This is a genomic window from Alkalibacillus aidingensis, assembly GCF_014595945.1.
Classification (GTDB): domain Bacteria; phylum Bacillota; class Bacilli; order Bacillales; family Alkalibacillaceae; genus Alkalibacillus; species Alkalibacillus aidingensis.
The window spans coordinates 1-57,671 of sequence record NZ_JABXWU010000005.1 but is presented as its reverse complement, the minus strand read 5'-3'; the positions used below and the strand labels follow the sequence as shown (position 1 = coordinate 57,671).

The following is a 57,671-nucleotide window of genomic DNA, read 5'->3' as shown; positions in this document are numbered from 1 at the left end:
AAAGTTAACATTTGAAGATTTGAGTAAGCAAAGTAATCAATTTGCTAACGTTTTAAAAGACCAGGGTATTGAAAAAGGTGATCGCGTCTTCATGTTTATGCCTCGGTCTCCAGAGTTTTATGCTAGTTTCTTAGGCATCTTGAAAGTAGGAGCGATTGCAGGTCCGTTGTTTGAAGCTTTTATGGAACAAGCGGTACAGGATCGCTTAGAAGATAGTGGTGCAGTTATGTTAGTCACGACACCAGAATTATTAAGTCGTGTCCCACAGGATGAGTTACCCGATTTGAAAAAAGTCGTATTAGTTGGTGATTCAGAAAAAATTGCACCAGGTTACATTGACTATCATCAAGAGATGAATAAAGCTAGTGAAGATGTTGAGATTGAATGGGTGGATTTAGAAGATGGGATGCTAATTCACTACACATCTGGTTCAACAGGAAAACCAAAAGGGGTTTACCATGTTCACAACGCTATGATCCAACATTATCAAACTGGTAAATGGGTTTTAGATCTTCAAGAAGGTGATGTGTACTGGTGTACAGCGGATCCGGGCTGGGTGACTGGAACTAGCTATGGAATTTTTGCGCCTTGGTTAAACGGAGTTACTAATGTCATTGTTGGTGGACGTTTCACGCCAGATGCTTGGTATGGTGCTTTGGAAAAGTGTAAAGTGACTGTTTGGTATTCTGCGCCAACTGCTTTTAGAAAATTAATGAGTGCAGGAAAAGAAGCTGTTCAAAGACATGATTTATCAAGTGTACGTCATATTCTAAGTGTTGGTGAGCCGTTGAATCCAGAAGTTATCCATTGGGGAATGGAAGCTTTTGGTTTAAGAATTCATGATACATGGTGGATGACAGAGACAGGAGCTCAACTCATTTGTAACTACCCTACTCTGGATATTCGCCCAGGTTCAATGGGAAAACCAATCCCTGGTGTAGTAGCATCCATTGTTGATGACCAAGGGAATGAGCTCCCACCCAATCAAATGGGTAATCTAGCTATTAAAGAAGGGTGGCCTTCTATGATGCGTGCCATTTGGAAGCGCCCTGAAAAGTATGAAAGCTACTTTATCAATGGTTGGTATGTTTCTGGAGATAGTGCTTATCGTGATGAAGATGGGTACTTCTGGTTCCAAGGACGTCTAGATGATGTGATTAACACATCTGGTGAACGTGTTGGTCCATTTGAAGTCGAAAGTAAGTTAATTGAACATGAGGCGGTAGCAGAAGCAGGTGTTATAGGTAAACCAGACCCAGAGCGTGGGGAAATCATTAAAGCTTTTATTTCATTGAATGATGGTTATGAAGAATCTGAAGAGCTATTAGAAGAGATTCGACAGTTTGTTAAGACTGGTTTTGCAGCACATGCAGCTCCACGTGAAATTGAAGTGACTGATAGCATTCCAAAAACAAGAAGCGGGAAAATCATGCGCCGATTATTAAAATCAAGAGAGCTTGGATTGCCAGAAGGTGATACATCAACATTAGAAGAGTAATAGAAAGGTCCCGAGCATCAGCTCGGGACCTTTTTTCACACGTTGTATTCACTCTCTGACGGTCGTTGTAAGGGGGAACTATTAGGGTTTTACAGAGGAGGTTGCAGGGAATAATTATACATGATTTTGAAGTTACCCATCTTTAAATTACTTCATTTTTTCTCTAAGTCTCTACAAATTTATCTAAAAAGATCAGGAGTGATCATATGATTGTCTCAGAGCATCATAACGATTTTGAAATGGTGAAACAACACGATCATGCCATTATAAGTGGGGAAGCAGCTAAGCATTGGAAAGCTGAGTTATTTATAGGTGATTTCTTACGTCGAGAAGTTGAGTATGCAATAAAGAATCATGATTGTGCCTGGATCCCTCTAGATCAAAGTCCGATATGGAATTCAAAGAAAAATGCCCCTCATTCTTTTATGGATTACCCATTGATACCTAAGATCGAACATTACAGCCAAGGAATTGATCAAGTAGAAGAACAATCTGAGTATGCAGTTATATTGTGTAGTCAACATTATTTGTCTTTTTTTGATAAAGACTCAACTGATTCGACTATTTCCATGTTCATTTCCCGGGAAATAGAAAGACAACGTCGAATTAAGGAACTAATGTCTACACAAGTGCCGGAAAGAATAACACGGTTTCATTTCCACCTGTTACAATTTTGCGATGATTTATCGTTATATCTTTGCTTAAATAAACCAGGAGTTCCAAAAGAACAAGAGCATCCAATGTTTAAAAATGGATTCAGACAGGAATTCCCTGGTATTGATAACCGAATAGAAGCCCGTTGGTTAGATGAGCAAACCATTAGTGTTAACCCTAATCCGTTTATTGAGGTGTTTACGGTTCAAATTCCATATAAGACGGTTCGTAAAGATTTAATTCAAGAACAAGGCTTATCACAAGCCTATCAAATAGCACCAGAAAAGCATCGTGAAGTAACGATTAAATGATCTTTTCAATATTGAAGTTATAGTCCAATAACACCCAATTTTGTGGAAAAGCTAATCCGAGTTTCCAGTAGCTAATTCCCTTGAGGTTGTATTCTTTGATTAGATCAAATTTGGCTTGAATAGACCGTGCGTCTTCAAACCAGACTTCATGCTGCTCACCTTCTTCATCCCAATAGAAGAAGAAAGGTGCTTGTGCTTCCTCATCATATTCGATTGATTGATTGTATTGTCTAGCTCTTTGGATAGCTTGATTTGGGCTAATGGCTTCGGCGAATTCTCCTCCTTCGACAAAAGGCAATGTCCAATCATAGCCGTATAAATTTTGCCCTAATAAGATCTTATCTGCTGGCATTTCTGTTAGGGCATACTCGACAACATCGGTAACGGGCCCAATAGGAGCGACAGCCATTGGGGGACCACCACTATATCCCCACTCATATGTCATAAGTACGACAAAGTCCACAATTTCACCGTGCGCCTGATAATCATGTGCTTCATACCAAGCACCAGGCTGGTCAGCTTGTGTCTTTGGCGCCAAAGCTGTAGAAATTAACAGTCCATGTGGGCTTAATGCTTCTCTTGCTCGGCGTAAAAATTGGTTATAGTCTTCTCTTGTTTCAGGTGGGAGAAATTCAAAGTCAAAGTGAATGTCTTCATAACCTATTTCATTAGAGATTCGAATAATTTCATTGAATAAAGTGTCCTGCACATTTTGATCGGTCACAATCGTCCGACCTAATTCCTGATCAAATTCACCTTCTCTTAAGTTTGTCACAACCATCATTAATGCTGTATTATTATTTTGAGCAATTGTCGGGATATCAGCAAGTGGTGGTGGAACTAATGAACCATCAGGATTAACTTCATAACTAAATGGGCCTAAATAAGTTAAATAAGGTGCTCTTGCTTGTGCAGACTGTCTAAGTGTTTCACTGACGGAGTCACCTATGGGTTCAATATATGCGTTTGACGTAATAGGTGGACGATCAGGCTCAGGTAGCTGTAATACTTGGCCGATTTCTAATGGGACATTAGGGTCAATCTGGTTATAGGATGCCAATTCCTCATAAGGTATATTTAACCTTTGGCCAATGGAGTAAAGACTATCTCCTTCTTGTACGGTATACTGAGTTGCTGGAATGACTAAAGCTTGCCCGATGACTAAACCATCTGCTTGGTCAAGTTGATTAATCTCAACAATTTCATTCGGTGCGACTTGATAACGATTGGCTAGTGAGTAAACCGAATCGCCTTGTTGAACGACATGAATGAGCAACAAGCACACTCCTTTCCAATTTATTCTAATAGAATGTATGTGTCAGTTTATATAGATATGCATAAAAGCACAGGACGTTCCTGCATAAAAGAGGTGATGATCGTGGATGAATACTTTATGAAGCTAGCAATTGAGGAAGCCAAAAAGGCAGAGAGAAAAGGAGAAGTCCCAATTGGAGCTGTAATCGTTCATCATCAACAGGTGATTGCAACAGGGTATAATCAAAGAGAGAGTTCCCAAAAAAGTACTTCACACGCCGAAATTATAGCGATTGAAGAAGCTAATCAACAAATTGGAAGTTGGAGGTTAGAAGACTGTACACTTTATGTAACTCTTGAACCGTGCCCTATGTGTGCAGGGGCAATTGTGCAATCAAGAATTCCACATGTAGTGTATGGTGCAAGTGACCCGAAAGCAGGTTGTGTTGGTACGATAATGAATTTACTAGATGAATCGAGGTTTAATCATCAATCAACTGTTGTACAGGGTGTTCTAGAAGAGGAATGTTCTTTACTATTAACGGATTTCTTTCAAAAGTTAAGAGAACAAAAGAAACAAAAATAATTCACTAAGAAAGAAAATATTGGTTCGCCTTTAGCATTGCATTTTTAGGTGAAAAATAATATACTTGTATATGCGCTCAAAAAAGCGCATCAATAAAAACACTTGCCGTGCTAGGTGGGGAGGTAGCGGTGCCCTGTTACCCACAATCCGCTATAGTGGGGCTGAATTCCCGTCTGAGGTAAAGTAATTTTAAGGTCTGCCGTAAGTGAATAGTGTTGACGTTTGGGTCCTGTGCAACGAGAACCCGTGAATCCTGTCAGGTCCGGAAGGAAGCAGCAGTAAGCGGTCATTCTCGTGTGTCGCAGGGTTACCTGGACCGAGCTAGGATCTTGCGTAACGCTTATGGGTTACTTTATCAAAGACGGGTGCACGGCGTACATACTCAGATAATCAACACTCACCTGTATCTTAGCAGGTGAGTTTTTTCGTCATTAAGGAAGGCAGCTATTTATGAGCGAATTCTCTTCATTCATTTTGAAATGTCTTATTCGTATCGGTTATAATGAAAAAGAGAACTAAAAGGAGATTATGTCCATGGCGTATCAAGCTTTGTATCGTGTTTGGCGACCACAGCAGTTTCAAGATGTTGTTGGCCAGGTACATATCACTAGAACTTTACAAAATGCAATTGAACAGTCGAAGGTAGCTCATGCTTATTTATTTACAGGACCTAGAGGAACTGGTAAGACAAGTGCAGCAAAGATATTTGCTAAAGCAATCAATTGTGAGAAGGCCCCTGTTAAAGAACCATGTGGTGAGTGTCATGCTTGTCGAGGAATTCAGGATGGATCCATTTCCGATATTATTGAAATTGATGCAGCTTCAAATAACGGTGTGGATGATATTCGTGAAATTCGTGATAAAGTTAAGTATGCGCCAAGCTCAGTCGATTATAAAGTTTACATTATTGACGAAGTTCATATGCTATCAACTGGTGCTTTTAACGCATTACTAAAAACATTAGAAGAACCACCAGCACATGTTATTTTTATTTTAGCAACAACAGAGCCACACAAAATTCCACTAACCATTATCTCTCGTTGCCAACGATTTGATTTTAAACGTATATCACAACAAGCTATAGTTGAAAGACTTAAACGAATATTAGATGAAGAAGGTATTGGTTATGAAGAGCATGCTATGACCCATGTAGGTCTGTCGGCAGAAGGTGGTATGCGAGATGCACTTAGTATATTAGATCAGGCGATCGCATATAGTGAAGATGGTCAAATTCATATGCAAGATGTCTTAGCAGTAACAGGATCAATTGCTCAAGAACAGTTGCTTTTAATGGTTGAATCCTTAGTCAATAAAGACGGGAAAAAAGCCCTTTCATTATTAGATGACATGATGCAAGAAGGGAAAGACCCAAGTCGTTTCGTATTTGATTTCATCCATTTTATGCGCGACCTTTACATGTTTAATAGTGCTGATAATATGGAAGAAGCATTAGTCAGGGCAATTCCAAATGAGCAATTTGAACAAGTTAGTCAGCAGTTATCAACTGAGTGGCTTGAAGAAGCAATCGCAATTTTAAACCAAACACAACAAGATATTAAATGGACAAATAGCCCCAAAATTTTAGTGGAAGTAGCGCTATTAAATATTCAAGAGATCGTAACAAATAAAGCCATACAAAGTGATCAAACAACCACTGCTTCTCCAGAACTATTGCAACAAATTGCCGATTTACAAAAAGAATTAAATGAGTTAAAACAATCTAATAGATCATCTGAGCAGGTTGAACAACCACCTAATCGAGAAAAAAAGAAGACACCATCTAAGCAAAATAATTATAAGATACCTTACGAGAAGGTCCGGCAAACCTTATCTGCTGCTACTAAGGAAGATATTCAAACAGTGAAGACTAATTGGGCGAAGTTTATGGAAGGACTAAAAAAGACAAGTCCACCTGCACATGCTAAACTAGTTAATAGCCAGCCTAAAGCAGCATCTTCTCAATCGTTAATCTTGGCTTTTAAATATGAAATTCATTGTTCATTAATCCAAGAAAATCAAGAAATGGTTGAGGCTGCGTTAGCAGAGTTCCTTGGTAAGAGATTAACGATGATTCCAATTCCTGAAGATGAGTGGCAATCGATTAGAGAAGACTTCCTCAGTCATCAGTCACAAGAAGAATCACCTGAAAGTCAAACGGATGAGGCACCAGAGGGTGTAGAGGAAGATGAAGACCTCGTCTTAGAAGCTAAAAAATTAGTAGGAGACGAGCTTGTAGAAGTTAAAGAATCTTAAGGAGGATGTTAGATATGAAAGGGATGGGCAATATGAATAATATGATGAAACAAATGCAGAAGATGCAAAAGAAAATGATGAAAGCACAAGATGAACTCCATGAGATGACGTTTGAAGCAACAGCAGGTGGTGGAATGGTTAAAATCATCGCAAACGGAAAAAAGGAAATAACTGATATTGAAATCAATGAAGAAGTTGTCGACCCAGATGATGTCGAGATGCTACAAGATTTAATTATTGCTGCTACTAATGATGTGTTAAAGCAAGTAGATGATACAACTAATGAAAAAATGGGACAGTTTACGAAAGGTATGAATATGCCAGGAATGTTCTAGGAGGCATCAACATATGTATTACCCTGAACCGATTACAAAACTAATTGATAGCTTTACAAAGCTGCCAGGCATAGGTCCAAAAACAGCCGCTCGCCTGGCTTTTTTTGTATTAGATATGAAAGAAGACGATGTTTTGGACTTTGCCAAATCACTAGTTAACGCTAAACGTGAATTAACTCACTGCACAGTTTGTGGACATATTACCGATCAAGATCCATGTAGTATTTGTGGGGATAAGGAACGAGATCAATCTATTATTTGTGTGGTTCAAGACCCTAAAGATGTGATTGCTATGGAGAAGATGAAAGATTTCCGTGGTAAATACCATGTCCTACATGGAACCATTTCCCCGATGGAAGGTATTGGACCTGAAGATATAAATGTATCATCCTTAATTGAACGATTAAAAGATGAAGAAGTTGAGGAATTAATTTTAGCAACAAATCCTAATGTCGAAGGCGAAGCTACAGCCATGTATATCTCCAGGCTCGTTAAGCCATCAGGTATTCGGATTACACGAATTGCTCACGGACTACCAGTGGGCGGCGATCTGGAATATGCAGATGAGGTTACCTTATCAAAAGCGCTGGAAGGACGGCGTGATTTATAAAAGAATTTCTTTTTTTGTTCTACTAGATAGGCAACTATCATAGCGTATTAGTAGGACAAGCGAAAGGAGTTCGATGATGGATCCAATAGTTATAACTTTAGCTTTTTTAGCCTTGGTCGTATTGTTACTGTTCTTTGGGCCACCTCTTAAATTTATGCAATGGGTTTCAAAAGGTGTGCTAAGGGTCATCATTGGTGCGTTGTTTATCTTTTTTGCCAACGTATTTGGATCAATGTTTGGCTTACACATTCCAATTAATTTATTTACTTCATTAATTGCAGGTTTTCTTGGAATATTTGGAGTGGGGGCATTAGTTGCGATCCATTTTCTAGTCTTACCATAAGTAAAGTGAGAGGGATGCTCAGGAAAGCATCTCTTTTTATTTGCCTATCAAATTCAGCGTTACTTTAAAAAAGATGATTTTTATATGTATAAGAATCTATCAATCTGCCCACACTAGATTATGGAGGTGGGGAAATGATGGACCAACAATCTATGAAACGTTGTCAGATTTGCGATGAATGGAAACAAGAAGGAATTAATTTATTTGTTAGTTTTATTTGTACAAGCTGTGAGAAGGAAATGCTTAAGACGGACCCTGAGGATGAAATGTATCAGTTTTACATTGATCGGATGAAGTCAAAGTGTTTACAAGATCAAGTGAATTAGATTCATATATTAACTAGATAACCTCCCCTTATATTATAAATATGAAAAAGGAAGCTAAACGCTAGCTTCCTTTTTTACATTTAATCTTTATTTGGATCTTCACCAATAATTCTTACTTCACGTTCTAAGTCAACGCCAAACTTCTCTTTGACGGTTTTTTGGACCATTTCGATTGATTTTATATATTCAGTTGCGGTGGCATTGTTTTTGTTAACAATAAAGCCGGCATGCTTAGTGGAAACCTCTGCTCCACCGACTCCTTTACCTTGAAGGCCACTGTCCTGAATCAATTTACCAGCAAAATAGCCAGGTGGTCGTTTAAAGACGCTGCCACAAGAAGGGTATTCTAATGGTTGCTTTGATTCCCGTTTATAAGTTAAATCATCCATAACGTCTTTAATATTCTGATAATTTCCAGGTTTTAGTTCAAACAAAGCTTCTAAAACGATATAGCCTTTTTCAGGTATATTACTATGTCGATATTGTAAATCAAAGGCATCAGCTGGTAGGGTTAATAAATTACCCTGGCGATCAACGACAACCGCTTCTTTAAGGGCGTCTTTAATTTCACCACCATAAGCGCCTGCATTCATAAATAGGGCTCCACCAACAGTTCCTGGAATTCCACATGCAAATTCTAATCCCGTTAGTTCTTCATCTAGCGCTTTTCTTGACGCATCAATAATTCGCGCTCCACTTTGTGCTATCATCTCGTTACCTTCTGTGGTAATTTGATCGAGTTTTTTTAAGCTAAGGACGATTCCTCGTACGCCACCATCTTTAACAATTAAATTTGATCCGTTACCAAGAAGGGTGAAAGGTAATTCTAGCTCATTGGCTAACTTAACAACTTGTTGGACGGCTTCATAAGTAGTAGGTGTAACAAAGAAATCAGCCTGCCCACCTAACTTTGTATAAGTGTGGTTGTTTAACGGTTCATCGACCAATATGTTTTCTTGTAATAATATTTCACTTAGTTTATGGTGAATCGATTGGTTATTTAACATGATTCATATCACCTCTAATATTTATCTTAGAGTTAAATTATAAATATGTGCCTAAATGGTACATACTATTTTATCACTTTTTATTGGTAATCATTATCAATTTTTAAAAATTGCTTACCTTTAATATAACATGTTCAAAGTATTTTTTTATGTGTACAATAAAAATAGTAAAGATTTATTAGTCAGGATGAAAGTTTATGAACCAATACCAAACTCCATTGTTTGATCGTTTGGAATCTCACGTTCGAAAGAAGCCGATATCATTTCATGTTCCAGGTCATAAAAGTGGTAAAGTTTTTCCAGAAGGCTACAATGAGCCATTTAAGGAACTACTAGCTTATGATTTAACGGAACTTCCTTATTTAGATGATTTACATCAACCTGAAGATGCGATTTTTAAAGCTGAACAGTTAGCCGCTCATTATTATGGTGTTGATCGAACATTCTTTCTCGTTAATGGATCAACCTCAGGAAATCTTGCCATGGTGTTAAGTGTTTGCAAGCAGGGTGAGAAGGTGTTAGTCCAGCGAAATAGTCATAAGTCAATTATGCACGCACTTGAGCTCAGTGGTGCAAAGCCAGTGTTTATTACTCCAGAATACGATTCTGAGGTGTCTCGATATTCATATTTAAACGTTCAGACAGTAAAGCAAGCTATTAAACAACACCCGGATGTTCAAGCAGTTATCTTAACTTATCCAGATTATTACGGAACAACTTATGATTTAATGTCTGTGATTGAAGAAGTTCATACCTATGATCTACCTGTTTTAGTTGATGAGGCGCATGGGGCTCACTTTGCTCTTGGATCACCATTTCCTCAGTCAGCAATTGATTGTGGAGCTGATATAGTTGTTCATTCTGCTCATAAAACCTTACCAGCTATGACGATGGGCTCCTATTTACATGTTCAGTCTAGTCGAGTAAGTTTAACACAAATTAAGTATTATTTGCAGATGGTTCAATCTAGCAGTCCCTCATACCCAATTATGGCTTCTTTAGATCTAGCTCGGAATTATATTGCCACCTTTACAGAAGAACAGAAAACCCGTACGTTAAAACAGGTAGAAGAAGTCAGAAGTTTTTTTGAGCAATTGGAATCATTAAAAGTTTTACCTATACGTTATGGTGTAGATGACCCTTTAAAAATAACGATTACTTCTAATACGAAGGATATGGGGGCATGGTATCATCACCTTTATCATATAGGCATTCATGCAGAGATGGTAGATAATAATCAGCTACTTTTAATTCATGGTTTAGGTGATAATCAAGATCTGATTCTCCATTTAAAACAACTTATTCAAGAAGAAAGTAGCATACCTTTTTTAAAAAAAGATGATAAAATAGATAAAAGTAAATGGGAAAACAGTTCAATTCAAGGACTTCCATATTCTTATCAAGGTTTAAGTCAATTGGAAACGGAGTGGGTTAACTGGGAGCAAGCTATAGAAAGAGTTGCAGCTGAAACAATTACCCCATATCCTCCAGGAATTCCGGTTTTATTAAAAGGTGAACGAATTAGTGAACAAGTGATTACTTTAATTAAGGACTCACTACATAAGGATCATTATGTTCAATACTCAGGAATGCTAGAGCGACTTAAACAAGGAATGGTTGTTTATAAAGAAGAGTGAAGAGGAGCTAACGTTTTGAGTGGATTATTTATTACTTTTGAAGGTGTAGAAGGTGCAGGAAAAACAACGGTATTAAAATATATAGCAGATCAAATGGAGCTATCTGGGTACGAAGTGATCACTACTCGTGAACCCGGTGGAATTGAAATAGCGGAGAAAATTCGTGAAATCATTCTTGATACGAAACATACTGCCATGGATGGACGAACAGAAGCATTACTGTATGCAGCTGCTAGAAGACAGCATTTAGTTGAGCGAGTGATTCCCGCATTAGAAGCAGGTAAGATTGTACTATGTGATCGTTTTATCGATAGTAGTCTAGCTTATCAAGGCTATGCTAGAGGGATTGGTGTTGATGAAGTTTTTCAAATTAATCAATTTGCGATTGAAGACCGTATGCCTGATTTGACTATTTTATTTGAGTTAGATCCACAAGTTGGTTTAGAGAGAATACACGATAATCAATCAAGAGAGCAAAACCGGTTAGATTTAGAGAAACTAGATTTTCACCAGAAAGTTTATGAAGCTTATAAGCACCTAAAAACGAGATTCCCGGAACGTATTACAGCAATAGATGCTAACCAAGACCTAAGTCATGTTAAACAAGTTTGTGAAAAAACGATTAAAGGATTTTTAAAATAAACAAAATGAGTGCTAAAAAATCTGACAACTTGTTATAATAGTAGAAAATGCACCTTTATGGTGATAAAAATATTTGAGGAGGAAAAGGATGAAATTAATCCTTGCGATTATTCAGGATAAGGATTCAAATCGGTTGACCGATGCTTTATCTGAAGGGAACTTTAAGTCAACTAAACTCGCATCTAGTGGTGGGTTCTTAAAGGAAGGTAATACTACGATCATGATTGGCTGTGAAGAAGACCACGTTGATCAGGCACTCGAGATTATCAAAGATAACTGCAGTCATCGAGATCAAATGGTTGCACCGATTTCACCAATGGGTGGGAATGCCGATTCTTATATCCCCAAACCTGTGAAAGTTGAAGTTGGTGGCGCAACCGTTTTTGTGTTACCAGTAGATGCTTTCCATCAGTTCTAATTAGGAGTGTTAGGTATGAAGATTAGCCAGGATATACGATCACAATTAGAAGCCTCACAAAAGAATAATGTAAAGAAGCCTGGCTCAATGCCATCGTTCCAAAAGGTTGTTGGACAAGAGACGCAAAAGCTTAAAGAAAGTGAACTAAGCCGTCTTCTTAATGATCTAACGAAGCAAGGTGAGAAGGTAGCGAAGTTCCGTTCATTTCAAGATCTTGGAAAATATAAGCGAATGGTACGTCAATTTATCCAAGAGGCAGTTAATTACGGATTAGAACTTGAACAGTCAAGAAGCTGGGATATGGACGGTGGAAACCGTACGTTAACTCTTGTCAAACAAATAGATGATAAACTCATTCAACTGACAGATGATGTGATTGACCAAGAGAAAGAGTCGATTGATGTACTAAATGTGATTGGTGAGATTAAAGGACTATTGATGAATTTATATGCCTAATCAAGACAGGATGATGGATATGACGACGTGGGTAGAGTTAGAAAAATTACAGCCAGTAGCTACACGAATGCTGAAAAATAGCATTGAAAAGAATAGAATGGCTCACGCGTATTTATTTCATGGGCCACAAGGGACTGGCAAGAAAGAAGCCAGTCTTTTATTTGCCATGCGATATTTTTGTGAAGCGAACCAAGAAACGAGTGAGCCTTGTCAGAGCTGTCGTGCTTGCAAACGAATACAATCAGGTAATCATCCTGATGTCCATTGGATTGAACCAGAAGGCCAGTCGATCAAAAAAGGCCAAATTGAATATCTACAAAAAGAATTCACATATACGGGTATGGAGTCTAACCAAAAAGTATACATCTTATCTGAAGCTGAGAAAATGACAGTCAATGCGGCTAACCGTCTACTCAAATTTCTGGAAGAACCTAGTCGTGATACCATTGCTATCTTGTTAACAGATAATGTGAGTTCCATCCTTAATACGATTAATTCGAGGTGTCAACGAATTCAATTTCAGTCTTTAACTTACGATCACCTCTTTAATCAATTTATTTCTGAAGAGATTCCTGAATCGACAGCTAATATATTTGCTGCGTTAAATTTAGACCTCAATCAGGCGATAGAGTGGAATAGAAATACTTGGTTTGCCGAAGCAAGAAGAATAGTGATACAATTAATAGATAGAGTGATGAATCCTAAAGAAGAAGGCTATTTATTTCTCCATCAAGTGTGGTTAAATCATTTTCAAGAGCGAAGCCAACAAGAGTTAGGAATCGATCTATTATTATTGTGGTATCAGGATATCATTTCATATCATTTAGATCGAAAGGACATGGTTGTATTAACGGATCAACATAGTCGGTTGGAGAAATATCAATATGTTTTATCGCTGGGTGAAGCGAAGACATGTGTCTATGAGTTATTACAAACCAAACGCAGGCTAGCCTACAACGTGCACAATACACTTGCAATGGAACATTTAGTCCTTCATTTGCAGAGGTGATATAGATTGTTAGAGGTTATTGGTGTTCGCTTTAAGAAAGCGGGTAAAATATATTATTTTGACCCCGGGGATGATCAGCTGACAACAGAGGATTATGTTATTGTTGAGACTGTTCGGGGAGTTGAGTTTGGTAAAGTCGTGATTCCTAATAAGCAAGTGGATGAGGAAGATGTCGTTTTACCACTTAAGAAGGTTATTCGTATCGCGGATGAAAAGGATAAGCTAACTGTAAGTGAAAATAACGAGCTGACAGAAGAAGCCTTTGATGTCTGTGTGGAAAAAATCGGAGAACATCAATTAGATATGAACCTAGTTGATGCTGAGTATACATTTGACCGAAATAAGATCATCTTTTATTTCACTGCAGATGGTCGTGTCGATTTCAGGCATTTAGTTAAAGATTTAGCGGCGGTGTTTAAAACACGTATCGAACTAAGGCAAATTGGTGTACGTGATGAAGCTAAAATGTTAGGTGGAATTGGTCCGTGTGGTCGCATGCTATGTTGTTCAACGTTCTTAGGTGATTTTGAACCAGTTTCAATTAAAATGGCTAAGGACCAAAATCTATCGCTAAATCCAGCTAAAATCTCAGGTTTATGTGGCCGATTAATGTGTTGCTTGAAATATGAAAATGATATGTATGAAGAAGCTAAGCAAGAGTTACCGGACATTGGAGAGAGTTTATCAACTGCTCGTGGCTCTGGTAAGGTCGTCGGTTTAAATATGTTAGAACGATTAGTACAAGTTGAATTATCTGAAATGGAACGTGTGATTGAATATACTTTAGATGAGTTAATTGATGAAGGGGCGATTTCCGTTCCAGCCACAGAATAATGAGGTGGGTGTTCGTGAATAAAAAAGAAGTTTTAGACCGTTTTTCAAATTTAGAGAAGCAGTTTGAAGACTTACAGAAGGATTTTTCATTATTGAAAAACGACCTCGTTCAGCTAATGGAAGAAAATCATCAGCTAGCACATGAAAACCATCATTTACATCAACGTTTAGAAGACTTAACACATAAAGGTGATTCAAAAGGTGCGAATGATGAACAGCATTCAAAGCGCGTAGGAGAGGGATATGATAATTTAGCGCGAATTTATGAGGAAGGTTTTCATATTTGTCATGTTTATTTTGGAACTCCTCGTGCTGAAGAAGATTGTATGTTTTGTTTAAAGTTTTTTAACTAATCATATAGGTATGGTTGATCACATCCTTTGCTACTGTTTTATGTGTAGCAAAGGATGTGTTTTAATGAAAATGACTATTGATCATACTTGAAAGGACAAACTAAGATGACGGAGTTAAAAGGTGACGAACGGATTGATTATTTACTAGCTGATCGGAAAAGAAGAATTATTCAAAGTCCAACAGTGTTTTCATTTTCTGTGGATGCTGTCCTTCTGTCTGAGTTTACTTATTTGCCAATTAAGCGTGGGAGAGTACTGGATTTGTGTACCGGTAATGGTGTGATCCCCCTATTCCTTTCTAAACGGTCGCAAGCAAAGATGGTAGGTGTGGAACTACAGGAACGATTATATGATATGGCTGTTCGGAATGTTGAATTAAATGGGTTAGAGGAACAAATAGAGATGGTTCACGGTGATTTGCGAGAGGTGGCCAGTTATTTTAAGCAAAAGTTTGATGTAATCACATGTAATCCCCCTTATTTTAAAACAACAGCCCCAGATAAAATGAATCAAAATGAACATTTAAAAATCGCTAGGCACGAAATCTACTGCGATTTAAATGATGTATTAAAAGCTTGTAGTCAATTAGTTAAATCAGGTGGGAAAGTGTCAATGGTCCACCGACCAAGTCGATTGACTGAAATTGTGACAGTCGCAAAGGAACATCGTTTAGAGGTTAAGCGACTTCAGTTCGTCTACCCTAAACTTCATAAAGACGCGAATATCATTTTAATTGAATTTGCCAAAGACGGGAATCCTGAATTGAAGGTGGAACCACCTATTTTCATACACGAAGATAATGGCAATTATACGCCTGAAATGACTAAAATTTTATATGGTGAGGAAGGGAGCCCTGAACATGGTTAAGGTGCAAAGAAGTTTTAGACAAGATCGAGCCAAGCTCTATATTGTCCCTACACCGATTGGAAACCTAGAAGATATTACCCTTCGAGCATTGCGAATTCTTAAAGAGGTGGATTTAATTGCTTGTGAGGACACGAGACAGACTAAAAAGTTACTAAATCATTTCGAAATTGAAAAGCGATTATTAAGTTATCATGAGCACAGTCAAGAAAGTCGTGAACAAGAATTAATCGAATGGATTAGAAGTGGGAATTCAGTCGCTCTTGTTAGTGATGCTGGGATGCCAATGATCTCAGACCCTGGTTATGGGTTAGTAAAAAAGGCGAGAGAGGCCGATTTGGATGTTGTTGTTTTACCTGGAGCAAATGCGGCTTTATGCGCATTAGTTGGATCAGGAATCTCTGCGTATTCTTTTACATTTTACGGCTTTTTACCGAAGAAGAAAAAAGAGCTTACCGAGACTTTAGAAGAGTTGGATCAGGGAAAGCACACCTTGATTTTTTATGAATCACCTTATCGCGTAAAGAAGACGCTAGGAACCATGGAAGATGTATATTCTAGCGAACGAAAGGTTACACTTGCTAGAGAGTTAACGAAGAAATTTGAAGAATATATTAGTGGTTCGATCGACGAGGTTAAAAGGTGGATTGATGAGAATGAATCACAGCTAAGAGGCGAATTTTGTATTATTGTTGAACCATCTGAAGGTTATCCAGATGAGGATCATAGCTGGTGGAAAGGCTTAACACTTATTCAACATGTCGAGCATTATATGGAGAAAGAGCAGCTGAAAACGAAGTCTGCCGTGAAGAAAGTGGCTTCAGACCGTGGGATGTCTAGTCGAGAAGTCTATCAGGAATTTCATAATTAAAGGGGCTAACTATATTAGTAGCCCCTAAGTTACTTATGTTTAATTGATTTTGTTTTGAATCTCATCGATTAGCTTTTGCGCGCCTTCTTTACTTAGCACGATATTGCCATCCCCAACAGAAATGTTATCGTTTGAGATTTCACCAGTTATCTGGCAAGCCATGTTAGGTTGGTATTTCTTAAGTACGATTTGGTCATCATCAACATAGATTTCTAGAGCGTCTTTTACGTTTATGTCTAATGTGCGACGCAATTCAATAGGAATGACGACTCTCCCTAACTCATCTACTTTTCTCACAATACCAGTTGATTTCATTCTCTTTCTCCCCTCTCGATCATAGAATTTCGCTATCTTTCGCACCTTAATTTACCATTCTTTAATTGTTTAGTCAATTAATTAAAGTCATAAATGTAAAAAAATGTTTCATTTTTAAACAATGTTCAATGTTAAATAAATAGATTGCTAAAGTGTGGTGATAAAACGATTTATAATGGAAAATATGGCAAAAAATCGTTACAATAGTACTTAGTCATAATTTTACGATTTTATAAGTGTTAATAAGCTTAAGTTATATATAGGAGGTATAGTAATGCCAGAAGAAAATAAGACGTTCTATTTGACAACACCTATTTATTATCCAAGTGGCAATTTACATATTGGTCACGCGTATACGACAGTCGCTGGTGATGCAATGGCACGTTATAAACGATTAAGAGGGTATGATGTCATGTTCTTAACTGGGACGGATGAACATGGTCAAAAGATTCAACGTAAGGCAGAAGAAGATGGAGTCACCCCGATACAGTATGTGGATGAAATCGTAAGTGGTATTCAAGATTTATGGAGTAAGCTAGATATCTCTTATGACGATTTTATTCGTACAACAGAACAGCGTCATAAGGATGTCGTTGAAAAGATTTTTGATCAATTGGTGAAGCAAGGTGATATTTACCTAGATGAATATGAAGGTTCATACTGTACACCTTGTGAATCATTTTTCACTGAACGTCAATTAGATGAAGGGAATTGCCCTGACTGTGGCCGAGCAGTAGAAAATGTGAAAGAAGAATCTTACTTCTTTAAGATGAGTAAATACGTCGATCGTTTAATCCAGTTTTACGAAGACAACCCGGAATTTATTCAACCTGAAAGCCGTAAAAATGAAATGATTAGTAACTTTATTAAACCTGGATTAGAAGATTTAGCCGTTTCTCGTACAACATTTGATTGGGGTATTAAAGTACCTGGAGATCCTAAGCATGTGATTTATGTTTGGATCGATGCGTTAACAAATTATATTACCGCACTAGGTTATAACACAGATAATGACGAGCGCTATCAGAAGTTTTGGCCAGCCGATGTTCACTTGGTCGGTAAAGAGATCGTTCGCTTCCATACTATTTATTGGCCAATTATGCTAATGGCCTTGGATTTACCATTGCCGAAGAAAGTGTTCGCTCATGGCTGGTTATTAATGAAAGATGGTAAGATGTCTAAATCGAAAGGAAATGTCGTCGACCCAGTTGATCTAATTAATCGTTACGGCCTTGACTCTTTACGTTATTATTTATTACGTGAAGTCCCATTCGGTTCTGATGGGGTGTTTACGCCAGAGGCTTTCGTTGAACGTTCTAATTATGATTTAGCCAATGATTTAGGAAACTTACTAAATCGAACAGTTGCGATGATCAATAAGTACTTTGACGGGCAGATTCCAACTATTAGGTTAAATGAAACTGAGTATGATACAAGCTTAATTGAACTGGCTAAGCAAACGAGGGGAAATGTCGAAGAAGCGATGGAGAACATGGAGTTTTCTGTAGCATTATCAACTCTATGGCAGTTTGTCAGCCGTTCCAATAAATATATCGATGAAAATGAACCTTGGGTATTAGCAAAAGACGAATCACAAAAAGACCGTCTAGGTAATGTCATGGCACACTTAGTGGAGTCATTACGCCAAATTGCTATTATGTTACAGCCCTTCTTAACCTCAACGCCTCACAAGGTGTTTAACCAGTTAGGTATTCAGGAAGATTCACTGAAAACATGGGATAGCTTAGATCAGTTTGATCTGGTGAAAGATAGTCAAGTCGTGAAGAAAGGTAAGCCTATTTTCCCTCGTCTAGAGACCGAGGAAGAGGTACAAGCGATTAAGGATATGATGACTAATAATTCACCAGCGAAAAAGGAAGAGGATCAAAAAGAGGAATCCAATGAAATTACGATTGATGACTTTTTTAAAGTTGATTTCCGCGTAGCTGAAGTGATTCATGTTGAAAAAGTGAAAAAGGCTGATAAATTATTGAAAATCCAAATTGACTTAGGTGAAGAAAAGCGTCAAGTGATCTCAGGAATAGCTGAACACTACACACCAGAGGAACTAGTTGGTCGCAAAGTGATTTGTGTAGCAAACTTAAAGCCGGCTAAACTACGTGGTGAGCTTTCTGAAGGTATGATTCTGGCTGGAGAAGATGATGATGGAAACCTATCACTTGCAACTGTCGATCAAACCTTACCAAACGGAACAGCAATTAAATAAATTTAACAAAGGGAGCGTGCGATCGTTCCCTTTTATTTGTATTTTTATACTTGGAGGAGTGTAAGTTATGTTATTTGATACACATGTACATTTAAATGCCGATCAATTTATGGAAGACCGTGATGAAGTGATTGAACGAGCTAAAGAAGCTGGTGTAACCCATATGGTTGTAGTAGGTTTTGACCGTAAAACGATCCCATTAGCCATAGAAATTGCTGAACAATACGATTTTATTTATGCTGCGATTGGTTGGCACCCAGTGGATGCAGTCGATATGAAAGAAGAAGACCTTGGCTGGATTGAAGAGTTAAGCGCTCACCCTAAAGTTGTTGCAATAGGTGAGATGGGCCTTGATTACCACTGGGATAAATCACCAAAGGATGTTCAAAAGCAAGTATTTAGAGAGCAAATTGCTCTAGCTAAAAAAGTGAATATGCCGATTATTATTCACAATCGTGAAGCAACAGAGGATATTGTACAAATTTTAAAAGAAGAAAACGCCCAGGAAATAGGTGGCATTATGCATTGTTACAATGATGTCGTTGAGTATGCAAGGGAATGCTTAGATATGAACTTTTACATCTCATTAGGTGGCCCGGTAACGTTTAAAAATGCAACAGATCCCAAGGTCGTTGCTCAAGAAGTACCTTTAGATCGATTATTGATTGAAACAGACTGTCCTTTTTTAGCTCCACACCCTAATCGTGGAAAACGGAATGAACCAGCTTATGTTAAGTTAGTTGCTGAAAAGATCGCCGAGCTGAAAGAGATTTCTCTTGAAGAAGTGGCGCAACATACTACGGAAAACGCCAAGCGATTATTTAAGATCGGGTAATTGATTCGGATGAAGTTCATTAACTAAGCTTTGTGTCGGACTCAATGACGTTATGAGCAGCTTGGTGGGGTGAATTGTCATCGAGAAGTGGTCACAATGACGTTTCGCCCTCATGAGAAGAGCAAAATGTCATCGAGAAGTGGTCACAATGACGTTTCGCCCTCATGAAAAGAGCAAAATGTCATCGAGAAGTGGCTTCAATGACGATTTGCCCTCATGAAAAGAGCAAAATGTCATCGAGAAGTACCCCCAATAACGTTTTCCCATCGTGTGAAGTCCAAAACGTCATTGAAAAGCACCGACTAATCAAAAGATAACATTAATTGGAAAATCATCACTAGCGAAGGCAGAATACGTAGACTCCTGGTCGGTGAAAACGCCACGTCCTGTGGCATCACCGACACAAATTCGTCCTATGCGTGTGAAAACAACACGTGCGTGATGTCCCCACAGACCGAACGTTTTTAGTGAGGGCGAGAAGAGGCTTCAGCCGTGTTCGCGTAAAAGTGGAGTATTCTGCTGGAGCGAGTTATAGCACTTCAACCATCAATAAGAGTGTTACTGAACATCATATTATTTTTAACATACGATCAATATTTTTCAAACAAGTTGTCATAATTTAAAACCTTGCACGTACGTATGAAAGAGGCCTGTTTTGGAAACTATGCTAATAGGTACCAAAAAATCTATTAAATCTCCTTAAATATACTTATGTAATCGATTTGTAACATTATTTTAACTAGTTTATGTTTGACTTATTAGTCTATGGTGCCTATAATCTATTGCGTATGAAGGAGGCCTATTTATGATAAGTACGGAACAGGCGAAATCGGGCTTAAAACGTTTTAGTATTAAACAAATAGCCCTCACCTTGTTCGCGACTGCTTTAGTTTTAGCCTCAATTGCTTACTTTATCTATGATTCTATGACTGCTGAGGTTTCGGTAGTTATAGACGGAGAAGAACAGTCAATCGTGACCAGAGCGGATACGGTTAGTGAATTATTAGATGAAATAGATTTAGACGTTTCAGAACATGACTATCTATCCGCTGATTTAGATACAGCAATTGAAGATCAAATGGATATTGAATATAAAGAAGCTAATGAAGTCGTTGTGACAATTGACCAGGAAACTGATCATTACTACACAACAGAAAATACAGTAGAGGAATTTTTGGATGAACAAGGAATTGATGTAGAGGAGCATGACGATCTTTCGGTATCATTAAATGATTCGATTACTGATCAAATGCACATTGCTATCGCTACATCATTTGAAGTTACCATTAATGATGGAGGGGAAGAATCCACCAAAATGGTAACTAATCAAACAGTCCAAGATTTATTAAACCAAGAAGGTATAGAACTTGGTGAACATGACCGTTTAAATGTTGAGCCAACTGAAAAAGTTAGAGACCACCGTTCAATTGAGATTGTTCGTGTTACTGTAGATTATGAAACAGTAGAAGAAAGTGTTCCGTTTGAAACGGAAACACAAAGTGACAGCTCGATGCTTCGTGGCGAAAGCGAAGTGGTACAACGAGGTCAAGAAGGTAAGAAGGTCCAAGAGTATGAAGTCACTAAAGAAAATGGTGAAGTTGTATCTCGGGAGTTAGTTGACGAGGAAGTGGTTGAAAATAGTACCAACCGAGTTGTGGCTGAGGGAACAAAAGCTCCAGTCCAACAAGCTTCAGCAAAATCTGGTGAATTTGAGGAGTTTACAGCTACAAAATATACGGCTTTTTGTCCAAGTGGATGTACCGGGATCACAGCAACTGGTGTCGATGTATCTGATTCCATTTATTATAATGGCATGCGAATCGTTGCGGTTGACCCAGAAGTCATTCCATTATATTCAATCGTTGAAGTGAAGACACCTACAGAAACCTTCGAAGCGATTGCTTTAGATACCGGTGGAGCTATAAAGGGGCATAAGATTGATATTTTAGTTGACTCGCACCAGGAAGCGATGCGTTGGGGTTATCGAACAGTTCAGGTTCGCGTAATTGAATAAATATTAATTTTAGTTCTAGGATAATCTTGCTATACTAAGACCGTATAGTCGGATTATCCTTTATTTTTGTTAATCTATAAAGTCATATTTATCCAGAGAGGAACAGTAAAATTGCGAATAAATGAAGTGATAGTCGTTGAAGGTAAGGACGACACAGTGAGAATAAAACTAGCAGTCGATGCAGAAACCATCGAAACAAATGGTTCAGCAATTAATGATGAAACGATTAGACAGATCAAGCACGCTCAGGAAAAACGAGGGGTCATCGTATTTACCGACCCAGACTATCCAGGCGAAAGGATTAGGCGCATAATCGATGAACGTGTTCCTGGCTGTAAACATGCATTTCTACAAAAGGAAAAAGCCAAAAGTCACAACGGCTTAGGTGTTGAGCATGCCAGCGTAGAAGATATCCAAGAAGCATTAGGTGCAGTACATCGAATAAGAGAAGACATCGAAACCGTAGAGGTTAATTGGAAACCGTATTTGATTAAGTATGGTTTAATAGGTGGCCAAGCTGCCAAAAGCAGACGTAAGCTTTTAGGAGACCGTTTACGAATAGGGTATGCTAATGCTAAGCAATTAGAGAAACGATTGAATATGTTTCAGATTGACGTTAGGCTGTTTGAGAGCACAATGAAAGAGATTATTGCAGAGGAGAATTTAGGATGAAGCCAATTGCAACTATTTCAAGAACAAAGGAAATCATGGAACAACACCATCTTTCATTAAAAAAAAGCTTAGGGCAAAACTTCCTCATCGATGTCAATATATTGGAGAATATTGTAAGTAAAGCAGGGGTACAAAAAGATGATGTCGTCATAGAAGTTGGACCGGGTATAGGAGCGTTAACTGAACAATTGGCAAGACAAGCTAAATATGTATATGCTTTTGAGATTGATGGCCGTTTGATTGATGTCTTAAAAGATACGCTTCAACCTTACCATAATGTGACGGTTCTTCACCAAGACATTTTAGAAGCCGATTTAAAAGGCTTTATTCATGAACATGTCGGCTCAGATGTCCAAGTTCATGTTGTTGCTAATTTACCATATTATATTACTACACCGATCTTAATGAAATTACTAATGGAAAATTTGCCAATTAAATCTATTACTGTCATGATGCAAAAAGAGGTAGCAGCAAGAATGGCAGCAGAACCAAACACAAAAGAATACGGATCGCTATCTATTGCTGTTCAGTATTATACGACTTCAAAAGTGGTTATGACCGTACCTAAATCTTGCTTTATGCCACAGCCTAACGTTGATTCGGCCATCTTACAACTAACTAAACGTGAACAACCACCAGTCATGGTCCATAACGAGGATTTTTATTTTGAATTAGTTAAGGCCAGTTTTGCACAAAGACGTAAAACACTGAAAAATAATTTGAAAAGTGCGTATAAAGATCAACTGACAACAGAGCAAATTGATGAGGCTTTTACTCAGTCTGGAATTGACCCAACTCGACGTGGTGAGTCGTTATCACTAAAAGAATTTGCTGATTTAGCTAATACGTTTGAAATATATCTTCGTAGTTAGGCACAATCTGTTCTCCTATTCAATATCGTATAAGAGAAGACTCTTTAAATTGAAAGGGAGAACAGGATGGATATGCATAAAGGTGTAGTCGTCACACGTTATTCATATAATCATGATTTATTATTTAGAGTTCAATCGATCTCAAAGGATAAGGCAGTGTTGTTCGGTGAAAATTTTCGCTTAAAAGCAGATGCCCCTTTAGACGATTTGAAGCGGGTTGATGAAGGGGAAAGGCAACAGCTTGAAGAGAAGGTCCGTGAGAAGGAAGCGACATCTTATCGAATGTTCAGACAAGATTATTACCTACGTTCATTTCGCGATCATGTCCAGCCAACATCTAATTCAGAAGATGAGGTCACTCAATTTCAGCTCTGTCCTAAAGTTCTTCATGTTGATGGAGACGCCTTATTTTTAAAAAAATGTGTCATGTTGTATAAGAGGTTGGGACTTCAGGTGCATGGAATTCATGTTGAAGAATCAGAGATGCCAAATCGAATTCAAGAACTAATGAAAAAGGTCCAACCCGATATTTTGGTTATTACAGGTCACGATTCTTACTCAAAACAAAAGGGTGATGAAGAAGACATTCGTGCTTACCGAAATAGCAAATATTTTGTAGAAACTGTTCGAGAAGCAAGAAGATTAATCCCTAGCTTAGATCAGTTAGTGATCTTTGCAGGTGCATGTCAATCTCATTTTGAGTCGTTGATTAAAGCAGGGGCAAACTTCGCGAGCTCACCTACCAGAATCAATATCCATGCTTTAGATCCTGTTTATGTAATCGCTAAAATTGGTTATACCCCTTTTATGGAAAAAGTAGACCTTTATGATGTCATTAACAAAACCATTACACGTGAAAAAGGGATTGGTGGTATTGAAACTCGGGGATTATTCCGAGTAGGGTTACCTTATATGAAAGGGTTACCGGTTACTAATGAAAAATCAAAAGAATAACCTATAAATCCCTTTAGACTTCACCTTGTTATATAGTATTCCTTAAACATCTAATTTTCATTAGGTGTTTTTTATTTGACTTATTCAACTTTCTTTGACATATTCAGTCATCTTTTTCTTAAATTATGTATAAACATGTATGATTTATGTCAATTGGGTAAAGTTATGAAAAGGAATAGATATATTGTTGACATAGTCGCCACAATATTGGTATAATGAAAAATTATTTTTGACTAAGAGGCAGATTTATGTTATATTTAATAACAGTGAGGTGGAGTCTAATGGGAAAAACATTGGGTGAAATTAAACAAGCATTAGATGTGAAGATTGGTCAACGTTTAACGCTTGAGGCAAATGGTGGAAGACGTAAGACCATTGAACGTTGTGGAGTTTTAGCAGAAACTTATCCATCAGTTTTTATTGTTGAACTAGATCAGGATGAACATTCATTTGAACGTGTTTCTTACAGCTATGCAGATGTTTTAACAGAGACTGTAAAAATTACCTTCACAGATGAAATCACCAAGATGGCTTAATTTCTCGCAGTAAATTTACTGCGTTACTTTTTTTGCTAAGCCCCTCAACTCTTACCATGTGTTTAACTTTCAAATGTACATATACTAAGTTTGTCGTAAAACACGACAGAAGGGGTTGTGATCATTGAGTAGACGTAAGGGCGTTATGTCTGATCGTTTGAAAGAAGAGATCGCAAAAGAGTTAGGTTTTTACGACACGGTACAAAAAGAAGGTTGGGGCGGCATCAAATCACGCGATGCAGGTAACATGGTGAAACGGGCAGTTGAGATGGCACAGCAACAAATGGAAAAGGACCAACAGTAAGCAAGGTTGGTAAATAATTAAGAGGTAGGTCTTTTAGGCCTACCTCTTTTTGTGTATGATAAGTTTAAATGAGAATAGGCTTATGAATTCCCTTATGGTACAATCACGTTGATAATAAAAACAGTAGGTGATCACAAGTGATTTTTGAGAAGGCATCAGCAAAGATTAACTTAACACTAGATATATTACATAAACGAGATGACGGCTATCATGAAGTTGAAATGGTTATGACGATGATTGATTTATATGATCGATTAACGTTTGAACGATTAAATGAAAATAAAATTGTGATTGAGTCTGAAAGCCGTTATGTTCCTGATGATCGTCGCAACTTGGCTTATCAGGCAGCTGAGCTATTTAAGAAGAAAACCAACATAACCGACGGAGTTAGAATTATTATCGATAAAAATATCCCTGTCGCTGCTGGTTTAGCAGGTGGTAGTAGTGATGCAGCGGCAACAATCAGGGGAATGAATCGTTTATTTAACCAAAGACTAACTAGTAAAGAAATGGAGCAGATTGGTGAGGAGATCGGCTCAGATGTCCCATTTTGTATAAAGGGTGGAACACAGCTTGCTAGAGGGAGGGGCGAGAAGTTACAAGAGATTCCACCACTTCCTTCTTGCTATGTCGTATTAGCTAAACCTAATATCGGCGTTTCCACAAAGGAGGTTTATTCCCGGGTCAATTTAAATGAATTAAAGCATCCCAAGACGAATTCATTACTATCCGCATTGAAAGAGGAAAACTTCAATCAGGTGTGTAAGTACTTGGAGAATGTATTAGAGCCAATTACGATTGATATGCATAAGGAGATTGCTCATATTAAAGAACGGATGGTCAAATCAGATGCTGAAGGGGTGTTAATGAGTGGCAGTGGCCCTACAGTTTTTGCTTTAACGGTTCAAGAGACTAAAGCTGAAAGAATCTATAATAGCCTTAGAGGGTTTTGTTCTGAAGTTTATGTGGTTAGGTCCTTAGGTTCTTCATGAAGCCGTAGGATAGAAAAAACAGATAATAAATGATATATTGGTGTAAATTATTCGGCTTTTGAGGTGGAAAAATGAAACGAAGTGAAAGAATTGTCGCAATGACACATCATTTTAAAGAAAATCCTAGAACATTAACTTCATTACCTTATTTTGTTGAAACGTTTCAGGCAGCTAAATCATCAATCAGTGAGGATATTGATATCATTGATCATATGTTTAGAAATCTTGGGATTGGTAAGCTTGAAACAACTGCAGGTGCTGCAGGTGGTGTTAGATACATACCCGATTTTAGTTTGGACAATAGCAAATCCTTTATCAGTCAATTAATTGAAGTGCTTGAAGACCCTGCAAGAATACTACCAGGTGGTTATATTTATATGAGTGATGTGCTAGGGGACCTTAACTGGGTTAGAACAATTGGTAAAATCTTTGCGTCTTCTTTTAAGGATCAAGAGATTGATTATATAGTGACTGTAGCTACCAAAGGAATCCCTTTGGCGTATGCAGTTGGAGAGATGTTGAATGTACCTGTTGTTATTATTAGAAGAGACCCTAAAGTCACTGAAGGTTCGACAGTTAGCATTAATTACGTATCTGGTTCATCCAAAAAGATTCAAACGATGGTGTTAGCGAAACGTAGCATACCTGAAGGATCAAATGTTGTCATCATCGATGACTTTATGAAAGCTGGAGGGACTATTCAAGGAATGATTAGTTTGATGAAAGAATTTAATGCAACAGTCCAAGGAATCGGTGTTTTAGCTGAGGCTGAAGATGAAGATGAAGAGCGCCGAATTAATGATTACATTTCTTTACTAAAGGTTCAGGAAGTGGATGAGCGTTTACAAAGGATTAAAATTGTACCGGGAAACTTATTTTTATGAGTATAAATTTCACTAGAAATGGTTAGATTGGAAAATAGTAACTTACAAAAATTTAAAATTTTAAAATTTTTTAAGATTTATGCAGGATTTTTATATCATGTGTTGAATCAAATAATTGAGAGTCTTATATCTTCTTTTGTGTGTTTTAATAAGATAATAAGGCTTATGCACTTATATTGTCAGTAGTTATCTAAAAGGTGGTGAGACATAATGCAAGTAACTGACGTAAGGTTACGTCGCGTGAACACGGATGGTCGTATGCGTGCAATCGCTTCGATTACAATGGATGATGAGTTCGTCGTACATGACATTCGCGTCATTGATGGTAATAATGGCTTATTTGTAGCAATGCCAAGCAAACGAACTCCAGATGGTGAATTTAGAGACATAGCCCATCCAATCAATTCCGGTACACGTGGTAAGATTCAAGACGCAGTTTTAGAAGAGTACCACCGTGTCGGTGAAGAAGTTGAATATGAAGAAGCGGGCGCTTCTTAAAATTATGAGGGAGTAGAAGTCTAACAAACTGTTAGGCTTCTTTTTATTTATTTAACCGAAAACATAGAATGTTAAACCACTTTATTAATAAAAAGAGATTATTTGTTTAAATTAAGTGAAGTTTTAAATCGTTCTTGATTACATAATAGTTTCGTTAAATTGCCAATATATACACTAGCTGTTAAGTTGCATCAACCCCGTATTTAAGATATATTCATATTGGATGATTAGAATTGTGCTTGCAATTAAAATGAACGATATGCTTTAAGTCATTAAAATAATATAAAGGTTGACGGAGGGAAGGTTATGACAAATCGTTTTGCTGTCGTCTTGGCAGCTGGGAAAGGTACTAGGATGAAGTCTAAATTGTATAAAGTACTTCACCCAGTCTGTGGGAAGCCGATGGTACAGCATGTTGTTGATCAACTAAACACATTAGAATTAGACCAAATCATTACGATCGTTGGACATGGTGCTGAAACTGTTCAAGATCAATTAGGTGACCAAACAGCATATGTCGTACAAGAGGAACAATTAGGGACAGGCCATGCGGTGCGAATGGCCGACTCATACCTAGAAGGGAAGCCTGGAACAACAGTTGTTGTGTGTGGAGATACACCGTTATTAACTTCTGACACGTTAAACGAACTTATGGAACAACATGAATCCGTTCAGGCTAAAGTAACTGTTCTAACAACAGATATTACTGACCCAACAGGGTATGGCCGTGTAATTCGTGATGGTCAAGGGCATGTTGAGAAGATTGTAGAAGAAAAAGATGCATCATCAGATGAGAAGTCTGTCAAAGAAATTAATACAGGAACATATTGCTTTGACAATGAACTATTATTTGAATCACTGAAGCAAGTATCAAATGACAATTCTCAAGGCGAATATTATTTACCTGATGTATTAGAAATTGCCAAGAATCAAGGGGAGAAAGTGGCGGCTTTTAAAACACCAAATGATGAAGAAACGATTGGGGTTAATGATCGAGTCGCGCTAGCTAATGCCGAACGACTATTAAGAGATCGTATCAATAAAGAGCATATGAGAGCAGGGGTCACCATTGTAGACCCACAACAGACTTATATAGGTCCCGATGTTTCGATTGAGGCAGATGTCATCATTGAACCAGGTTCAGTAATTAAAGGAGAAACAACTATTGGAGCAGACACAGTGATTGGCCCACATACTGAGCTCAAAGACTGTCAAATCGGTGAGAGAACGTTGATTAAACAAAGCGTCGTCACTGAAAGCCATGTCGGTTCTGATGTCCAAATCGGACCTTTCGCTCATATTCGCCCAGATAGTTATATTCAAGATGAGGTTAAAATCGGAAACTTTGTTGAAGTCAAGAAGACTAACATGGCTAAAGGTAGTAAGGCTTCCCATTTATCTTATTTAGGTGATGCGAAATTAGGTAAAGATGTCAATGTTGGTTGTGGTGTCATAACCGTTAATTATGATGGTCGTAAGAAGCATAAAACCATCATTGAGGATGGGGCATTTATCGGTTGTAATGCTAACTTAATCGCTCCAGTAAGAATTGAAGAAGGCGCTTATGTAGCAGCTGGTTCAACGATTACTAAAGATGTACCAGAAAAAGCGCTGTCCATTGCAAGGTCTCGACAAGAAAACAAAGAAGGTTATGTTGAACGTTTAAATAAACGTTCTTAATATAGTGGGTGGATGCATTAATCCCCTCAGATTAATTTATTTAAACTTTTCATTCCTGGAGGTTCCTAATCTATGTCTAATCAGTATAAAGACCCGTACTTAAAAGTATTTTCATTAAACTCTAATCCTGAACTAGCTGAGGAAATAGCTGATTCAATTGGTGTTGATTTAGGTAAGTGTTCAGTTAAGCGTTTCAAAGACGGAGAAATTCAAATCAATATTGAAGAAAGTATTCGTGGGTGCGATGTGTTTGTTGTTCAATCAACAAGCAATCCAGTTAATGAGCATTTGATGGAATTATTAATTATGATCGATGCTTTAAAACGAGCTTCAGCAAATACGATTAACATTGTCATGCCTTATTATGGATATGCTAGACAAGATCGTAAAGCACGCTCAAGAGAACCGATCACATCTAAGTTAGTAGCTGACTTACTAGAAACAGCTGGTGCTAATCGTGTCATTAGTTTAGATTTACACGCAGCACAGATCCAAGGGTTCTTTAACATTCCAATTGATCACTTAGTCGGAGTGCCAACGCTATCAGACTATTTCCTAGAGAAGAATTTGGAGGATATTGTTGTTGTTTCGCCTGATCATGGCGGGGTTACAAGAGCACGCCAAATGGCCGATCGCTTAAAGGCTCCTATTGCTATAATTGACAAGCGTCGACCACAACCTAATGTTGCTGAAGTAATGAATATAGTTGGAAATGTTGAAGGTAGAACGGCAATATTAATTGATGATATTATCGATACAGCTGGTACGATTACCTTAGCGGCGAATGCTATGATTGAGAATGGTGCTAAGGAAGTTTATGCTTGTTGTACACACCCAGTACTCTCTGGCCCGGCCATAGAACGGATTGAAAATTCAGCTATTAAAGAATGTGTGGTCACTAATACCATTTGGTTATCTGACGATTTAGGAACTGATAAAATAAAAACATTATCTGTTGGAAGTTTAATTGGTGAATCCATTAAACGTGTCCATGAACACCGCTCCATCAGTACACTATTTGATTAAAATTTTACTTTTATGTTTAAAAAGGTATAATAAAGGTAAGATTTAAATATCAGAGATTTCTTAAAATGGAGGTTGTAACACATGGCAGCAACAATTCAAGCGAAAGAAAGATCAGATTTACGACGTTCTGTAACTAAGCAAATTCGTGAAGAAGGACAAGTACCTGCAGTTGTTTATGGGAAAGGTAAAGAAGCAACTACTATTTCAGTTGATAGCATGGACTTGATTAAGAAGGTTCGCGAGGAAGGACGAAATGCTGTTTTTTCTCTTGAAGTTGAAGGTGGGAAAGCTATTAGTGCGATGCTCTATGACTACCAAACTGATCGCATCAAAGATGATTTACTACATGCGGACTTTTATGAAGTAGATATGTCTACTGAAGTTGATGTAGAAGTAAATATTAATATCGAAGGCGAATCACTAGGTGAGAAAGAAGGCGGCCTATTACAACAGACATTACACACCTTGCATGTACGTGCAACACCTAATAAAATCCCAGAAGAAATCGTGATTCAATCTGAAGAATTAAATATCGGAGACAGTGTTACAGTTGGTGATTTGAAAGCCGACAAAGATTATGAAATCTTAGATGAAGATGATACAACGATTATCACCGTCTTACCACCTCAAAAAGAGGAAGTTCCTGAAGTTGGTGAAGAAGGTGGAAGTAAAGATGCTGAGCCTGAAGTCATTAATGATAAAGGTGAGGAAGAATAATTCAATGGTTAATTTGGTTAAAATGATCACAGGTGAATAATCATAATGAACAGATCGAAGTCATGCCTAAATATAGACTTCGGTCTGTTTTCTGCTTTAATTGAGTAATAGGACGATAAAGGAGTAGCATAAGATGAAGTGCATCGTCGGTTTAGGAAACCCGGGTTTAAAATATAAAAAAACAAGACATAATATTGGATTTCATGTTGTTGATCATATCGCTTCAAAAAATGGTTGGAAGTTTAAGAAAGATAAATTTGAAGCTCATTATGCTATAGAACATTGGAATGGCGAGAAGGTTATTCTGTTAAAACCACAAACTTATATGAACCTATCTGGAAAATCTGTTCGTCAAGTTGTTGATTACTTTGAGCTTGATTTAGAAGACGTATTGGTTATTTATGATGACTTAGATTTACCAACAGGGAGAATTAGACTACGTCAAAAAGGTGGTCATGGTGGTCATAATGGGATTAGGAATATTATTGATCAAGTAGGTTCAAAAGAGTTTAATCGATTAAGGTTTGGCATTGGGCGACCAGAAACAGACTCACCTGTAGTTGACTATGTTTTAGGTAAGTTTTCTAAACAAGAGCTTAAAGAAGTTACACCCTCAATTGACTTATCAGCTCAAGCTTGTGAGGAATGGTGTAAAAAACCATTCCTGCAAGTTATGAATGACTTTAATCAATAGCTATATAAGTATAAGTTTAACCTCCTTTGGTTACGCTATAACTAGTTTTGTATGTCATCTTAGTGGTGCCTGAAAGCTAGGGTGATAAAAGGAGGTTATGTCTTATGTCAGTCACGATGAAATGTAGACATTGCAAGCAACCTATAGGTGAGATTGAGGATATTAATCGTGTAACACAACTTATTGAAGAACAGCAACTAAGCACGGATGAAATAAATGATATGTTACAAGAGGATTCTGAGGGAACAATGACAGTTTTTTTAGTGTGTGAGCACTGTGAGGATATACTTACACAAAACCCAAATCTGTTTGAACATGATAATTTTATTCACTAGAGGCTTTGGTTTTTACCAAAGCATTTTTCTGTTGGGGTCATAAGTTTTAGGGACCTGGTAAGGGGGATCACGACTTGCAAAACGTGAAGGAATTTTTAAAGAATCAAGATGATTTTATTCATATGATTGATGGTGTTGAAAATGGGATGAACGAGCAGTTAGTTTCTGGATTAACCCACACATCCAGGGTAGCCTTGGCCTCAGTGTTGCAGGAGTCAACTAACCGTCCAATTATTTATGTAACACATCAATTAACACAAGCTCAAAAAGTGTATGATGATTTATCATCAATTGCCCAAGATGATCATGAAATCTTCTTATATCCGGCTAATGAGCTGTTGGCAGCCGAGATTGTTTCATCTTCACCAGAGTTAAAGGCTCAGCGTTTGGATGTGATTAATCAATGGCAAAAAAGAAAACAGGGTATCATGGTTGTTCCAGTTGCAGCGCTTAAGCGAGTCTTACCACCTAAGGAACTAATGGAACAGTTAGAAGTAGAGATCGAACAAGGTAAAGAATATCCTTTTGAAGCAACTGTTAATCGGTTAATCTCACTAGGCTATAAGATGGTTGATTTAGTTAATGCTCCTGGCGAAGTTAGTAGACGAGGTGGCATTGTAGATATTTACCCTCTAACAGAAGCTTATCCTATTAGAATAGAATGGTTTGATGATGAGGTTGAATCTATTCGTTATTTTGATGCAGATAGCCAACGCTCAGAAGGGGAGATCGATCAAGTCGAAATCACACCAGCTGAGGAGTTTGTTTTATCATCAGAACAAATGAAAGAAGCTAGTCATCGTTTAGAAAAGTTATTAAGTCAGTCATTAGCTAAACTTAATGATGAAAAGGATCAGGAGAAATTACAAGAAAAGATTAACTATGATATTGAGCGCCTAAAAGAAGGCGAGCAATTCTCAGGGATTTACCAATATATTGCCTTATGCTATGACCGAATGGATAGTTTACTAGATTATTTACCGGGAAATAGTTTAGTTGTTTTAGATGAGATGGGTAGAATCTCTGAAACAGCAGAACAATTAGACCGAGAAGAGGCTAATTGGTATACGGATATGCTAGAGCAGCATTCAATCGTGCGTGGGCTTAATCTATCTTTTGATTGGCAAACGGTTATTTCTAAAATGGTTTACCCTAAAATTTATTTATCATTGTTTTTACGTCATATTCCTAATACAGCTCCAGAGAACATCGTCAATATATCAAGTAGACAAATGCAACAATTTCATGGTCAGATGAATTTAGTCAAAAATGAGATGGAACGTTGGAATCAAGCAGATTATTCTGTGGTGATCTTAGCAGCGGATGAAGAGCGTGCAGAAAGGATTGAGCGTGTATTAGATGATTATGATATGGTTGCTCATCGTACTAAACATGCTTCATTACCAGTTGATGACCCAGTTATTACAATTGGTGAAGTCAGTGAAGGGTTTGAAATGCCCGGCTATCGTATCGCTGTTTTAACAGAAGAAGAGTTGTTTAAAAAGCGCAAACCATCAAAAAAACGGAAAAAGCAAAAAATCTCTAATGCTGAACGAATCAAGAGTTACCAAGAATTACAAACAGGTGACTATGTTGTACATACGCATCATGGAATTGCTAAGTATTTAGGGATTGAAACTTTAGAGGTTAATCAAGTTCATAAAGATTATATGGTCCTTAGGTATTCAGGTAATGATAAACTATTTGTTCCTGTTGAGCAGATTGACCAAGTTAAAAAGTATGTCGGTTCGGAAGGCAAAGAGCCTAAGTTATATAAATTAGGTGGTAGTGAGTGGAAAAAGGTTAAATCTCGTGTTCAGTCTTCTGTAGAAGATATTGCGGATGATTTAATTAAACTATATGCTGAACGTGAATCGACTAAGGGGTTTGCGTTTTCTAAAGATACTGAAATGCAAAAGGATTTTGAAGCAGCATTTCCTTATGAAGAAACGGAAGATCAACTACGGTGTATTCGAGAAGTTAAGGAAGATATGGAAAAAGAGCGCCCAATGGATCGTTTGCTATGTGGTGATGTTGGTTATGGTAAGACAGAAGTGGCTATACGAGCTGCTTTTAAGGCTATCATGGATGGAAAGCAAGTTGCTTTATTAGTCCCTACGACGATTCTAGCACAACAACATTTTGAGACGTTTCAAGAGCGTTTTCACGAGTTTGGTATTAATGTCGGTTTGTTAAGTCGTTTTAGAACAGCTAAACAACAGAAGGAAACGATTGATAATTTGCGTAAAGGATTAGTCGATGTGGTGATTGGTACCCATCGCGTATTGTCAAAGGATATTAAATTTAAAGATCTAGGGTTATTAGTCATTGATGAAGAACAACGTTTTGGTGTTAAGCATAAGGAGAAAATCAAACAACTAAAGGCAAATGTGGATGTACTAACTTTAACTGCCACACCTATACCAAGAACTCTTCATATGTCTATGGTGGGTGTAAGAGACCTTTCTGTTATTGAAACACCACCTGAAAATCGCTTTCCGATCCAAACTTATGTCGTTGAATATAATCCGGCCTTTATTCGAGAAGCGATTGAAAGGGAAATGGCACGAGGAGGACAGGCTTTCTTCTTATATAACCGAGTCGATCTAATCGATCGAGTAGCTGCTGAGATTGATGAGCTTGTCGAAGATGCACGAGTCGCTTACGCTCATGGGCAAATGAATGAACGGCAATTAGAAAATATTATGCTCGATTTCTTAGAAGGTAATTATGATGTTTTAGTAAGTACAACGATTATCGAAACGGGTGTGGATATCCCTAATGTGAATACACTAATCGTTAATGATGCGGATAAGATGGGACTTAGCCAGTTGTATCAGTTAAGAGGAAGAGTTGGACGTTCTAACCGTTTAGCCTATGCATATTTCACCCATCAACAAGATAAGGTTTTAAGTGAAGTTGCTGAAAAGCGATTAGAGGCCATTAAAGAATTTACAGAGCTCGGGTCTGGTTTCAAGATTGCGATGCGTGATTTATCCATTCGTGGCGCAGGTAATTTGTTAGGAACAGAGCAACACGGCTTTATTGATTCAGTTGGCTTTGATCTTTACTCACAAATGTTAAATGATGCTATAGAAGCTAAACAACAAGGAAAGCCTTACGAAGAAACGAAACCATTCGAAGTAGAGATGACTTTAGCTTTAGATGCTTATATACCTAGCCATTATATTGAGGATGAAACACAAAAGGTCCAAATGTACAAACGAATTCATGCGATTGAGGAAGTAGAAGAAGTTTTTGAATTAAAAGATGAAATGATTGATCGCTTTGGTTCATACCCTCAAGAAGTCGAAGAGCTCATGCAGGTAGCCCGAATCAGATTGTTAGCACAAAAGGAAAAAGTTGAATCAATATATGAAAAAACAAACAAAATTGAGCTTTTAATGCAAGAAGAGGAAAGTCAAAAAGTAGATGGGTCAGAGTTGTTCATGTTGGCAAATGAATATGGACGAATGGTTCAGTTAGGCACTGAAGGAAACAAGTTAAAAATAATGATTCAATACCAACGTAGCAATAAGAATCAACGCTATGATGTATTGGAAGATATTTTATCAAAAATAAACAAAGTGAAAAATCAACCAAAAAATGAATAGTTTTCACCTGTTGCTTCATAATACAAAGTACGAGCAAGTCATTAAACTAAATTTGATGTTCTCAGTAATGAGTACAAAAAAGAAAGTGGGGATTGCAAGTAATGAAAGCAACAGGAATTGTTCGTCGTATTGATGATCTTGGAAGAGTTGTTGTCCCTAAAGAAATAAGAAGAACTTTACGCATTAGAGAGGGAGACCCATTAGAGATTTTTGTTGATCGTGAAGGTGAGGTTATTCTTAAGAAATATTCACCGATTAACGAGCTTAGTGAATTTGCACAGGAGTATGCCCATTCATTATTTGACGCTACAGGTCATAAAGTATTGATTTCAGATCGAGATGAATTTATCTCGGTAGCGGGTGTCTCCAAGAAGGATTACTTAAATAAAAATATCGGAAAACCAATTGAGCGAGCCATGGACAAGCGTGAGAGCGTTGTCGAGAGAAATGAGTACACGCTAGAGATTGTTGAAGGGCAAGAAGAGACGGTTTCATCCTTTTTAATCCAACCGATTATTTCAAATGGTGATCCTGTTGGAAGTATTATGATGTTTCTAGATAAAGGTTCACTATCCGAAGTGGAAATAAAAGTTTGTGAAACGGCAAGTAATTTCCTCGCTCGTCAAATGGAATAAGTCCAAAGATCATTAATCATTTATGATCGTTCCTTTGGTTGTGATATAATATATTACAACATGTATAATATACTGGCTTTACGTCATTGTTGATTGTCATCCTTTTTGTTATTACAACTTATCAACATAGAAGCAGGGAGCCAAAAGTGAGGAACCAAATGATTCAAGAACATAAATGGATCAAAGGAACGGTTATATTAGCTTTTGCCGGGTTTATCGGTAAAGTTTTAGGGATGGTATACAGAATTCCATTACAGAACTTAGCAGGTGATGAAGGGCTCTATATTTATCAACAAATATATCCCTTAATATCACTTGCTTTAATTTTATCTATATATAGTTTGCCAAGTGCCTATTCGCATGTATTAGCCCATCATTATCCGAAAAACGCCAAGGTTCGTTTCCATAACGTATCTGTGGTGTTTTATTTATTACTTGCCTTAGGAATTGGCGCTTTTTTATTTATTTATTTTTTCGCTCCACTAATCGCTAACTTAATGGGGGATCCGTTTTTAAGTGATCCTATTAAAGTAAGTAGTTTTATGTTTTTAATCATTCCTATAACGTCCTTTTTTCGTGGATATTTCCAAAAGCAAGATCAACCTACTTGGGTTGCAACTTCACAGGTCATGGAACAATTGACCCGTGTGGTATTAATTGTTGTGACAACCGTCGTGATTGTCCAATTCAGTGGTTCATTATACCAGATTGGTTTACTTGCTAGCTTGGCATCTGTTGTAGGAGCATTGGTTGCATCAGTCTGGTTGGTTTATTTGTATAGAACCTATCATAATCATGAGCAGTCTAACTCAAGAATGATGAAATCATTAAGTTTTAAACATGTCTTTAGGATGTTTTCTGTTGGAATAGTAGTGTACAGCATCACTCATATATTGCACTTGTTAATACAAGCTGTTGATGTATTTACAATGATACATAGTTTAAGAAGTTGGGGGTCAACGTTTGAAGATGCTAGAGTCCTTAAAGGAATTTATGATAGAGGAAATCCATTAATTCAATTAGGGTTAGTATTCGGGGCCGCTTTAGCTTTTGCCATCGTTCCCACCATCCAAAAACATTCAAATGATAACCAACATCATATTAGTGAAGCTGCAGAAATATTTGCTGTTAAGTTAACTTACATTTTCTCTCTTGCTGCATCACTAGGTCTAATAGCGATTATGCCTTTACTAAATCCATTGTTCTATCAATCATCTGATGGAACAAAGGTCCTTCAATGGATGATGCTATTAGTATTTTTATTGTCAATGATCATGACCTTATCTGTTCTTCTCCAAGCTTACGGGGAGCGTCTAAATCAGCTTATTTGGCTAGCTATTATGGTGGTTGGAAAAGGCTTGCTAAACATGATGTTAATTAATCATTTTGGGTTAGTAGGTGCAAGCTTTGGCTCGCTTATAGCAGCAACACTTCTTTGCATTGTGTTCTTTGTGAAGTGGCATCATTATATGAAAACATCGCTGTCATATGGGTTTTTAGTAAAAGGTTTAGGAATTGGATTTGTGATGTTCACACCGATTGCCTTTATCAGTTATTTCTTAGAAGTGTATATTGACTTAGCTGAAAGGTTATTATTACTAGTTGTTGTGTTATGCTTGTGTTTAATAGGAGCGTTAATTGTCATTGTTCTATGTTGGAAGTGGCGTTACTTTAATGAAAATGAGCAGGATCAGTTACTTGATTCAAAAATAATAAAGAACATAAAAAGGTAGGATCATTATGGGACAAATCAAAGTAATAGGATTAGGAGCGAGCTCAATCGACCAAATTCCATTAGGCGTTTACAGGCAGTTGGTTAATCATCATGAGATCATTTACACGCGCACTAAAAAGCATCCTGTAATAGAGTCGTTGAAGCAAGAGGGGGTTCGTTTTCAATCATTTGATCACTTTTATGAAGAGTTGGACGACTTTGGGCAAGTATATGAGTCGATAGCTAATGAGTTAATCCAACGGGCTAAGGAACAAAATTTGGTTTACACGGTACCAGGTCATCCAATGGTTGCTGAGAGAACCGTTCAACTCTTATTAGATAGTAACCTTCAAGATGTTTCGGTAGAAATTAGTAGTGGGCAAAGTTTTTTGGATGCACTATTTACTGCCACTCAAGTTGATCCAATCGAAGGCTTTCAACTTTTAGATGGAACGGCTTTAGATCGGTCTACCATTCAATATGAAAACCACCTATTTATTGGCCAAGTTTATGATGATTTTATAGCTTCTGAAGTAAAATTGACCCTAATGGAAGATTTACCATTTGATTATAAAGTGAAAATTATTCATGCAGCAGGTAGCCCAAATGAATCGGTTAAAACAGTACCATTACATGAATTAGACCATGATTTTTCGTTTAGCAACCTTACAACATTATACGTACCACCACAAACACGAAAGAATCTCCATCACACGTTTTCAGCTTTGCGTGAGGTTATCGCTACCTTACGTGGACCAAATGGTTGTCCATGGGATCGAAAACAAACACATACTACCTTACGTCCCTATTTAATTGAAGAGGCATATGAAGTAATCGAAGCGATCGAAGAAGATGATGATGCTCATTTAGCAGAAGAGTTAGGCGATGTACTACTTCAAATTATGCTACATAGTCAAATAGCTGAAGAAAGTGGGTATTTTACTGTAGACGATGTGATTAAAAGTATTACCGATAAAATGGTTGAAAGACATCCCCATGTATTTGGTGATGTCACAGTTGAATCATCAGACGAGGTGAGCGCTAACTGGGAGCAAATTAAACAAAAAAATAAACCTAAAAAAGACTCTGTTTTAGAAGGTTTAAATGATTCACTGCCACGGTTATTATATGCTAAGGAGATTCAAAAAAAGGTGGCTAAGGTTGGCTTTGATTGGAAAACAGAGGCTCCTGTTTTTGAGAAGGTAAAAGAAGAATTAGAGGAATTCCAAGAGGCTGTCTCGAAACAGTCTATAGATGAAATGGAATTAGAATTTGGTGATTTGCTATTTTCATTAGTGAATACGGCTAGATTTTATAAGATTGACCCTGAACTTGCTCTTGATCGCACTTGTCGCAAATTCATTAGTAGATTTAAGCAAGTTGAACAACTAGTGAAACAACAAGGCCTTTCCTTAGAAGAGATGCATCTTGAGGAAATGGATCGCTATTGGGAACAAGCCAAGAAACAACTTACCAAAGGAAGTGAATAACATGCGTGTAGATAAATTTTTGAAATTATCCCGTTTAATTAAACGTCGAACAGTTGCTAAGGAAGTGGCCAACCAAGGTAGAATCCATTTAAATAATCAACCAGCAAAAGCATCAACGGACTTAAAAGTTGGTGATGAATTAACGATCCAATTCGGTCACAAAAAACTAACGATTAAAATAGAATCCCTTAAAGAACAAGTGAAAAAAGATGAAGCCTCTAGACTATACTCAGTTCTTAAGGAAGAAAAAATAGAATCAGAATCATTTTAATAGGCATGTTTATCCTCCTGAGTTCATACGCTGTTAGTGATAGGAGGGAAGGACATGCCATATGAAAATCAATTATATCAAACCAACCGTGAAGAGAAACGTGAGCACGACCTTAAGCTGATCAGTCGGAAAAAACTAGATGTAACGGGAGTTCTGGACGTTGATAGTTTTGATACGGAAGAGTTCTTATTAAAAACAACCCTTGGATACTTATTAGTTAGAGGTCATAACCTTCATATGAAAAACTTAAACGTTGATGAAGGAGTATTAACGATCCAAGGTAGGATTAGTTCATTTGATTATATTGACGAAAACAAGCAAAATCAAGCTAAAGGAATATTTAGCAAGTTGTTTAAATGACGTTAAGCACACAGTTTGTATCCATGTTGACGATGGTGTTCGCAGGTGGCCTGTCAGCTGCTTGTTTTGATACGTATAAGCAATTAGGTCGCCCATCTATTTATTGGAAACAATATTTTATAGATCTTTTGTTCTTTGTCACTCAGGCTTGTATCGTTTACTTTTTGCTTTACTTAGCTAATGGTGGGGTCTTACGTTTTTATTTGTTTATCGCATTGATATTAGGCATATCAACTTATTATGCTTTATTTCAACAACAATACTTAAAGTTTCTGGACCGAATGGTAGTAGTCCTGATCAGAATTTATTATTTACTAAAAAAATTACTAGAGAACTTGGTATTAAGGCCTTTAGTCTGGCTATCCATTCTGTTATTTAGTATAATAGTAGCAATTGGAAGGTTTTTACTGAGAACAATTGTCGCTCTTGGTAAAGTCGTTGTGACCATTATTCTGTTTTTTATACCAAGAATAGTAAAAAAGCCCCTTATAAGCTGGTTTGAAACTTGCCATAATAAAATAAACAAGGGGCTAAAAAGCCTTACATCTTTCGTGAAGAAGAGGTGGCAGAAGGATGAACAGAAGAAGGAGTCGTCAAAAGAATAACGTTGCCAAACTTGATACTAAATATACACAACAACAAGAACAATACTTAGAGCGTAAAGACCGTGAGAAAAGATTGTTAATGAGACGTCTTATTGCTTTTGGCATCCTTTTTTTCGTTATAGTCGGATCTCTTTCTGCTTATTATATTCAGCAAAAGTCTGTTTTTCAAAACAAACAGGAAGAATATCGTGAACTTGAAGAAGAACTTGAGGCTTACCAAGAGGAGAATGAAAGCTTAACTCGGGAAATTGAACTGTTAAACGACGTTGACTACTTACTTCAAATTGCAAGGAAGGATTATTTCTTCTCTAAAGAAGGAGAAATTATTTTCACGTTGCCCGATGAGGAGCCTTCTTATTGACACTTCTTTAATAGCTTATATATAATATAGAATATATCTTTTATAAATTCTAAGGAGGAGCAATTCTTTTATGTCAGTTGAAGTAGGCAGCAAGGTGCGTGGCAAAGTGACCCGCATTACTAACTTTGGAGCATTTGTGGAACTACCAGAAGGCTCAACAGGATTAGTCCACATTAGTGAGGTAGCTAATAAGTATGTAAAGGACATTAACGAACATCTATCTGTAGGTGATGAAGTTGATGTCAAGGTGTTAAATGTCGAGGATAATGGCAAGATTGGCCTGTCCATTAAAAAGGCAGAAGAAAAGTTTGAAAAACAGCAACAGAAGAAACGAACTGAAAGCTTTGAATCAAAGATGAATAAGTTCTTAAAGGATAGTGAAGATAAGTTAGCCTCACTTAAGAAGCACACTGAGTCTCGACGTGGTGGGCGTGGTGCTAAAAGAGGATAATCTTGCTGTCTATGTGGAAATGGCAGATGATTTAATCATACAAAATCACACGCAAAGGTTAATGCGAATTAACCTTTGCGTTTTTTTATTTTAAGTAGCTTCTGGATGATCGTTGTAAGTGGAATGAAATGGATATGATGTTTAGTAACTTTTGTTAGTAGGTGCTTTTTAATGACGATTTGTACTTCACAGGAGGTCTAAACGTCATTGAGAGTACTCCTCTCTTACACTTTGCGCTTCACACGAGGGTAAAAACGTCATTGAGATCACTTCACCCCACCAAATTGCTCATAATTTCATGGGGTCAGACATAAGGCTAGCTAGTGAACATCACATCAATCATCAAGTGGAATGATTAAAAGTGAATACCATATGAAAACAGCTTTCACCTTTTCAAGACACAAAAAAGGACCGTTATGGATAAAACCATAACGATCCTTTTTATATTAGTGACCCATAGGGGATTCGAACCCCTGTTACCGCCGTGAAAGGGCGGTGTCTTAACCACTTGACCAATGGGCCCCGTTGTTTAAATAAATAGCTCTGAAATAAGCGACTGTTTAATCGCCCCTATGATCTCTTTGAAAAGTAGTGGCGGCGGAGGGGATCGAACCCCCGACCTCACGGGTATGAACCGTACGCTCTCGCCAGCTGAGCTACACCGCCAAATTTTTATGGTTGTTAGGCACAAAAATTATAGTACAACACGTTTACCCTTGTGTCAACATAATTTTTATGATTTTCTTACATATATATTGAGGAAATAACTTGCAACATCTAACTGTTTGAGTTTTTTCGCACATTCTTTAGGTAATCACCAACAAAATTTGTAGAAATACACCACTTTACAATGGTTCAAACGTCGAAGGATTTTTTGGATTCGACTCTTTATTTTGACAAAAATTTATTCATAAATATGTTTGAATTTTCATATGAAGGGGTGATTGCGAGAATGGAACGATTATCAAAAATTGGAGAAGTATCTACTGAGTCAAAATTTCACAAATTGAATCATTCGTTTTCATTGGTTAAAAAGTCTATTAGTCACCTATTATTTACCCGAGGGGGATTACTGTATATAATTGGTTTCTTTTTAGGACGAGCTGTTGTGCTATCGGCTATTTCACCATTTGCCTTGGCTTTCTTTGCTACGACTATTCTATCTAAAAGACAGTTTGCTTTCCCTCTGTTTATCTTTACATTATTTGGTGCCTTAACGGTAAGTTACGAGCAGGCCTTTTATATTTTCGTTTCCGGACTTATATTGATGATTTTTTATAAGAAAATGGTTCGACAGTTTAGTCGTCAAATTAAATGGATGGTCCTAGCGACTTTGATCAGCGTTGCTGTAGGAAGAATGGTTGTTCAGGGTCTTTTGGCAACCATAGCTATTCATGATGTAGCGATTTATTTATCGGAGGCAGCTTTGGCAGCTTTTCTAGTGATGGTTTTTATTCAATCATATCCTTTTATTAAGCTTAAGGCCCCAAGGTTAAAGTTAAAAGTTGAAGAGGTTGTTTGTATTGTGATCTTGGCGACAGCTGTTTTAACAGGATTTGTTGGGTTAGGTTTTTATGATTTGGCAGTCGAACAGATTGGCGCAAAGTACTTAATCCTAATTAGTGCTTTTATATCTGGAGCAACGGTCGGTTCCGCAGTGGGTGTTATGGTCGGGCTTATGCTTAGTTTAGTTAGTGCTTTTCATTTGTATCAGGTGAGTTTGTTAGCATTAGCAGGGCTTTTAGGTGGACTACTTAAGGATATGAATAAATATGGTGTAGCTATTGGGTTGTTTTTATCTTCATTCTTATTTGGTTTGTACAATATTGAAGTCATTCCCTTAGAACAACTCTTGCTTCAATCAGTAGTTGCTGTAGGATTGTTTATGATTACACCACAGTCTTTAACAAAGAATATCGCTAAATACGTTCCTGGCACCGAAGAGGAAAAAGAGGAAAACGAGCAGTATTTACAAAAAGTTAGAGATGCAACAGCTGAACGTGTCGAACGATTCTCTGAAATGTTTGAGGCTCTATCACATAGCTTTGCGCATATTGATACTGAAGGGAACAGCACAGAGAAAAATCAGAATCATGAAGTGGATGAGTATTTAAGTCGAGTAACGGAGAAGACTTGTCAAACCTGCTTAAAGAAACATTCTTGCTGGGTTAATAATTTTGAAAGAACCTACCCGGTTTTACAACAAACGATGACGTCGATTGAGGAAAACGATACATCCAGTGTTAATTTTAATGTGGGGAAATTAAAGAATTTTTGTGTTAAAGCTGATCAAGTCGTCGATCAGATGCGTTATGAACTGTCATATTACAAAGCCAATAAACGTTTAAAACAACAGGTGAAAGAAAGCCGTAAATTTGTCAGTGAACAATTAAGTGGAGTTTCAGAAGTCATGAATAACTTTGCAAAGGAAGTTGTTAAAGAACGCGAAGAATATTTTTGGTATGAGCAGGAAATTCGACGGTTAATGGATCAGCACAACATTTCAATCGAACATTTAGAGTTATTTTCAGTAGATCAAGGTAATGTAGATATCGAGATGACTGTTTATTTTCACGAGTATCATGGCGAAGGGGAGAAAGTCATTGCCCCTATTTTATCGGATCTCTTAGGAGAAACGGTGATTGTTGAAGAAGACCGGGCTGGTCATAACCGAAGTGGAGACCGAACGTTTTTATTTAGCTCGGTGAAAAATTACCAACTATCAACAGGGGTTGCTCATGCTGCGAAGAAGGGGAATTTTCTTTCTGGAGATAGTTATTTAATGCTTGAGTTAGGAAAAAGTCGGTTTGCATTAGCTATTAGTGATGGTATGGGTAACGGAGAACGAGCTTATCTTGAAAGTTCTGAAACACTAAATTTATTAAAGCAAATATTACAATCAGGGATGAATGAGCAAGTAGCTCTTCAATCGATCAATTCGATCTTATCTTTAAGGACATCAGATGAAATCTATGCCACACTTGACCTGGCTGTTATTGATTTGCAGGAGCCATATGTTAACTTTTTAAAAATTGGCGCTGTCGTAAGTTATATTAAACGTGGTGAATATGTATACCCTGTAGAATCTGGTAATCTACCAATAGGAATATTAGAGGAGTTTGATGTCGATCCAGTTTACGAGACTTTAAAAGATGGTGATTTATTAGTGATGGTTAGTGATGGGATTTTAGAGTCGATTAATTTGAATGACAATCGTGAGGCATGGTTAAAGAGAAAGATTAGAGAAATAGAAACGGATGAGCCTCAGGATGTCGCAGATTTAATATTAGAAGAAGCCATCCGGAGTAATCACGGCAATATTATTGACGATATGACCGTCTTGGTGACGAGAGTGGAAAAGAGTAAACCTAAGTGGGCATCGATTAGTTCAGTCGCTTCAGTCTAGTTTATCTTTTTAATATAGTTGATTAAAATTATCTAATCTTTGACTTGTTCTCTAGCTAAATAGGTATATTAGATAGATTTTGTGTCAACAATGGTGATAACTATTTAGAGGAGGCGATTGAATGGGAAAAGGAACAGTTAGACAAATCCTATTAATAACAGACGGATGTTCAAATCAAGGGGAAGACCCTATTTCTGTTAGTTCAGAAATTGCACAGCAAGGTATTTCAGTAAATGTTATTGGTGTTTTGGAGGATGATCAAACAGAAGATCCTGTTGGTCTATCAGAAGTAAATGATATTGCTGAGGCAGGTAATGGAGTCAGTCGAATTGTTTATGCAGATGATTTATCAGAAACGGTACAGATGGTAACCAAACAAGCGATGAATCAAACGATCCAAGGTTATGTAAATCAAGAATTACAGCAAATCTTTGGTAAGGAAACAGATGAGGAGTCTTTACCACCATCAACTCGTGGTGAAGTCCAAGAGGTTATGGAGGAGCTTGGTGAAACTTGTGATTTACAAGTGATGATATTGGTAGATACAAGTGCAAGTATGCAAAATAAAATGTCAGCTGTAAAAGAAGCGTTAGATGATTTGATTTTAAGTTTAGATGCACGAGCAGGAAACCACTACTTCTCAATCTACCAATTTCCAACAAGAAAACAGGTGGTTAAGGAGTTATTAGATTGGACAAGTGACGGTAATCGCTTGGCTAAAGTATTTCCGAAATTTGCTGTTGGTGGAATCACGCCAACGGGTATCGCGTTAAGAGAGGCTGCTAAAGCGTTCCATTCAGATATAGAAGATGATGTCATGGGAGGAGCGGCTTACGATGTCGTCGATTCATCCTACCGTCAATCTTTATAAGGGAGACCGGTTAAAGGGTGTCTGGAACCATCGTTCATATCGAATAGAGCGCCTCTTGGGTGAAGGGGCGCGAGGGTCAACGTATTTAGCGAGTTGGAACCAACAAACGGTTGCACTTAAAATTAGTAAGGACCCATCAGTTGTGACCGCAGAATCAAATGTATTGCGTAAATTGAACAAGGTCCAAGGCGTAAAGCTTGGGCCTTCTTTATTAGATGTAGATGACACATATATTAGACAAGGGTCAAAATATTCTTTTTACGTTATGGAATATGTGAAGGGGCTCACTTTAAAAGATTGGTTTGAACAACACTCAACGAGGAAACTAGGCGATCATACTTCTCAACTATTGAATTACTTGCATGAGCTTCATCGCCTGGGTTATGCCTATGGGGATTTCAAGCCTGACAATATTATTATTGAACAAAAAACCAACCAGCTAAGGTTAGTAGATGTCGGTGGTGTGACTAAGTTTGGACGTGCAGTCCGGGAGTATACAACGATTTACGACCGTGGTTATTGGCGTTTAGGCAGCAGAAAAGCAGACGCCACTTATGACTTGTTCTCCTTAGCCATATGCATGATTCAAGCTGACTCAAACCAAAAGCTTAAGCAAGCCTCTAAAAATAAAAGCATCCTTAAAAGGTTACCTAGCTTTCAAACGATAACTCCTTACCATGAAGTGATTAGGAAAGCCTTGTTAGGAAGTTACTCTCAAGCATTATCAATGAAAAAAGAGGTCGATCACATTAACCGAAAGCTCCTAACAATGAGACAGAAAAGTACGAATCATCGCTATAAAAAGCGTAAGCCAACCACAACTCACGCGGTTGATCACACCGAGGTAATTGGTGTGACATCGGTTGTAGCTATCCATTTAACCATTTTATATGTTTTAATCCAAACGTTATAATCCCCTTGATTGAACCTATCTCTTATAAAGTGGTACGATAGTAAAGTAACCCTATTTCTCTTCAAAAGACAGTATTAAAAGTTTAATCCTATATATTCGGAGTGAGTCGTGTTGCAAGAAAAAATTCTCCACTTTAATCAACAACAGCAGTTATTTAATCAAGGGGATCATCTATTTTTAGCGGTTTCAGGTGGGGCTGACTCCATGGCAATGCTCCACTTTTTTGCATGGCTTAAAGAGGAATGGGATTTAACATTAACTACTTTAACAGTGGATCACCAATTGCGCGGAGAGGAATCTCATCAGGATGTACAATTTGTAAAAGAACAGTCTGAGCAGTTAGGGGTTCCGTGTTTAATTAAGCAAGTGAACGTAACAGCTTATAAAAATGCGAACCAAGTTGGCACACAGGAGGCGGCACGCGAGCTAAGGTACCAATTTTTCAAAGAACAGCTTATAAATAATTCCAAGGCCAAGCTTGTGTTAGCACATCATGCAGATGATCAGCTTGAGACGATGTATATGCAACTCACTAAAGGGGTCAAACCTACAGGGATTTTTGCTAAACGAGAATTAGGTGAGATGACCGTAATTCGTCCGTTATTAACTTTAACGAAGGAAGAATTACTCGATTACATAAAGGAAAGTGAAATCGAATATCGCGAAGATCCCTCCAACCAAGAGGTGGTATACACAAGGAATCGATTTAGAAAAGAATTATTACCTTTTTTAAAGAAGGAGAATCCTAATTTGCACCAAGGGGTCAATCGTGTACATGATCAGATGGTGGATGAAGATCGGTTTTTGAATGAATTAACTGAAGAAAGAATGAGTCAATTTAGTCAGTTTAGTGGAAACAAAGTATCTTTTTCAATTAAATGTTTTAATGAAATGGCTCGACCTTTACAAAGGAGGGGCTTTCATCTAATATTAAACTATCTTAGTGTAAATATGTCTAAAATTAAAGATTATTTCCCTTCATTTTTGGAATGGATAACTTCTAATAAGCCAAATAGTTTATTTTCCCCAACTGAGGAATGGTTAGCACTTAAAGCTTATGACCGATGCTACATCACAACTGATGATGTGGCCAATCAGCCGTTTTCAATGGAATTGAATTTAGGTGAAAAGGTTAAACTCCCAAATGATTGGGTTATATCATTAGTACAGGCTAATGACGATCATTTAGACAATCAACAGGTACACACTTTTATTTGCGATCAGAGACTTTTACATCTTCCTTTGACCGTTCGTTCAAAAAAACCAGGCGATCGAATGAAGCTTAAAGGATTAAACGGTCGCAAAAAGGTGAAGGATATATTTATTGATGAAAAAATCCCTAAGTTTCAAAGGGATCAGTGGCCATTAGTTGAAAATGGTAATGGGGAATTAATCTGGATTCCTTTTATTCGCAAGAGTGATCTTGCTGAAAAAAGTGATTCTTCTAACTATAAAATAATCATTGATATTGGACAGAATTAGGGGGATAAAGTCATGCATGACGAAATTAAAGAAGTACTCTTTAGTGAAGAAGAAATTCAAGAAAAAACAAAAGAGCTAGGGGCAAAAATTACTAAAGACTTTGATGGTAAATTCCCATTAGCAATCGGTGTATTAAAAGGTGCTATGCCATTTATGAGTGACCTTATGAAACGTATTGAAACTCATGTTGAAATGGACTTTATGGACGTTTCAAGCTATGGTGGTGGCATGGAGTCTTCAGGTGAAGTTAGAATTGTTAACGACTTAAATACACAAGTCAAAGGTCGAGATCTTTTAATTATTGAGGATATTATCGATAGTGGACTAACATTAAGTTATTTAGTTAACTTATTCAAATACCGAGGGGCAAAGTCAATTACGATTGTTACATTATTAGACAAGCCATCAGGTCGTAAAGGTGATATATATGCTGACTTGATTGGTTTTGAAGTGCCGGACGCGTTTGTGGTTGGTTACGGGTTAGACTATCAAGAGAAATATCGTAACTTGCCTTATATTGGTGTATTAAAAGAAGAAATTTATTCGTAAGTAACCATACAATAGCTAGTAGGTGACTTTACATAGCTATTAGTTGAGAGGCCGTTTTTTTTATGGTAGTATAACCTTAGTTTTGTCGTTTAGGAGGAGGTAAGAGATGAATCGGGTGTTCCGAAATACCATATTTTATTTAATTATATTTTTAGTTGTCATCGGGATTATCGGCATGTTAAACGATCCGAGTCCAGAAACGGAACAACTGAATTATAATGAGTTTCAAGACGCACTTCAAGCAGGTCAGATAGAAGAAATGACCTTACAATATACAAACTTTGCTTATGAAGTTCGTGGTGAATATATTTCTAACGAATCAGGTGCTTTAGAAAGCTTTCGAGCTGAGATTCCAGCAAATGAAGAGATCATTAATGATGTTATGACTATGGCAACTGACCAGAGTCTAGTTAGTGTTGAAGCAGCTGAAGAGCCTAGTGCTTGGGCGCGCTTTTTTACAACGTTAATACCTTTTATCATTATCTTTATTTTGTTCTTCTTCTTGCTTAGCCAAATGCAAGGCGGCGGTGGCCGTATGATGAACTTTGGTAAAAGTAAGGCAAAGATGTACACAGAAGATAAGAAAAAGACGAAGTTTAACGAAGTAGCTGGTGCCGATGAAGAGAAGCAAGAACTTGTAGAAGTGGTTGAGTTCTTAAAGGACCCACGTAAGTTCTCTGAATTAGGTGCACGTATTCCAAAAGGTGTCCTTTTAGTTGGACCACCAGGAACGGGTAAAACATTACTAGCTAAAGCTGTTGCAGGGGAAGCAGGCGTACCGTTCTTCTCTATCAGTGGTTCTGACTTCGTTGAAATGTTCGTGGGTGTTGGTGCATCACGTGTACGTGACTTATTTGAAAATGCTAAGAAGAATGCTCCGTGTATTGTGTTTATTGATGAGATTGATGCGGTAGGTCGTCAACGTGGTGCAGGTGTTGGCGGTGGACATGATGAGCGTGAGCAAACATTAAATCAGTTACTTGTTGAAATGGACGGGTTTGGTGTTAATGAGGGAATCATTATGATGGCTGCGACAAACCGCCCAGACATTCTCGACCCGGCATTATTACGTCCAGGACGTTTTGATCGCCAAATCCCAGTTAATGCACCCGATGTTAAAGGGCGCCAAGAAGTGCTTGCTGTTCATGTTAGAAATAAACCACTTGGCGATTCTGTGGACCTTAAAGCGATTGCGTTAAGAACTCCTGGTTTTTCAGGTGCAGACTTAGAGAACTTATTAAATGAGGCAGCTCTTGTAGCAGCTCGTGCCAATGCTAAGAAAATCGAAATGGAACATGTTGATGAAGCCATTGATCGTGTTATTGCAGGTCCAGCTAAGAAGAGTCGCGTGATCTCAGAGAAAGAGAAAAATATTGTTGCTTACCATGAGAGTGGACATACTGTAATCGGAATGGTTCTTGATGAAGCAGATATGGTTCATAAGGTAACCATTGTGCCAAGAGGTCAAGCGGGTGGCTATGCAGTGATGCTACCTAAAGAAGACCGTTACTTCCAGACCAAACCAGAGTTACTCGATAAAATTACGGGTCTTTTAGGTGGCCGTGTTGCCGAAGAGATCATCTTCGGTGAAGTGAGTACTGGTGCTCATAACGACTTCCAACGTGCAACTGGTATTGCTCGTAAGATGGTTATGGAATTTGGTATGAGTGACAAACTTGGACCATTACAGTTTGGTAACTCCGGTGGTCAAGTGTTCTTAGGTAAAGATATTCAGAACGAACCAAACTATAGTGACCAAATCGCTTATGTCATTGACCAAGAAGTTCAAGATATTATTAAATCTAGTTATGAGCGTGCGAAAAAGATTTTAACTGAGCACCAAGAACAACTAGAACTTATTGCCAAAACGTTATTAGAAGTAGAAACATTAGATGCTCGACAAATCAAAGGCTTGTTTGAAGAAGGTGTATTACCAGAGCCTGAAGAAGAGCCTGAGGTTTCTGAAGATGACACTTCAAACGTTGAGGAGACAACAGATAATCATCAGGGCAGCCAACGTTCTACGGAATCATCAGATGTGAAAGTAAATATTGATTCACATGACCATGAGTCTAATGAACAGACGACAAGTGAGACAGAATCCAGAGATCAAGATGACCAGTCATCAGAGGATCAAAGTGATCGTAAATAGTAAATAATGAATTAGACAACTACCTCCTAGCTTAGGAGGTAGTTTTTTGATGTTAGGCTGATGAAAAGTTGCCAAAGTATAGTAATGAACCAAACGTTTAGAAGACAAATAATTGGGCATTTATGATATGATTTACGATGAGAAATAATAGAAGAGAAATGACACAATTTATAATAAATTCTAATTGTAGAAATGGTGTGAAGATATGATCTTTGTATTAGATGTAGGAAATACTAACACGGTCTTAGGTGTCTTTGACAAAGGTGAACTGACATATCAGTGGAGAGTAGCTACTGATCGGTATAAAACGGAAGATGAATACGCAATGGAAGTAAAAGCTTTGTTAGAACATCATGGATTATCATTCAATGACTTTCATGCAGCAATTATATCTTCGGTCGTTCCACCGATTATGTATGCTTTAGAGAAAATGTGTGAGCGTTACTTTAATCTAAAACCTATGATCGTCGGTTCAGAAGCAGTTGATCATAGTTTGAAAATGAATTATCCAAATCCGAAAGAAATTGGTGCTGACCGTATAGTTAATGCAGTGGGCGCGATAAAAGAATATGGTGCGCCATTGGTTATTATCGATTTTGGTACAGCAACAACGTATTGTTATGTTAATGAAAAAGAAGAATATGTAGGAGGGGCTATTGCTCCGGGGATTAATATATCAACAGAAGCACTTTATGCTAAAGCAGCTAAACTTCCACGAATTGAAATTACGAAGCCAGAAAATGTTGTTGGACATTCAACAGTAGAGGCGATGCAATCAGGGATATTTTTTGGTTATGTTGGTCAAGTGGATGAGGTCGTCAATCGATTCAAAGAACAAGCTAACTACACGCCTACTGTTGTTGCAACAGGTGGGTTATCTAAATTAATTGGTAAAGGTTCAAAAACGATTGATCATGTTGATATGGAATTAACTTTAAAAGGGTTATATGAAATCTATAGACGAAATAAAGAAGGGCAAGGTGGACAACATGAGTGATTACTTAGTAAAAGCAACAGCTTTTGGTGGTCAAGTGCGTGCTTATGCAATTCAATCAACAGAATTAGTGAATGAGGCTTGTGAAAGGCAAGATACATGGCCAACCACCTCAGCTGCATTAGGTCGGACACTGACGATTACAACTATGATGGGAGCGATGTTAAAAGGTGACGATAAGTTAACCGTTAAAGTCGAGGGCGATGGTCCGATTGGCGCGATTGTTGCAGATGGAAATGCTAAAGGTGATGTGCGTGGGTATGTAAAGAACCCACATGTAGACTTTGAATCCAATTCTCAAGGTAAATTAGATGTGCGTCGTGCAGTAGGGACTAATGGGACAATTAGTATCGTTAAGGATTTAGGTTTGAAAAATAATTTTACTGGTCAAGTACCGATTGTTTCTGGTGAAATTAGCGAAGATTTTACGTATTATTTTGTAACTTCTGAACAAGTACCATCTGCAGTTGGGGCAGGTGTATTAGTTGATACTGATTACTCCATTTTAGCTGCAGGAGGCTTTATTATCCAGATGATGCCTGGTGCCACTGAAAAAACCATTTCTACAGTGGAAGAACGGATTAGCAAGGTACCGGCAATTTCTACTCTCATTCAAGAAGGTAAAACTCCAGAGGATATTTTAGCGATGTTTTTTGAGGGCGTTGAGTGGCATATTCTTTCGACAACGGATGTCCGTTTTAAATGCCAGTGCTCAAAAGAACGAACGGAAGAAGTGATCGCAAGCCTTGGAGATGAAGAGATTGATGAAATGATTCGTGAAGATGGAGGAGCAGAAGCAACCTGTCACTTTTGTAATCAAGTTTATCATTTGACTGTCGATGATTTAGAGGCACTAAAGGGTAGTCAAGATAACCATTAAGATTCAGGAGAGGAGTTTTCGGATGCAATCACTTACAGTATCTGAAGGTCACGAGCTAGACTTTACACAAAAAACGCAGATTATGGGGATTTTAAACGTCACCCCTGATTCCTTTTCAGATGGTGGGATGTATGATCAAGTAGAAAGCGCTATAGAGAAGGCCAAACAATTAGTCTCCGATGGTGCACATCTAATTGATGTTGGTGGAGAATCGACGCGTCCAGGTCATGAACCTGTATCAGAAACGGTTGAAATTGAACGAGTGGTCCCTGTCATTAAAGCGATCAAAAGCCAAGTGAATGTACCAATTTCGATTGATACTTATAAGTCAAAAACGGCCGAAGAAGCGGTCAAAGCTGGGGCTGACATGATTAACGATGTTTGGGGGGCAAAATACGACCCTGAGATTACAGCAGTTGCTAGTGAATATAACAAGCCCATTATTTTAATGCATAATCAATTAGAACCGAATTATGATGATCTAATTGAAGATATGAAGAAATCTTTATATGAAAGTGTTGAAATAGCTAAGAAACACGGTATTAAGGATGATCAAATCATTCTGGACCCGGGAGTAGGTTTTGGAAAGACACATGCACACAATTTATTGGTAATGAGAAGATTACACGAGCTTAAAACATTAGGTTACCCATTATTGCTTGGTACATCCAGAAAATCCATTATCGGCAAAACATTAGATCTGCCAGTTGATGAGCGAACTGAAGGCTCTATTACGACCGTCTGCTACGGGATTGCTCAAGGTGTTGAGATAGTGAGAGTGCATGATGTTAAAGAAACATCTCGCTCGGTGCGAATGATGGATGCAATGATTGGTAAGGGTGGGATCGTGAATGGATAAGATTATCTTAAATGAATTAATGTTTTATGGATATCATGGTTTATTTCCTGAGGAGAAGAAGTTAGGTCAACGTTTCACGGTTGATTTAGAACTGTATTGTGATTTAAAAACGGCTGGAGAATCAGATCAGATGGAAGATAGTATTGATTATGGAGCTGTTTATCAAGTTGCCAAGAATGTTGTAGAAGGAGAAGCAAAAAACTTAATCGAAGCTGTTGCAGAAGAGGTTGCTAATAAGATGTTTCAAACTTTCAAGCACCTAGAGGCTATTAAAGTAAAAGTAGATAAACCAGGACCTCCCATTCCTGGCTATTATCAATCGGCAGCTGTTGAAATAGAACGGGAGCGTCATCAGCATGGTTAATCCTGTTTATCTTGCGTTAGGGTCTAATATTCATCCGAAAAAAACTTACCTACAAAACGCGATTGACGAACTTACTCATCATCATGATATAGATGTAACGAACCAATCTTCTATATACCAGACTAAACCGGTAGGCTATACGGAGCAAGATCTGTTTTTAAATATGGTGGTTGAATTGAAAACAAATCTAAACCCCTATGAACTACTCGATGTATGTCAAAGCATTGAACAAAAATTAGGTAGAGAGCGGGAAATTCGCTTTGGGCCAAGGACTATAGATTTAGACATTTTACTTTTTGACGATCAACAGTTACAATCAGAACAGTTAACTATCCCACATCCAAGGATGACAGAACGAGCATTCGTCCTGATTCCCTTAAATGAAGTGTCAAATGATATATATATCACTAATCAACCAATCCAAGCTTATATAGATAAATTAAGTGAGGATGAATTGGAAGGTGTCGTTTTATACGAATAATTCAGTTAGGAGGGAAAATCGTGTTTAAAATCGGTGATGTAGAAATACCCAATCAAGTCGTATTAGCACCTATGGCTGGTGTTAGTAATTGGGCATTTCGCCTAACGGTTAAGGAGTTTGGTGCAGGCCTGGTCTGTGCTGAAATGGTTAGTGATAAAGGAATTGCCTATAATAATGAAAAGACGATGAAAATGCTCTATTTAGATGAAGAGGAAAAACCGATGAGCATTCAAATTTTTGGTGGTGAAACAGACACACTAGTTCATGCCGCAAAGCATATTGATCAATACACAACAGCTGACTTAATTGATATTAATATGGGGTGTCCAGTACCGAAAATTACTAAATGTGAAGCAGGTGCACGTTGGCTATTAGATCCGGATCGAATCTATCATATGGTTAAAAAGGTTAAGTCTGAAATTAGTAAACCATTAATGGTAAAGATGCGTACAGGCTGGGATGATGATCATATCTTAGCTGTCGAAAACGCACAGGCGATCGAAGCAGCTGGTGGCGATGCGATAACTCTGCATGGAAGAACACGTGTTCAAATGTATGAAGGTTACGCAGATTGGGAGATTGTTAAAGATGTTAAAGATGCCGTTAATATCCCTGTGATTGGTAACGGTGATATTGATACACCAAAAATCGCTAAACAACGTCTTGACGAAACAGGAGTTGACGCGATTATGATTGGTCGCGCTGCATTAGGTAACCCTTGGATTATTTATCGAGTCTCGAAGTATTTAGAGACAGGTAAATTAATTGGTGAACCAGGCCCACATGAAAAAGTGGAAGTATGTAAGCTGCACATGGACCGTTTAATTAAATTAAAAGGCGAAAAAGTGGCCATCTTGGAAATGAGAAAACATGCAGCTTGGTACCTTAAAGGGTTAAAGGGCAGTGGCAAAGCAAGAAATCGCATTAACTACTGTGAAACTCGTGATGAAGTGCTACAGGCTCTTAATGAATATGTAGAACAGCTATCAGATACAGTCGTCGCTTCATAATGAAAGGTTTATATTCAAGTTAATAGTGGTAGATTAGATATAATACAAAGTATAGAGGTGAATGAAGTGTCAGAAGAATTAAATGACCAAATGCGTACGCGGATTGAAAAACTAGAAGCTTTGCAACAGGCGGGTGTCAATCCCTTTGGTGATAAATTTGAACGCACGCATTTAGCTAAAGAATTAGAAAAAGAATTTGATGAGTTTTCAAAGGAAGAATTGGAAGAAAAAGAAGCTGAGACTAGTGTAACCATTGCTGGTCGTATTATGACAAAGCGAGGAAAAGGTAAAGCAGGGTTTGCTCACATCCAAGATCTTTCTGGACAAATTCAAATCTATGTACGTAAAGACAGAATTGGTGAAGAAGCCTATGATATCTTTAAATCCGCTGACTTAGGGGATATTGTAGGTATAACCGGTGTGATGTTTAAGACAAAAGTTGGTGAGTTGTCGGTAAAAGCTGATTCTTTCGAGTTCTTAACTAAATCTTTGCGTCCACTACCTGAGAAGTTTCATGGACTAAAGGATGTTGAACAACGTTATCGTCAACGGTACTTAGATCTAATTACTAATCTAGAAAGCCGTGATACCTTTGTATTACGCAGTAAGATTCTACAATCTATGCGCCGTTATTTAGACGATCAAGGCTTCTTAGAAGTAGAAACTCCTATGATGCACTCTATTCCAGGTGGAGCATCAGCAAGACCTTTTGTCACACATCACAATGCTCTAGATATTCCATTATACATGCGTATTGCAATTGAACTTCATTTAAAACGCCTTATTGTTGGTGGAATGGAAAAAGTGTATGAAATCGGTCGTGTATTCCGTAATGAAGGAGTTTCAACCAGACACAATCCAGAATTCACGATGATTGAGCTCTATGAAGCTTATGCAGACTACCACGATATTATGGATTTAACTGAAAACCTGATTGCGCATATTGCACAAGAAGTATTAGGGACAACAGATGTTCAGTATGGAGAAGAGACAGTTAATCTAGCACCTAAATGGAAAAGATGGCATATGGTTGATGCTATTCAGGAATTAACTGGTGTGAATTTTTGGGAAGATTTATCAGATGAAAAAGCACACGAATTAGCAAAGGAACACGGAGTAGAAGTAGACGACCATATGACGTTTGGTCATATTGTTAATGAATTCTTTGAACAAAAAGTTGAAGAACAATTGGTACAACCAACATTCATCTATGGGCACCCTGTAGAAATTTCGCCACTAGCTAAGAAAAATGAAGAGGATTCGCGATTTACCGATCGCTTTGAATTATTTATAGTAGGAAGAGAACATGCTAACGCATTCTCTGAGTTGAACGATCCAATAGATCAACGCCAACGCTTTGAAGCACAAGTGAAAGAACGTGAAGAAGGAAATGATGAAGCGCACTTTATGGATGAAGATTTCCTAGAGTCTCTAGAATATGGCATGCCGCCAACAGGTGGATTAGGGATTGGAATTGACCGTTTAGTGATGCTACTGACTAATTCACCATCCATTCGTGATGTTCTATTATTCCCACAGATGAGAAACCGTTCGTAAATTAGATTAAAAAAAGATTACTTGTTAACACTAAGAATGGTGTGCAAGTAGTCTTTTTTTTATATAGGCTCTGTTAAAGTTTAGTGTTGATAATTAAATGATTTAGTCTTAGTTGTTGTATGGTGAGGGCGAAGGTGGCGACTCCAGGTCGGAAAAAACGCCACGTCCTGTGGCATCACCGACACTAGCACGTCCTGTGCGTCGTGGGAACAGGACGTGCTGAAGATCCACTTGGGAAGTGTTTTTTCTTCCCAAGTTAGCTGAAGACGTGCCCGCGATCGATTAAATTCGGCCGCGTCCTGGGCCAACATCGACATTTGACCGTCCTGGCTTCAGAAAGCGTCTACCGAAAGCGAAGCACCATAACAACAACGGACTTTAACAAAACGTTTACATAAGCAAAACTTAAAAACTTGGCTAGTAAGACAAGTAATGATTTAACGTGAAGTTATTTCTTTTAGAGTTTCTACTATTATATATAACTAAGGTTAGTTGTCAGAATAAAACAACTTCAGAAAAACTATTGTGTTATCATTAAAACCGTGTTAAATTATTAAATGTCGCGTTGAGAGAGACGCAACAACAAGCAACACTCTGAAACGGAAACTAAAAAAACATATAAAAAGTTATTGACATTAAGTTGAAAACTTGTTATATTTAAGAGGTCGCTGTTTTTGAGCGACAAACTTTGAACCTTGAAAACTAAACAAAATAGCCTGACGTCAATTCGGTTTTCTTTCTAACTCAGAGAGAAAACAACGAATAATAAGTAAGAAGCCAATCAAACACTATTTGGAGAGTTTGATCCTGGCTCAGGACGAACGCTGGCGGCGTGC

At 37.7% G+C, this 57,671-nt stretch carries 58 protein-coding genes, 2 tRNA genes and 1 other RNA gene (1 of these 61 running past the window's edge); 56 read left to right on the top strand and 5 right to left on the bottom strand.

Annotation, left to right across the window (positions count from 1 at the left end; all coding sequences use genetic code 11):
- Together acsA and HWQ49_RS09560 are read left to right on the top strand one after the other, a co-directional pair.
- On the top strand, positions 1-1,498 hold the 3' portion of the coding sequence (gene acsA / locus HWQ49_RS09565) for an acetate--CoA ligase (RefSeq protein ID WP_188207395.1). It extends 224 nt beyond the left edge of the window; only the last 1,498 of its 1,722 coding nucleotides appear in the window; its start codon lies beyond the left edge, outside the window; the stop codon is at positions 1,496-1,498.
- Between the two features lie 206 nt (positions 1,499-1,704).
- Positions 1,705-2,463 (top strand): DUF3891 family protein, encoded by a 759-nt coding sequence (locus tag HWQ49_RS09560; RefSeq protein ID WP_188207394.1) that lies wholly within the window; start codon positions 1,705-1,707, stop codon positions 2,461-2,463.
- Here HWQ49_RS09560 and HWQ49_RS09555 read toward each other — a convergent pair.
- On the bottom strand, positions 2,456-3,739 hold the full coding sequence (locus HWQ49_RS09555; protein ID WP_188207393.1) for a LysM peptidoglycan-binding domain-containing protein: 1,284 nt from the start codon (positions 3,737-3,739) through the stop codon (positions 2,456-2,458). The genes HWQ49_RS09560 and HWQ49_RS09555 overlap by 8 nt on opposite strands.
- A 96-nt stretch (positions 3,740-3,835) precedes the next feature.
- Between HWQ49_RS09555 and tadA the strand changes: the two genes are divergently transcribed.
- The 7 genes from tadA (at position 3,836) to HWQ49_RS09520 (ending at position 8,170) form a co-directional block, all read left to right on the top strand.
- Entirely contained in the window at positions 3,836-4,303 is a 468-nt protein-coding gene (gene tadA / locus HWQ49_RS09550; RefSeq protein WP_223155101.1) for a tRNA adenosine(34) deaminase TadA, read from the top strand.
- Between the two features lie 105 nt (positions 4,304-4,408).
- An RNA gene (gene ffs, locus HWQ49_RS09545) (signal recognition particle sRNA large type) lies at positions 4,409-4,676 on the top strand.
- A gap of 161 nt (positions 4,677-4,837) precedes the next feature.
- A complete protein-coding gene (gene dnaX, locus HWQ49_RS09540) occupies positions 4,838-6,556 on the top strand; it encodes a DNA polymerase III subunit gamma/tau (protein ID WP_188207392.1) in 1,719 nt (572 codons plus the stop codon).
- 14 nt (positions 6,557-6,570) lie between these two features.
- Positions 6,571-6,891: a YbaB/EbfC family nucleoid-associated protein gene (locus tag HWQ49_RS09535; RefSeq protein ID WP_188207391.1), complete on the top strand. Its 321-nt coding sequence runs from the start codon at positions 6,571-6,573 to the stop codon at positions 6,889-6,891.
- Between the two features lie 13 nt (positions 6,892-6,904).
- The gene (recR, locus tag HWQ49_RS09530) at positions 6,905-7,501 is read left to right on the top strand and encodes a recombination mediator RecR (RefSeq protein WP_188207390.1); all 597 of its coding nucleotides are present in this window, start codon (positions 6,905-6,907) and stop codon (positions 7,499-7,501) included.
- A 76-nt stretch (positions 7,502-7,577) separates the two neighbouring features.
- Complete coding sequence (locus HWQ49_RS09525) at positions 7,578-7,844, top strand: pro-sigmaK processing inhibitor BofA family protein (RefSeq protein WP_188207389.1); 267 nt, start codon at positions 7,578-7,580, stop codon at positions 7,842-7,844.
- A gap of 137 nt (positions 7,845-7,981) precedes the next feature.
- A complete protein-coding gene (locus tag HWQ49_RS09520) occupies positions 7,982-8,170 on the top strand; it encodes a sigma factor G inhibitor Gin (RefSeq protein WP_188207388.1) in 189 nt (62 codons plus the stop codon).
- Between the two features lie 80 nt (positions 8,171-8,250).
- Here the strand turns inward: HWQ49_RS09520 and murB are convergent, their stop codons facing one another.
- Positions 8,251-9,177, bottom strand: a complete 927-nt coding sequence (gene murB / locus HWQ49_RS09515) for a UDP-N-acetylmuramate dehydrogenase (RefSeq protein ID WP_188207387.1) — start codon at positions 9,175-9,177, stop codon at positions 8,251-8,253.
- Between the two features lie 197 nt (positions 9,178-9,374).
- On the opposite strand from murB, the gene HWQ49_RS09510 reads away from it, so the two are divergent.
- The 9 genes from HWQ49_RS09510 (at position 9,375) to rsmI (ending at position 16,261) form a co-directional block, all read left to right on the top strand.
- Positions 9,375-10,814: an aminotransferase class I/II-fold pyridoxal phosphate-dependent enzyme gene (locus HWQ49_RS09510; RefSeq protein ID WP_188207386.1), complete on the top strand. Its 1,440-nt coding sequence runs from the start codon at positions 9,375-9,377 to the stop codon at positions 10,812-10,814.
- 15 nt (positions 10,815-10,829) lie between these two features.
- Positions 10,830-11,456: a dTMP kinase gene (tmk, locus tag HWQ49_RS09505; protein WP_188207385.1), complete on the top strand. Its 627-nt coding sequence runs from the start codon at positions 10,830-10,832 to the stop codon at positions 11,454-11,456.
- A gap of 88 nt (positions 11,457-11,544) precedes the next feature.
- Positions 11,545-11,874 carry a cyclic-di-AMP receptor gene (locus HWQ49_RS09500; RefSeq protein WP_188207384.1) on the top strand — a complete coding sequence of 110 codons (330 nt, stop codon included), beginning with the start codon at positions 11,545-11,547 and terminating at the stop codon, positions 11,872-11,874.
- A 15-nt stretch (positions 11,875-11,889) separates the two neighbouring features.
- Positions 11,890-12,330, top strand: a complete 441-nt coding sequence (locus HWQ49_RS09495) for a YaaR family protein (RefSeq protein ID WP_188207383.1) — start codon at positions 11,890-11,892, stop codon at positions 12,328-12,330.
- 19 nt (positions 12,331-12,349) lie between these two features.
- Positions 12,350-13,339: a DNA polymerase III subunit delta' gene (gene holB / locus HWQ49_RS09490; protein ID WP_188207382.1), complete on the top strand. Its 990-nt coding sequence runs from the start codon at positions 12,350-12,352 to the stop codon at positions 13,337-13,339.
- Positions 13,340-13,345: 6 nt separating this feature from the next.
- Complete coding sequence (locus tag HWQ49_RS09485; RefSeq protein ID WP_188207381.1) at positions 13,346-14,173, top strand: PSP1 domain-containing protein; 828 nt, start codon at positions 13,346-13,348, stop codon at positions 14,171-14,173.
- A 14-nt stretch (positions 14,174-14,187) separates the two neighbouring features.
- Positions 14,188-14,526, top strand: coding sequence for a DNA replication initiation control protein YabA (gene yabA, locus HWQ49_RS09480; protein ID WP_188207380.1), 339 nt, complete (start codon positions 14,188-14,190; stop codon positions 14,524-14,526).
- 105 nt (positions 14,527-14,631) lie between these two features.
- On the top strand, positions 14,632-15,393 hold the full coding sequence (locus tag HWQ49_RS09475; RefSeq protein ID WP_188207379.1) for a tRNA1(Val) (adenine(37)-N6)-methyltransferase: 762 nt from the start codon (positions 14,632-14,634) through the stop codon (positions 15,391-15,393).
- Positions 15,386-16,261, top strand: coding sequence for a 16S rRNA (cytidine(1402)-2'-O)-methyltransferase (gene rsmI / locus HWQ49_RS09470; RefSeq protein WP_188207378.1), 876 nt, complete (start codon positions 15,386-15,388; stop codon positions 16,259-16,261). Before HWQ49_RS09475 ends, rsmI begins: the two co-directional genes overlap by 8 nt.
- Before the next feature lie 39 nt (positions 16,262-16,300).
- Here the strand turns inward: rsmI and HWQ49_RS09465 are convergent, their stop codons facing one another.
- Entirely contained in the window at positions 16,301-16,576 is a 276-nt protein-coding gene (locus HWQ49_RS09465) for an AbrB/MazE/SpoVT family DNA-binding domain-containing protein (RefSeq protein ID WP_188207377.1), read from the bottom strand.
- 274 nt (positions 16,577-16,850) lie between these two features.
- On the opposite strand from HWQ49_RS09465, the gene metG reads away from it, so the two are divergent.
- From metG to HWQ49_RS09340, 25 genes are all read left to right on the top strand, one after another.
- Positions 16,851-18,803, top strand: a complete 1,953-nt coding sequence (gene metG, locus HWQ49_RS09460; RefSeq protein WP_188207376.1) for a methionine--tRNA ligase — start codon at positions 16,851-16,853, stop codon at positions 18,801-18,803.
- A 67-nt stretch (positions 18,804-18,870) separates the two neighbouring features.
- Positions 18,871-19,638 (top strand): TatD family hydrolase, encoded by a 768-nt coding sequence (locus tag HWQ49_RS09455; protein ID WP_188207375.1) that lies wholly within the window; start codon positions 18,871-18,873, stop codon positions 19,636-19,638.
- Between the two features lie 805 nt (positions 19,639-20,443).
- Positions 20,444-21,652: a G5 and 3D domain-containing protein gene (locus HWQ49_RS09450; RefSeq protein ID WP_188207374.1), complete on the top strand. Its 1,209-nt coding sequence runs from the start codon at positions 20,444-20,446 to the stop codon at positions 21,650-21,652.
- Positions 21,653-21,763: 111 nt separating this feature from the next.
- Positions 21,764-22,324, top strand: a complete 561-nt coding sequence (gene rnmV, locus HWQ49_RS09445; RefSeq protein ID WP_188207373.1) for a ribonuclease M5 — start codon at positions 21,764-21,766, stop codon at positions 22,322-22,324.
- Positions 22,321-23,196 (top strand): 16S rRNA (adenine(1518)-N(6)/adenine(1519)-N(6))-dimethyltransferase RsmA, encoded by an 876-nt coding sequence (gene rsmA / locus HWQ49_RS09440; RefSeq protein ID WP_188207372.1) that lies wholly within the window; start codon positions 22,321-22,323, stop codon positions 23,194-23,196. Before rnmV ends, rsmA begins: the two co-directional genes overlap by 4 nt.
- Before the next feature lie 66 nt (positions 23,197-23,262).
- Positions 23,263-24,150 (top strand): sporulation peptidase YabG, encoded by an 888-nt coding sequence (yabG, locus tag HWQ49_RS09435; RefSeq protein WP_188207371.1) that lies wholly within the window; start codon positions 23,263-23,265, stop codon positions 24,148-24,150.
- A 281-nt stretch (positions 24,151-24,431) separates the two neighbouring features.
- On the top strand, positions 24,432-24,686 hold the full coding sequence (gene veg / locus HWQ49_RS09430) for a biofilm formation stimulator Veg (protein ID WP_188207370.1): 255 nt from the start codon (positions 24,432-24,434) through the stop codon (positions 24,684-24,686).
- Between the two features lie 124 nt (positions 24,687-24,810).
- Positions 24,811-24,990: a small, acid-soluble spore protein, alpha/beta type gene (locus HWQ49_RS09425; protein WP_188207369.1), complete on the top strand. Its 180-nt coding sequence runs from the start codon at positions 24,811-24,813 to the stop codon at positions 24,988-24,990.
- A 137-nt stretch (positions 24,991-25,127) separates the two neighbouring features.
- Positions 25,128-25,982, top strand: a complete 855-nt coding sequence (ispE, locus tag HWQ49_RS09420; RefSeq protein WP_188207368.1) for a 4-(cytidine 5'-diphospho)-2-C-methyl-D-erythritol kinase — start codon at positions 25,128-25,130, stop codon at positions 25,980-25,982.
- A 71-nt stretch (positions 25,983-26,053) separates the two neighbouring features.
- Positions 26,054-26,866: a pur operon repressor gene (purR, locus tag HWQ49_RS09415; RefSeq protein ID WP_188207367.1), complete on the top strand. Its 813-nt coding sequence runs from the start codon at positions 26,054-26,056 to the stop codon at positions 26,864-26,866.
- A gap of 210 nt (positions 26,867-27,076) precedes the next feature.
- Complete coding sequence (gene spoVG / locus HWQ49_RS09410; RefSeq protein ID WP_188207366.1) at positions 27,077-27,364, top strand: septation regulator SpoVG; 288 nt, start codon at positions 27,077-27,079, stop codon at positions 27,362-27,364.
- A 306-nt stretch (positions 27,365-27,670) separates the two neighbouring features.
- Positions 27,671-29,044, top strand: coding sequence for a bifunctional UDP-N-acetylglucosamine diphosphorylase/glucosamine-1-phosphate N-acetyltransferase GlmU (gene glmU / locus HWQ49_RS09405; RefSeq protein ID WP_188207365.1), 1,374 nt, complete (start codon positions 27,671-27,673; stop codon positions 29,042-29,044).
- Positions 29,045-29,116: 72 nt separating this feature from the next.
- Positions 29,117-30,070: a ribose-phosphate diphosphokinase gene (locus HWQ49_RS09400; protein ID WP_188207364.1), complete on the top strand. Its 954-nt coding sequence runs from the start codon at positions 29,117-29,119 to the stop codon at positions 30,068-30,070.
- 81 nt (positions 30,071-30,151) lie between these two features.
- Positions 30,152-30,787 carry a 50S ribosomal protein L25/general stress protein Ctc gene (locus HWQ49_RS09395; protein WP_188207363.1) on the top strand — a complete coding sequence of 212 codons (636 nt, stop codon included), beginning with the start codon at positions 30,152-30,154 and terminating at the stop codon, positions 30,785-30,787.
- 133 nt (positions 30,788-30,920) lie between these two features.
- Entirely contained in the window at positions 30,921-31,481 is a 561-nt protein-coding gene (pth, locus tag HWQ49_RS09390) for an aminoacyl-tRNA hydrolase (protein WP_188207362.1), read from the top strand.
- Between the two features lie 104 nt (positions 31,482-31,585).
- The gene (locus HWQ49_RS09385; protein ID WP_188207361.1) at positions 31,586-31,816 is read left to right on the top strand and encodes an anti-sigma-F factor Fin; all 231 of its coding nucleotides are present in this window, start codon (positions 31,586-31,588) and stop codon (positions 31,814-31,816) included.
- A 74-nt stretch (positions 31,817-31,890) separates the two neighbouring features.
- Positions 31,891-35,430: a transcription-repair coupling factor gene (gene mfd, locus HWQ49_RS09380; RefSeq protein ID WP_188207360.1), complete on the top strand. Its 3,540-nt coding sequence runs from the start codon at positions 31,891-31,893 to the stop codon at positions 35,428-35,430.
- Positions 35,431-35,531: 101 nt separating this feature from the next.
- Positions 35,532-36,065, top strand: coding sequence for a stage V sporulation protein T (gene spoVT, locus HWQ49_RS09375; RefSeq protein WP_188207359.1), 534 nt, complete (start codon positions 35,532-35,534; stop codon positions 36,063-36,065).
- Positions 36,066-36,223: 158 nt separating this feature from the next.
- A complete protein-coding gene (locus HWQ49_RS09370; protein ID WP_188207358.1) occupies positions 36,224-37,798 on the top strand; it encodes a polysaccharide biosynthesis protein in 1,575 nt (524 codons plus the stop codon).
- A gap of 7 nt (positions 37,799-37,805) precedes the next feature.
- Complete coding sequence (locus tag HWQ49_RS09365; protein ID WP_188207357.1) at positions 37,806-39,269, top strand: bifunctional methyltransferase/pyrophosphohydrolase YabN; 1,464 nt, start codon at positions 37,806-37,808, stop codon at positions 39,267-39,269.
- A 1-nt stretch (position 39,270) separates the two neighbouring features.
- On the top strand, positions 39,271-39,540 hold the full coding sequence (locus HWQ49_RS09360) for an RNA-binding S4 domain-containing protein (protein WP_188207356.1): 270 nt from the start codon (positions 39,271-39,273) through the stop codon (positions 39,538-39,540).
- A 54-nt stretch (positions 39,541-39,594) separates the two neighbouring features.
- Positions 39,595-39,900, top strand: a complete 306-nt coding sequence (gene yabP, locus HWQ49_RS09355) for a sporulation protein YabP (RefSeq protein ID WP_188207355.1) — start codon at positions 39,595-39,597, stop codon at positions 39,898-39,900.
- The gene (yabQ, locus tag HWQ49_RS09350) at positions 39,897-40,505 is read left to right on the top strand and encodes a spore cortex biosynthesis protein YabQ (RefSeq protein WP_188207354.1); all 609 of its coding nucleotides are present in this window, start codon (positions 39,897-39,899) and stop codon (positions 40,503-40,505) included. Before yabP ends, yabQ begins: the two co-directional genes overlap by 4 nt.
- Positions 40,474-40,866, top strand: a complete 393-nt coding sequence (locus tag HWQ49_RS09345; RefSeq protein ID WP_188207353.1) for an FtsB family cell division protein — start codon at positions 40,474-40,476, stop codon at positions 40,864-40,866. Before yabQ ends, HWQ49_RS09345 begins: the two co-directional genes overlap by 32 nt.
- A 70-nt stretch (positions 40,867-40,936) precedes the next feature.
- Complete coding sequence (locus HWQ49_RS09340) at positions 40,937-41,317, top strand: S1 domain-containing RNA-binding protein (protein WP_188207352.1); 381 nt, start codon at positions 40,937-40,939, stop codon at positions 41,315-41,317.
- Positions 41,318-41,767: 450 nt separating this feature from the next.
- Here the strand turns inward: HWQ49_RS09340 and HWQ49_RS09335 are convergent.
- Positions 41,768-41,839, bottom strand: a tRNA-Glu gene (locus tag HWQ49_RS09335).
- A gap of 70 nt (positions 41,840-41,909) precedes the next feature.
- Positions 41,910-41,983 (bottom strand) — tRNA-Met (locus tag HWQ49_RS09330).
- 286 nt (positions 41,984-42,269) lie between these two features.
- Here HWQ49_RS09330 and spoIIE point away from each other — a divergent pair.
- The 13 genes from spoIIE (at position 42,270) to lysS (ending at position 56,835) form a co-directional block, all read left to right on the top strand.
- Complete coding sequence (gene spoIIE, locus HWQ49_RS09325; RefSeq protein WP_188207351.1) at positions 42,270-44,723, top strand: stage II sporulation protein E; 2,454 nt, start codon at positions 42,270-42,272, stop codon at positions 44,721-44,723.
- 121 nt (positions 44,724-44,844) lie between these two features.
- Positions 44,845-45,594 (top strand): VWA domain-containing protein, encoded by a 750-nt coding sequence (locus tag HWQ49_RS09320; RefSeq protein WP_188207350.1) that lies wholly within the window; start codon positions 44,845-44,847, stop codon positions 45,592-45,594.
- Complete coding sequence (locus HWQ49_RS09315; protein WP_188207349.1) at positions 45,560-46,507, top strand: serine/threonine protein kinase; 948 nt, start codon at positions 45,560-45,562, stop codon at positions 46,505-46,507. The genes HWQ49_RS09320 and HWQ49_RS09315 overlap by 35 nt, the downstream gene beginning before the upstream one ends.
- A gap of 111 nt (positions 46,508-46,618) precedes the next feature.
- Positions 46,619-47,989, top strand: coding sequence for a tRNA lysidine(34) synthetase TilS (gene tilS / locus HWQ49_RS09310; RefSeq protein WP_188207348.1), 1,371 nt, complete (start codon positions 46,619-46,621; stop codon positions 47,987-47,989).
- Positions 47,990-48,001: 12 nt separating this feature from the next.
- Positions 48,002-48,538, top strand: coding sequence for a hypoxanthine phosphoribosyltransferase (gene hpt, locus HWQ49_RS09305; RefSeq protein WP_188207347.1), 537 nt, complete (start codon positions 48,002-48,004; stop codon positions 48,536-48,538).
- Positions 48,539-48,644: 106 nt separating this feature from the next.
- Positions 48,645-50,690, top strand: coding sequence for an ATP-dependent zinc metalloprotease FtsH (gene ftsH / locus HWQ49_RS09300; protein WP_188207346.1), 2,046 nt, complete (start codon positions 48,645-48,647; stop codon positions 50,688-50,690).
- A 205-nt stretch (positions 50,691-50,895) separates the two neighbouring features.
- Positions 50,896-51,687 (top strand): type III pantothenate kinase, encoded by a 792-nt coding sequence (locus HWQ49_RS09295; RefSeq protein WP_188207345.1) that lies wholly within the window; start codon positions 50,896-50,898, stop codon positions 51,685-51,687.
- Positions 51,680-52,564 (top strand): Hsp33 family molecular chaperone HslO, encoded by an 885-nt coding sequence (hslO, locus tag HWQ49_RS09290; protein WP_188207344.1) that lies wholly within the window; start codon positions 51,680-51,682, stop codon positions 52,562-52,564. The genes HWQ49_RS09295 and hslO overlap by 8 nt, the downstream gene beginning before the upstream one ends.
- Before the next feature lie 22 nt (positions 52,565-52,586).
- Positions 52,587-53,423 (top strand): dihydropteroate synthase, encoded by an 837-nt coding sequence (gene folP / locus HWQ49_RS09285; protein ID WP_188207343.1) that lies wholly within the window; start codon positions 52,587-52,589, stop codon positions 53,421-53,423.
- Positions 53,416-53,787 (top strand): dihydroneopterin aldolase, encoded by a 372-nt coding sequence (gene folB / locus HWQ49_RS09280; protein WP_188207342.1) that lies wholly within the window; start codon positions 53,416-53,418, stop codon positions 53,785-53,787. Before folP ends, folB begins: the two co-directional genes overlap by 8 nt.
- Positions 53,780-54,268: a 2-amino-4-hydroxy-6-hydroxymethyldihydropteridine diphosphokinase gene (gene folK, locus HWQ49_RS09275; RefSeq protein ID WP_188207341.1), complete on the top strand. Its 489-nt coding sequence runs from the start codon at positions 53,780-53,782 to the stop codon at positions 54,266-54,268. The genes folB and folK overlap by 8 nt, the downstream gene beginning before the upstream one ends.
- Positions 54,269-54,288: 20 nt before the next feature.
- Positions 54,289-55,278 carry a tRNA dihydrouridine synthase DusB gene (gene dusB, locus HWQ49_RS09270; protein WP_188207340.1) on the top strand — a complete coding sequence of 330 codons (990 nt, stop codon included), beginning with the start codon at positions 54,289-54,291 and terminating at the stop codon, positions 55,276-55,278.
- Between the two features lie 66 nt (positions 55,279-55,344).
- Positions 55,345-56,835, top strand: coding sequence for a lysine--tRNA ligase (gene lysS / locus HWQ49_RS09265; RefSeq protein WP_188207339.1), 1,491 nt, complete (start codon positions 55,345-55,347; stop codon positions 56,833-56,835).
- Positions 56,836-57,671: the final 836 nt, after the last annotated feature.

Bases quoted from the DNA above. Each gene is read 5' to 3' on its own strand.
- ftsH (WP_188207346.1), top strand. From the start codon at position 48,645: ATGAATCGGGTGTTCCGAAATACCATATTTTATTTAATTATATTTTTA.
- HWQ49_RS09450 (WP_188207374.1), top strand. From the start codon at position 20,444: ATGATAAGTACGGAACAGGCGAAATCGGGCTTAAAACGTTTTAGTATT.
- folK (WP_188207341.1), top strand. From the start codon at position 53,780: ATGGTTAATCCTGTTTATCTTGCGTTAGGGTCTAATATTCATCCGAAA.
- folP (WP_188207343.1), top strand. From the start codon at position 52,587: ATGCAATCACTTACAGTATCTGAAGGTCACGAGCTAGACTTTACACAA.
- dnaX (WP_188207392.1), top strand. From the start codon at position 4,838: ATGGCGTATCAAGCTTTGTATCGTGTTTGGCGACCACAGCAGTTTCAA.
- HWQ49_RS09315 (WP_188207349.1), top strand. From the start codon at position 45,560: ATGTCGTCGATTCATCCTACCGTCAATCTTTATAAGGGAGACCGGTTA.
- HWQ49_RS09320 (WP_188207350.1), top strand. From the start codon at position 44,845: ATGGGAAAAGGAACAGTTAGACAAATCCTATTAATAACAGACGGATGT.
- yabQ (WP_188207354.1), top strand. From the start codon at position 39,897: ATGACGTTAAGCACACAGTTTGTATCCATGTTGACGATGGTGTTCGCA.
- tadA (WP_223155101.1), top strand. From the start codon at position 3,836: ATGATCGTGGATGAATACTTTATGAAGCTAGCAATTGAGGAAGCCAAA.
- hpt (WP_188207347.1), top strand. From the start codon at position 48,002: ATGCATGACGAAATTAAAGAAGTACTCTTTAGTGAAGAAGAAATTCAA.
- HWQ49_RS09465 (WP_188207377.1), bottom strand. From the start codon at position 16,576: ATGAAATCAACTGGTATTGTGAGAAAAGTAGATGAGTTAGGGAGAGTC.
- HWQ49_RS09475 (WP_188207379.1), top strand. From the start codon at position 14,632: ATGACGGAGTTAAAAGGTGACGAACGGATTGATTATTTACTAGCTGAT.
- murB (WP_188207387.1), bottom strand. From the start codon at position 9,177: ATGTTAAATAACCAATCGATTCACCATAAACTAAGTGAAATATTATTA.
- HWQ49_RS09340 (WP_188207352.1), top strand. From the start codon at position 40,937: ATGTCAGTTGAAGTAGGCAGCAAGGTGCGTGGCAAAGTGACCCGCATT.
- HWQ49_RS09360 (WP_188207356.1), top strand. From the start codon at position 39,271: ATGCGTGTAGATAAATTTTTGAAATTATCCCGTTTAATTAAACGTCGA.
- HWQ49_RS09535 (WP_188207391.1), top strand. From the start codon at position 6,571: ATGAAAGGGATGGGCAATATGAATAATATGATGAAACAAATGCAGAAG.
- HWQ49_RS09370 (WP_188207358.1), top strand. From the start codon at position 36,224: ATGATTCAAGAACATAAATGGATCAAAGGAACGGTTATATTAGCTTTT.
- HWQ49_RS09500 (WP_188207384.1), top strand. From the start codon at position 11,545: ATGAAATTAATCCTTGCGATTATTCAGGATAAGGATTCAAATCGGTTG.
- yabP (WP_188207355.1), top strand. From the start codon at position 39,595: ATGCCATATGAAAATCAATTATATCAAACCAACCGTGAAGAGAAACGT.
- recR (WP_188207390.1), top strand. From the start codon at position 6,905: ATGTATTACCCTGAACCGATTACAAAACTAATTGATAGCTTTACAAAG.
- HWQ49_RS09520 (WP_188207388.1), top strand. From the start codon at position 7,982: ATGGACCAACAATCTATGAAACGTTGTCAGATTTGCGATGAATGGAAA.
- HWQ49_RS09495 (WP_188207383.1), top strand. From the start codon at position 11,890: ATGAAGATTAGCCAGGATATACGATCACAATTAGAAGCCTCACAAAAG.
- spoIIE (WP_188207351.1), top strand. From the start codon at position 42,270: ATGGAACGATTATCAAAAATTGGAGAAGTATCTACTGAGTCAAAATTT.
- rsmI (WP_188207378.1), top strand. From the start codon at position 15,386: ATGGTTAAGGTGCAAAGAAGTTTTAGACAAGATCGAGCCAAGCTCTAT.
- HWQ49_RS09395 (WP_188207363.1), top strand. From the start codon at position 30,152: ATGGCAGCAACAATTCAAGCGAAAGAAAGATCAGATTTACGACGTTCT.
- HWQ49_RS09525 (WP_188207389.1), top strand. From the start codon at position 7,578: ATGGATCCAATAGTTATAACTTTAGCTTTTTTAGCCTTGGTCGTATTG.
- folB (WP_188207342.1), top strand. From the start codon at position 53,416: ATGGATAAGATTATCTTAAATGAATTAATGTTTTATGGATATCATGGT.
- veg (WP_188207370.1), top strand. From the start codon at position 24,432: ATGGGAAAAACATTGGGTGAAATTAAACAAGCATTAGATGTGAAGATT.
- rsmA (WP_188207372.1), top strand. From the start codon at position 22,321: ATGAAGCCAATTGCAACTATTTCAAGAACAAAGGAAATCATGGAACAA.
- spoVG (WP_188207366.1), top strand. From the start codon at position 27,077: ATGCAAGTAACTGACGTAAGGTTACGTCGCGTGAACACGGATGGTCGT.
- HWQ49_RS09560 (WP_188207394.1), top strand. From the start codon at position 1,705: ATGATTGTCTCAGAGCATCATAACGATTTTGAAATGGTGAAACAACAC.
- yabG (WP_188207371.1), top strand. From the start codon at position 23,263: ATGGATATGCATAAAGGTGTAGTCGTCACACGTTATTCATATAATCAT.
- glmU (WP_188207365.1), top strand. From the start codon at position 27,671: ATGACAAATCGTTTTGCTGTCGTCTTGGCAGCTGGGAAAGGTACTAGG.
- HWQ49_RS09295 (WP_188207345.1), top strand. From the start codon at position 50,896: ATGATCTTTGTATTAGATGTAGGAAATACTAACACGGTCTTAGGTGTC.
- HWQ49_RS09385 (WP_188207361.1), top strand. From the start codon at position 31,586: ATGTCAGTCACGATGAAATGTAGACATTGCAAGCAACCTATAGGTGAG.
- HWQ49_RS09365 (WP_188207357.1), top strand. From the start codon at position 37,806: ATGGGACAAATCAAAGTAATAGGATTAGGAGCGAGCTCAATCGACCAA.
- holB (WP_188207382.1), top strand. From the start codon at position 12,350: ATGACGACGTGGGTAGAGTTAGAAAAATTACAGCCAGTAGCTACACGA.
- HWQ49_RS09510 (WP_188207386.1), top strand. From the start codon at position 9,375: ATGAACCAATACCAAACTCCATTGTTTGATCGTTTGGAATCTCACGTT.
- metG (WP_188207376.1), top strand. From the start codon at position 16,851: ATGCCAGAAGAAAATAAGACGTTCTATTTGACAACACCTATTTATTAT.
- pth (WP_188207362.1), top strand. From the start codon at position 30,921: ATGAAGTGCATCGTCGGTTTAGGAAACCCGGGTTTAAAATATAAAAAA.
- purR (WP_188207367.1), top strand. From the start codon at position 26,054: ATGAAACGAAGTGAAAGAATTGTCGCAATGACACATCATTTTAAAGAA.
- HWQ49_RS09400 (WP_188207364.1), top strand. From the start codon at position 29,117: ATGTCTAATCAGTATAAAGACCCGTACTTAAAAGTATTTTCATTAAAC.
- HWQ49_RS09345 (WP_188207353.1), top strand. From the start codon at position 40,474: ATGAACAGAAGAAGGAGTCGTCAAAAGAATAACGTTGCCAAACTTGAT.
- spoVT (WP_188207359.1), top strand. From the start codon at position 35,532: ATGAAAGCAACAGGAATTGTTCGTCGTATTGATGATCTTGGAAGAGTT.
- HWQ49_RS09455 (WP_188207375.1), top strand. From the start codon at position 18,871: ATGTTATTTGATACACATGTACATTTAAATGCCGATCAATTTATGGAA.
- hslO (WP_188207344.1), top strand. From the start codon at position 51,680: ATGAGTGATTACTTAGTAAAAGCAACAGCTTTTGGTGGTCAAGTGCGT.